Annotated in this window: 34 protein-coding genes (2 of these 34 cut by a window edge); 21 read left to right on the top strand and 13 right to left on the bottom strand. The window is 39.4% G+C overall.

Annotated features, from left to right (window positions below; genetic code table 11):
• The 6 genes from KO525_RS10085 to KO525_RS10060 all read left to right on the top strand — a co-directional run.
• Positions 1 to 542: the final stretch of a right-handed parallel beta-helix repeat-containing protein gene (locus KO525_RS10085; RefSeq protein ID WP_215963680.1), read on the top strand. Its footprint begins 658 nt before the window's first position; 542 of the gene's 1,200 nt are visible here — the last part of the coding sequence; its start codon lies off the left edge, out of view; its stop codon occupies positions 540 to 542.
• Between the two features lie 309 nt (positions 543 to 851).
• Entirely contained in the window at positions 852 to 1,931 is a 1,080-nt protein-coding gene (gene fbaA / locus KO525_RS10080; RefSeq protein ID WP_215963679.1) for a class II fructose-bisphosphate aldolase, read from the top strand.
• Between the two features lie 287 nt (positions 1,932 to 2,218).
• Complete coding sequence (locus KO525_RS10075; protein ID WP_215963678.1) at positions 2,219 to 3,634, top strand: sulfatase-like hydrolase/transferase; 1,416 nt, start codon at positions 2,219 to 2,221, stop codon at positions 3,632 to 3,634.
• A gap of 12 nt (positions 3,635 to 3,646) precedes the next feature.
• Positions 3,647 to 5,101, top strand: a complete 1,455-nt coding sequence (locus KO525_RS10070; protein ID WP_215963677.1) for a BNR-4 repeat-containing protein — start codon at positions 3,647 to 3,649, stop codon at positions 5,099 to 5,101.
• Between the two features lie 64 nt (positions 5,102 to 5,165).
• Positions 5,166 to 6,386, top strand: a complete 1,221-nt coding sequence (locus KO525_RS10065) for a glycoside hydrolase family 105 protein (protein ID WP_215963676.1) — start codon at positions 5,166 to 5,168, stop codon at positions 6,384 to 6,386.
• Positions 6,387 to 6,520: 134 nt separating this feature from the next.
• Entirely contained in the window at positions 6,521 to 9,298 is a 2,778-nt protein-coding gene (locus tag KO525_RS10060; RefSeq protein ID WP_215963675.1) for an alpha-L-rhamnosidase, read from the top strand.
• Positions 9,299 to 9,417: 119 nt separating this feature from the next.
• On the opposite strand, the gene KO525_RS10055 is transcribed toward KO525_RS10060, so the two are convergent.
• A complete protein-coding gene (locus KO525_RS10055; RefSeq protein ID WP_215963674.1) occupies positions 9,418 to 10,056 on the bottom strand; it encodes an RpiB/LacA/LacB family sugar-phosphate isomerase in 639 nt (212 codons plus the stop codon).
• A gap of 296 nt (positions 10,057 to 10,352) precedes the next feature.
• Between KO525_RS10055 and KO525_RS10050 the strand changes: the two genes are divergently transcribed.
• The 8 genes from KO525_RS10050 to KO525_RS10020 all read left to right on the top strand — a co-directional run bounded on the left by KO525_RS10050 (position 10,353) and on the right by KO525_RS10020 (position 21,942).
• Positions 10,353 to 12,116: a sulfatase gene (locus KO525_RS10050; protein ID WP_368668265.1), complete on the top strand. Its 1,764-nt coding sequence runs from the start codon at positions 10,353 to 10,355 to the stop codon at positions 12,114 to 12,116.
• A gap of 36 nt (positions 12,117 to 12,152) precedes the next feature.
• Positions 12,153 to 13,721, top strand: coding sequence for a BNR-4 repeat-containing protein (locus tag KO525_RS10045; RefSeq protein ID WP_371744401.1), 1,569 nt, complete (start codon positions 12,153 to 12,155; stop codon positions 13,719 to 13,721).
• A gap of 388 nt (positions 13,722 to 14,109) precedes the next feature.
• Positions 14,110 to 16,383, top strand: a complete 2,274-nt coding sequence (locus KO525_RS10040) for an Ig-like domain-containing protein (RefSeq protein ID WP_215963672.1) — start codon at positions 14,110 to 14,112, stop codon at positions 16,381 to 16,383.
• Between the two features lie 53 nt (positions 16,384 to 16,436).
• On the top strand, positions 16,437 to 18,173 hold the full coding sequence (locus tag KO525_RS10035; protein WP_215963671.1) for a GMC oxidoreductase: 1,737 nt from the start codon (positions 16,437 to 16,439) through the stop codon (positions 18,171 to 18,173).
• Between the two features lie 263 nt (positions 18,174 to 18,436).
• Positions 18,437 to 20,203 carry a hypothetical protein gene (locus KO525_RS10030; RefSeq protein WP_215963670.1) on the top strand — a complete coding sequence of 589 codons (1,767 nt, stop codon included), beginning with the start codon at positions 18,437 to 18,439 and terminating at the stop codon, positions 20,201 to 20,203.
• A 120-nt stretch (positions 20,204 to 20,323) separates the two neighbouring features.
• The gene (locus tag KO525_RS10025; protein ID WP_252736835.1) at positions 20,324 to 21,052 is read left to right on the top strand and encodes a DUF1080 domain-containing protein; all 729 of its coding nucleotides are present in this window, start codon (positions 20,324 to 20,326) and stop codon (positions 21,050 to 21,052) included.
• A gap of 18 nt (positions 21,053 to 21,070) precedes the next feature.
• Positions 21,071 to 21,202 (top strand): hypothetical protein, encoded by a 132-nt coding sequence (locus KO525_RS19805; protein WP_256448314.1) that lies wholly within the window; start codon positions 21,071 to 21,073, stop codon positions 21,200 to 21,202.
• Positions 21,203 to 21,357: 155 nt separating this feature from the next.
• Positions 21,358 to 21,942, top strand: coding sequence for a gluconate 2-dehydrogenase subunit 3 family protein (locus tag KO525_RS10020; protein ID WP_215963668.1), 585 nt, complete (start codon positions 21,358 to 21,360; stop codon positions 21,940 to 21,942).
• A 206-nt stretch (positions 21,943 to 22,148) separates the two neighbouring features.
• On the opposite strand, the gene KO525_RS10015 is transcribed toward KO525_RS10020, so the two are convergent.
• The 3 genes from KO525_RS10015 to KO525_RS10005 form a co-directional block, all read right to left on the bottom strand.
• Entirely contained in the window at positions 22,149 to 23,918 is a 1,770-nt protein-coding gene (locus KO525_RS10015; protein WP_215963667.1) for a VCBS domain-containing protein, read from the bottom strand.
• An 85-nt stretch (positions 23,919 to 24,003) separates the two neighbouring features.
• Positions 24,004 to 25,542, bottom strand: a complete 1,539-nt coding sequence (locus KO525_RS10010; RefSeq protein WP_215963666.1) for a VCBS domain-containing protein — start codon at positions 25,540 to 25,542, stop codon at positions 24,004 to 24,006.
• Between the two features lie 38 nt (positions 25,543 to 25,580).
• On the bottom strand, positions 25,581 to 28,991 hold the full coding sequence (locus KO525_RS10005) for a TonB-dependent receptor domain-containing protein (RefSeq protein WP_215963665.1): 3,411 nt from the start codon (positions 28,989 to 28,991) through the stop codon (positions 25,581 to 25,583).
• Positions 28,992 to 29,908: 917 nt separating this feature from the next.
• Here KO525_RS10005 and KO525_RS10000 point away from each other — a divergent pair.
• Positions 29,909 to 32,731 (top strand): Ig-like domain-containing protein, encoded by a 2,823-nt coding sequence (locus tag KO525_RS10000; RefSeq protein ID WP_215963664.1) that lies wholly within the window; start codon positions 29,909 to 29,911, stop codon positions 32,729 to 32,731.
• A gap of 138 nt (positions 32,732 to 32,869) precedes the next feature.
• Here the strand turns inward: KO525_RS10000 and KO525_RS09995 are convergent, their stop codons facing one another.
• Genes KO525_RS09995 through KO525_RS09985 form a run of 3 tightly spaced genes read right to left on the bottom strand, consistent with a single transcriptional unit; the run spans position 32,870 to position 36,818 of the window.
• Positions 32,870 to 34,378, bottom strand: coding sequence for a sulfatase (locus KO525_RS09995; protein WP_215963663.1), 1,509 nt, complete (start codon positions 34,376 to 34,378; stop codon positions 32,870 to 32,872).
• A gap of 24 nt (positions 34,379 to 34,402) precedes the next feature.
• Entirely contained in the window at positions 34,403 to 35,557 is a 1,155-nt protein-coding gene (locus KO525_RS09990; RefSeq protein ID WP_215963662.1) for a hypothetical protein, read from the bottom strand.
• Between the two features lie 40 nt (positions 35,558 to 35,597).
• The gene (locus tag KO525_RS09985; RefSeq protein ID WP_215963661.1) at positions 35,598 to 36,818 is read right to left on the bottom strand and encodes a glycoside hydrolase family 105 protein; all 1,221 of its coding nucleotides are present in this window, start codon (positions 36,816 to 36,818) and stop codon (positions 35,598 to 35,600) included.
• 495 nt (positions 36,819 to 37,313) lie between these two features.
• Here KO525_RS09985 and KO525_RS09980 point away from each other — a divergent pair, with 495 nt between their 5' ends.
• From KO525_RS09980 to KO525_RS09965, 4 genes are all read left to right on the top strand, one after another.
• Positions 37,314 to 40,190 (top strand): alpha-L-rhamnosidase, encoded by a 2,877-nt coding sequence (locus tag KO525_RS09980; RefSeq protein WP_215963660.1) that lies wholly within the window; start codon positions 37,314 to 37,316, stop codon positions 40,188 to 40,190.
• A 217-nt stretch (positions 40,191 to 40,407) separates the two neighbouring features.
• Complete coding sequence (locus KO525_RS09975; RefSeq protein WP_215963659.1) at positions 40,408 to 41,766, top strand: sulfatase; 1,359 nt, start codon at positions 40,408 to 40,410, stop codon at positions 41,764 to 41,766.
• A 106-nt stretch (positions 41,767 to 41,872) separates the two neighbouring features.
• A complete protein-coding gene (locus KO525_RS09970) occupies positions 41,873 to 43,609 on the top strand; it encodes a BNR repeat-containing protein (RefSeq protein ID WP_215963658.1) in 1,737 nt (578 codons plus the stop codon).
• Positions 43,610 to 44,046: 437 nt separating this feature from the next.
• Entirely contained in the window at positions 44,047 to 44,991 is a 945-nt protein-coding gene (locus tag KO525_RS09965) for a heparin lyase I family protein (RefSeq protein ID WP_215963657.1), read from the top strand.
• Positions 44,992 to 45,039: 48 nt separating this feature from the next.
• On the opposite strand, the gene KO525_RS09960 is transcribed toward KO525_RS09965, so the two are convergent.
• From KO525_RS09960 to KO525_RS09935, 6 genes are all read right to left on the bottom strand, one after another.
• Positions 45,040 to 46,872, bottom strand: coding sequence for a glycoside hydrolase 43 family protein (locus KO525_RS09960; protein WP_215963656.1), 1,833 nt, complete (start codon positions 46,870 to 46,872; stop codon positions 45,040 to 45,042).
• 32 nt (positions 46,873 to 46,904) lie between these two features.
• The gene (locus tag KO525_RS09955) at positions 46,905 to 49,328 is read right to left on the bottom strand and encodes an alpha-L-rhamnosidase N-terminal domain-containing protein (RefSeq protein ID WP_252736834.1); all 2,424 of its coding nucleotides are present in this window, start codon (positions 49,326 to 49,328) and stop codon (positions 46,905 to 46,907) included.
• A gap of 108 nt (positions 49,329 to 49,436) precedes the next feature.
• Positions 49,437 to 51,611 (bottom strand): hypothetical protein, encoded by a 2,175-nt coding sequence (locus KO525_RS09950; RefSeq protein ID WP_252736833.1) that lies wholly within the window; start codon positions 51,609 to 51,611, stop codon positions 49,437 to 49,439.
• Positions 51,612 to 51,677: 66 nt separating this feature from the next.
• Positions 51,678 to 51,992 (bottom strand): L-rhamnose mutarotase, encoded by a 315-nt coding sequence (rhaM, locus tag KO525_RS09945; protein ID WP_215963654.1) that lies wholly within the window; start codon positions 51,990 to 51,992, stop codon positions 51,678 to 51,680.
• A gap of 69 nt (positions 51,993 to 52,061) precedes the next feature.
• The gene (locus tag KO525_RS09940; RefSeq protein WP_215963653.1) at positions 52,062 to 52,985 is read right to left on the bottom strand and encodes a DUF4861 family protein; all 924 of its coding nucleotides are present in this window, start codon (positions 52,983 to 52,985) and stop codon (positions 52,062 to 52,064) included.
• Positions 52,986 to 53,093: 108 nt separating this feature from the next.
• Positions 53,094 to 53,321, bottom strand: a complete 228-nt coding sequence (locus tag KO525_RS09935; RefSeq protein ID WP_215963652.1) for a hypothetical protein — start codon at positions 53,319 to 53,321, stop codon at positions 53,094 to 53,096.
• A 143-nt stretch (positions 53,322 to 53,464) separates the two neighbouring features.
• Here KO525_RS09935 and KO525_RS09930 point away from each other — a divergent pair, with 143 nt between their 5' ends.
• Together KO525_RS09930 and KO525_RS09925 are read left to right on the top strand one after the other, a co-directional pair.
• Entirely contained in the window at positions 53,465 to 54,919 is a 1,455-nt protein-coding gene (locus KO525_RS09930; protein WP_252736832.1) for a sulfatase, read from the top strand.
• A 425-nt stretch (positions 54,920 to 55,344) separates the two neighbouring features.
• A protein-coding gene (locus tag KO525_RS09925) for a TonB-dependent receptor (protein WP_215963651.1) crosses the window boundary here: on the top strand, positions 55,345 to 57,671 show its 5' portion. The gene runs 832 nt beyond the window's last position; the window shows 2,327 of its 3,159 coding nt (coding positions 1–2,327); the start codon lies at positions 55,345 to 55,347; its stop codon lies off the right edge, out of view.

Genomic DNA, 57,671 nt, shown 5'->3' with positions numbered 1-57,671 from the left:
CTGCTGGCGGAGCGAATGGTGTGTATGGTGATCATTTTACTCTCTCTAATAATTATATAGAGCGAGCGTTTGATGGTATTACAAGTAAACGAGGTGCAGACAATATCAAGATGTTAGATAACACAATGAATGATGTTGTCGTTGGGTTAAGTATTAAACGCGTTTTTAACGGTTGGACTGCTACGAATGTTACGATAAAAGGTAATATTATCACCAAAGGCGTTCGCCCAATTAGTATAGAACGTGCAAATAATGTCACGATCGAGGGCAATACAATTTACGATTTGGGAGAGAAGGTCGCAGGGGAAACTAATCCGAGGAACAAATATGGAAACCATTATGAAGGGATCGCTCTAAATGGGGTTCAGGGGACAAACTCCATTCGCCTAAACACCATAAATGGGGTTTCAGGGAGTACTAGGGAAGGTTCAACTACGACTTACGGTATTGTAACTCGAGATGAGGATAGTCGGACAACAACTGGTGTCACGATTGTGGATAACAGTTTCAGCAAACTCGATAAATGGGTCAAGCACTATTAGTCTTTCTTTTAAATTCAAGCACTATTTTTAAGTAGTACCTTTTAATTTAGCGGCAATATAACATTTAAAATTACACCACTTTAAGGTGATTAATCTTAAATATAGCCTTACCAAAAAGTATAACCCTGAATGACCTGTTTTGATTGTTGATGCTTGACAATGATTGTTGATTGGGTAGCATTGCGTATCAAATTTCAGTGCAACGATGTAATCAGTGTGCAGTCTAGAGTTTTGGATTGAGCTCGTAGGTGCGCAACGGGAAACATATCGTCACATATACCCGTTTGACTAATAAATGAGAGATAATTGATGAACCTTTTTAATTTGGTACCTGCCGGTGTTGTTGCTGGCAAAGATGTTGAAACACTATACCAAGTGGCGCGACAGAACAAATTTGCTTATCCAGCAATTAATGTGGTCGGCACAAATTCAATTAATGCTGCATTGGAGGCCGCGAAGTCTTGTCAATCTCCTGTAATTATTCAGTTATCGTATAGTGGTTCAGCTTTTTTTGTTGGCAAAGGGGCTGGCCTAAAAGGTCATTCTGCTTCAATCGCTGGGGCAATCGCTGCTGCGCATTATGTGCATAATGTAGCGCTGCATTATGGTGTTCCGGTGATTTTACATACGGACCATGCGGCTAAAAACCTACTGCCTTGGATAGACGGTTTATTAGATGCTGGCGAACGTTTTTATCAACTGCAAGGGCGTCCTTTATTCAGTTCTCATATGTTAGATCTATCTGAAGAGCCCTTGGCAGAAAATATTGAAATCTGCAGTCAATATTTGGCACGAATGAAAGATTTGGAAATGTCGATTGAAATCGAACTTGGCTGCACGGGTGGAGAAGAAGATGGTGTCGACAATACAAACTTGGATAATTCATTGTTATATACCCAACCTGAAGATGTGAGTTTTGCATATCAAGCGTTGGCTAAAGTGAGTGATGCGTTTACCATTGCTGCGTCTTTTGGCAATGTTCATGGGGTTTACAAACCTGGTAATGTCAAACTAACCCCTGAAATTCTTAAAAATTCACAGGCTTATGTCAGCGAGAAATTTGGTCTTTCGGATAATACCCTTAATTTTGTGTTTCATGGGGGATCTGGTTCTAGCTCGGCTGAAATTGAAGAGGCAATAAGTTACGGTGTCATCAAAATGAATATCGATACTGATACACAATGGGCGAGTTGGCAAGGTGTGTTGAAATACTACAAACAGCATGAGGTGTTTTTGCAAGAGCAAATAGGTAACCCAGAAGATCCGGATGCGCCAAATAAAAAATATTACGATCCGCGGGTGTGGTTGAGAGAGGTTGAAAAGTCTATGTCTGCTCGATTGATATTGGCATTCGAGCAGTTAAATTGTGTGGGCCGTTATAAAAAGTAGCTAAAGATAAGTAGTAAAAAAATGACCTTAACGGGTCATTTTTTTTATTTCAATGGGCCTATAGATAAGCGTTTGCAATTATGTTGAACAACAAATGGCACTAGTCTCATAAATTGAGTGTGATGATGACAACTTTATGACTTAACACTCATAATAGGTCAATAAAAGTCAAAATAAGTCTTTTTTGATTTGTTTGATTCAGGTAGTATGGAGTCAGAAGAATAAAATAAACCTGTTAAGTGATCATTTTTTAGGTGATTAACGGGTTGATAGTTATAGGGTAAGACATGAAAAATAAAGTAAGCAAAGTTGTTAAATTAGTTGCCAGTGCCTTATTGATAGCCGGTTGTGCGATAAATACAGTCACTGCCGAAGAAAAACCAAATATTATTTTTATTTTAACCGATGATCTCGGTTTTAATCAGGTTGGTGCTTATGGTGATACACCTATTAAAACCCCGAACTTAGACGCAATGGCGGCAAATGGGATCCGGTTTGATCAAGCTTATGCTGGCAATACCGTATGTTCACCATCTCGTGTGTCTCTATTTACTGGCCGTGATGGCCGTTATATGACAAATAACTCGAATACAGTTGAGCTAAATCATAAAGACATAACGTTGGCTCATGTTCTTAAATACGCGGATTATGATACTGCATTATTTGGGAAATACTCTATTGGCCAACAAATGGGGGTCACAGATCCTTTGGCAATGGGATTTGACACTTGGTACGGTATGTACTCCATTTTGGAAGGACATAGACAGTACCCACAAATTCTTTGGCGAGATGGTCAAAAAATTCGCATCAAAGAAAACGAAGGTGGTCGCAAAGGTGCTTACGCACAAGAGTTATTTACAAATGAAGCGATTGATTACATCAAGCAAGAACGTGAAAACCCGTTTTTTGTTATGTTAACTTACTCATCTCCACATGCAGAATTAGCCGTACCAGCCAAATATAGCGACAAATATAAACTGTCAGAAAAACCATATACCGGAATGAAAGGTGGTAAACCAGCTGACAAATATGCGGCGTATTACCCTGAACCAGTTGACAAACCAAATGCAACTTTAGCGGGTATGGTGTCGGCTCTAGACGAATATATTGGTCAAATCCTAAATACTTTAGATGAGCAAGGTAAGCTTGAAAATACCTTGATCATATTTACTTCTGACAACGGCCCTCATGATGAAGGGGGCGCAGATCCTACATTTTTTAAAGCTTCTGCACCATATAAAGGCCAAAAACGTGACCTTTACGATGGGGGCATCCATGTTCCGATGATTGTGCATTGGCCTGCTCAAATTCGTACTGCTCGGGTTGACCAAACTCCTTGGTTATTTGCCGATGTTTTACCAACTTTCGCAGATATTGCAGATGTAAATTTAAATATGATTCCTAGAGTTCATACAAATGGTGTCTCAATTGCAGACTTACTCAACGATAAACCAGTGAAAATGGCTGACCGCATTTTATATTGGGAGTTTTCAAAACAAGTAGGTGATCCAAATTCTGGTGTCATTGGAGATACTTACCAGGCCGCTAGAAAAGGGAATTGGAAAGCCGTTCGATACGGTTTTGATGCACCTTTAGAACTCTACAACATCATTCAAGATCCATCAGAATCAAATAATTTGGTCAGAAAAAACAGACCAATGGCTAGCGAGTTTTTAGCGTTATTTGAACGTTATAAAAAGTAAGTAGGCACAATTATGTTGAAGTTAAATAACTTAAAAAATAACTTTCTTAAGCCATTGTTGACAGTTGGTAGCTTAATAATTATCAGCATTGTAATGTCAGGATGCGGAAGTGTGATAGCTGAAAAGCCTAACGAAACTATAGTGGATTATTTTGCCGATAACGGCACGGGAAATCCATTGGCTGTGGTTCAACACCCAGCTGGAGAATACCACAATGGAGTTACCTATGTATCTTATCAAGGACCATTTGAGGACCCTTACGTCGCGGCCTATAACCACAAAACTGAAACATGGGTTGGTCCTTTTCGCGCTGGTACTAGCGAACTAGGCCGTCGTGATGGACGAACTAAGTTCGACAATCATGGTAAGCCGACAGTGTTAATAGATGATGCTGGATATATTCATATCTTTTATGGTGGGCACGGTGGCGATAAACACCATGGAAAAAATTTACTTGGTAATATTCATCATGGTGCAAATAAACACTCTATTTCGAAGCGTCCTTTAGATATTACCGAATGGGAAGAAGTCGACAATATTTCGGTATTTGGTACGTATAACCAAGCTATAAAAATGGATAATGGTGACATTTATTTGTTTTACCGCCACGGTGCCCATCGCAGCGACTGGGTTTATCAAAAATCTACTGATAATGGCCGCACATTTGCAGAACCTGAGTCATTTTTAAAGCATAAACGCCGCACTGATATCAAAGCAATGGACAGTTGGTACGCTTGGGTCGGAAAAGGTAGTGGCGATGAAATTATGGTGACGTTTGACTACCATATTTGTTGGGATGGCAAAGCGACAAAACGAGGTCACACAACTGAGCGTCACGATGCTCACTATATGACATTTAATACTAAAACCGGTGAATGGAAAAATGTGCGTGGTGAGACTTTAACTATGCCATTACACAGAGAAGATGCTGAAAAGCAAACGTTGGTACTGGATACTGGTAACGATTGGACTTTCAACGGAACAACTTATTTAGACACAGATGGTTACCCTCATATTGCAACTAATATTGGTAAAGATTTAGGGGCAAAAACAGGTGGCCCTAAATTAACTCACCATATTCGCTGGGACGGCAAAGAGTGGCTAGTTAGTGATGCAATTAATAGTGCTCGTTCAACTATTTCTCGCGGCGACTTCGTTGTCACAGAACCAAATGATGTTCAATTTATATTGTCAGACGAAGATGGCTCTGACGGTGTGATAGCGTGGTGGCAGAGTAAAGATGGTGGTAAATCATTTACCAATAAAAAAGAGCTTCTCAGACGCAATAAAGCAACATTTGCTATTACGAGCATGATTAAGAATGCTCATCCTGATGCCAGAGTTATTGTTGCCGAAAAATCGAGAAATACACCACATCGAAAAATCTATCTGGTCGGAGACAATGGTCCAATTAAGCGTGAGTTAAAAGACGCGACGTTAGAAAAAGACCAATCCACATTTAACTAATAACGAAAAATTTAGCAAAAGATTAGTCACAAAAGACTAACCAAAAATTAATAAGGGTAAGTTTATGTTTAAAACATTCTCAAAGCTTTCGGCTGTGCCGTTAGCGTTAAGCTTAGTGATAGCGGGTTGTGGTCAAACGAACGTAGATAATGATACGAACGTCAAGCAAGAAAACGTAAAATATACAGCCGAACAAATCAGACTTTCCGCACATGATATTGCAAGTAGAGCAGGTCAATGGCAAATAGAACAACTTGGCAATTTGAGTTACATTCCTGAGTCCCATAGAGCAAAATCAGAAAATCCTAAATTTTGGATCCAAGCCGCATTTTATATCGGCTTAACGAAATGGGCTGAAACTGCAAACGATCAGAACTTTTTAGCTTATATGGATAAAATGTCTAAAGAACAGGAGTATGGCCTATTAACCGACAGACCATATCATGCTGATGACCATACTATTGGCCAAACGTATTTGTGGCTGACTGAGCAAACAGGTAATCAGGATGCTTATAAAAAAGTACAGAAACACTTCGATTGGATATTAGCGAACAAACCTGACGTTGGTTTGGAAATGTTAGATAAAACTGCGAGTGGTTCTGGCAAAGTCCACCATGAAGGAAATTGTCAATTGCGTTGGTGTTGGGCTGACGCTTTATTTATGGCTCCACGCACTTGGTTAAAGTTGTCGAACGTTACGGGTGATGCTAAATATTTTGAATATGCAGATCATGAGTTCTGGGCAGCGGCGGATTACTTGTTTTCTGATAAATATGGTTTGTTTTTCCGAGACAGTCGTTACTTTGATATGAAGAGTGACAACGGTGAACCGGTATTTTGGGGACGTGGTAATGGCTGGGTATTTGCCGCTATTCCATTAATTATCGATGACTTGCCAAAAGACCATCCTTCTCGTGATCGCTACATTGAACTATATAAAAAGAATGCAGCAGGTCTAGTTAAGTTACAAACGGAAAACGGTTATTGGCCTGCTTCGTTAATGGATCCAAATAAAGTGAAGACGCCTGAAGTTAGCGGAACAGGGTTTATAACTTATGGACTAGCATGGGGTGTAAACAATGGCATTCTCACTGATGCAAAAACTAAGGAAGTTGTTGAGAAAGGATGGCGCGCTCTAGAACAAGCCGTTGAACCAAGTGGACGCGTAAATTGGGTGCAACATGTAGGTAAGTCACCTGATCCAGTTAAGAAAACAGATTCTCAATTATATGGTGTTGGTGCGGTACTACTTGCGGCATCTGAGATGTCTAAGTGGAAAAACTAAATTGTTCAGTCATAGCGCTCGTTTAACGAGCGCTTTTTTTTAACTTAAATTTACCTATAAATATTTAATATTGATGCAAATTACTAGGTAAAGTTAGTGATTAACTAGACATAGAGATAAGTGATTAAATCATTATGAAATATAGTCCAGAAGTAAGAGTAGTAGGTTTTAGAACCTTATTATTATGCTTAGTGTCGACGCTATTATTGTCCTCATGTAGCCTGTTTCAGAGCGTTTCTAAAGGATCGGCACCGAACAAATTAAGCATTGGTACAGGGCAAACACATTTGCTAGGGCATTTTGAAAGCAAGCCTCGGTTTTCCTGGAAAATAGATGAAGATTCAACAGCGAAACAGCAATCTGCCTACCAAATACAGGTATCAGATAATCAAAAAAACATTGCTCAAGCGAACCTTTGGGATAGTGGTAAAATCAATTCGAATAAAAACAGCTGGGTAGATTATAACGGTAGACCTTTAAGCTCCCGCCAGGTGGTTTTTTGGCGCGTTCGAATATGGGATGAGCACAATCAAGTTTCTGAATGGAGTAAGCAACAACGTTTTGAACTGGGTTTGTTATCAAATCAAGATTGGCAAGCGAGTTGGATCGGCCATCCCGCCACTAGACTAAGTAAAAATCCGTCGCAGAGCTTACTAGCTACTCCACAATACCTTCGGCGTACATTTATAGCGACAGACAAACCCATTAAAGCGAGACTGTATGTTACTGCTAAAGGTTTGTTTAAAGCGTATGTAAACGGCCAGGAAGTAGCGCCCAATGACGTGATGACACCAGGTTGGACGCCGTATCAGAAGCGTATAGAGACGCTAACATATGACGTGACCAAAATGTTAGCTTCAGGAGGCAACGTAATAGCGGCTAAAGTCGCGAGTGGTTGGTATTCAGGTAGAGTTTATAAATTTACTGAAAAAGAGTTTTTGAAACCATCTCGGTTTTTAGCTCAACTAGAAATTGAATACGCCAATGGTTCTAAACAACTTATTGCTACCGATCAAGATTGGAAAGCGTCAATTTCTGGTCCAATTGAGTTTGCAAGCATTTATGATGGTGAGCGATATAATCAAAACTTGGAAGATAAAAGCTGGCATAAACAAGGCTTTTCAGCTGAAAATTGGGATGGTGTTGTCAGTGAAGCATTAGACCACAACATAGAACTGTCGCCAAAACAGCATGCTCCAATTCGAATTGTAGAGTCTTTACAAGCCGCTCAAATTGTTTCCAATCAAAATGGCACAGTGATTTTTGATTTTGGTCAAAATATGGTGGGAGTGCCTAAGATAAGAGTTCCAGTTGTGGCTAACCAACAGTTACGAATGCGTTTTGCAGAGGCGTTGCATAAAGGCGAATTTTATACTGATAATTACCGGTCAGCAGAATCAACTAATTATTACCTTCCAAAACAAAGCGGGTACATTGAATATCAACCTAGTTTTACCTACCACGGTTATCGTTATGTCGAATTAACCGGGTACGATAAAAAAATCAAACCAGATTTAAGCTGGGTTACAGCGCTGGTACAGCACTCTGATGTGGAAATAACCGCAAACTTTACAAGTTCTGCGCCCAAATTAAATAAGCTTGCTGAAAACATAGTGTGGGGATTGCGTAGCAATTTTTATGACATACCACTTGATTGTCCGCAGCGTGATGAACGACTTGGCTGGACTGGTGATGCACAGGTTTTTGTTACGCCATCAATGTACATGGCTGACGTCTATGGTTTTTGGTCCGCTTGGCTAAAAAGCATACGAGAGGAGCAAGGCGAAGATGGAAAGATCCCGCTTTATATACCTTTTGTGGAATGGATTAATTTTGCTTCGTCTGGCTGGGGAGATGCTTCAACTATTATTCCCTGGGAGCTATATATGGTAACCGGTGATCAATCTATTCTGGCCGATAATTACCAAATGATGAAAGGTTGGGTGAATTATCATCAGAAAAAGAGTAAAAATAATATCTCAAATATGATGACGTTCGGAGATTGGTTACAGCCATACCCGGTTTTAATTAAAGAAGGTGATAAAGGAAATCGCGGCAACACTGATTTTAGTCTGATTGGCACCGCGTATTATGCTCGTTCACTAGAACTAACCCTCAAAGCTGCAAAGGTTCTAAATTATAGTCATGATGTTGCTCAATTAATGACCCGTTACAATGACGTTAAAAAATCATTTTTATCGCACTTTTTTGACCAAAATTTAAACTTAAAACAAGGCATAGCGACACAAACCACCTATTTATTAGGCCTCGCTTATAACCTGTTTCCTGACGATAAAATTGCGCTTGCAGAAGATAAATTGGTCAAACTAATTGAAGAAGCCGATGACCATTTACGTACTGGTTTTTTAGGAACACCTCTACTTGCGTCAGTGTTGCAAAAGGCCGGTAGAAGCGATCTTGTTTATGATTTGATTTTCAAAGAAACCTACCCGTCGTGGTTTTATTCTATTAACAATGGCGCAACGACAACTTGGGAGCGTTGGAACTCTTACTCAATTGAAGATGGCTTTAATCCTGAAGGCATGAATTCGTTAAATCACTACGCATATGGCAGTATATCGAGATGGTTTTACGAAGGTATGTTGGGGATAAAACCGATAACTCCAGGATTTAGTCATTTTGAGGTTGCACCACAATTCAATTTAAAATTATCTTCGGCATCCGGTTCATTAGCGACCCCAAATGGTGAAATTAATGTGTCCTGGAAAGTGGCGGGTAAAAAGCTTGAATTAAAGGTAGTAGTTCCTAAAAATACGCGAGCAAATATTGTGTTACCAGAATTGAAGAACAACGTTCTAATTATAAATGGCGAAAAAGGGATGGGAACTGAATTAGTTAATTTAAAAGCTGGAGAGTATGTTATTTCAGCTACTTTATTCCATATAGAATAAGTAACGTTAAAAATGCTGCGAAAAACAACAGGGACGTTCAGATGGATATGCTTGTTTTTCGCAGTAATGTTTATACATTAAGTTTACCTCTAATCGTCAGGAACCATTAGAGGTGAATTTTAATGAAGCAAAGACTTCACATAATTTATAATTTCTTGGTCTTGGCCGTGTTCAAATAAACAAGCTTGAAAACGTTCCCCCCCGACTGCTTCTTTTACTAAATTTTGATCTAGATTTTCCAAAGATTTTACATAAGTGGAACCAATTAAATCAGATTTTAATTTCGTTAAAATGTTGGCATTTTTAACTTGCGGTTCTTTACGATCCAATGGGTAACCAGCGCCTCTTTCTCCGGTTAATGCTTTTTCAAATATGTATCTAGCATTTAGTTCTGCTCCCCAACCAAACCCTTTAGCAAATGGCAGAGCAAGCGCATTACCATTGTTTACTTGGTTGAATAAAAAAGCATCAGATGGGTCAATACAATAACCACAAAACACTCCAGCATGAGCATTAGAGGCCATCATCGCTCCTTGTCCTGTTCCACAACCAGTAAAAACAAAATCTACCGCTTTTGCGTTTAGTAATATTCCCGCCATTATTCCTAGGTGAATATAGGTTAAATGGTGATCATTAGCATTGTTCATTCCGACATTAAATACGTTATGCCCTAGTGGTTTGGCGACGTATTCCAATTCAGTCAAAATTCCATCATTTTTGTTAGCTTGACTATTTTCCATCATTAGTGCAATTTTCATGATTATATATCTCTGTTTTTGATTGATTGTGGTGGATTATACCATGGGAGTAGCGAGATATTAACTAGGGTATTTTGGTGGTTTAGGATGATTTACAGAGGTAATACAAACGAAATGAACTTTACGTTTTGTTTTTGTTTTATATCATATTGAAAATTAATGTTATTTTTTTGAATAGAGGGTTGAGTTGGAACTATTAAATATTAGCGGTTGTGATTTTAAGTGATTATTATTGATTTTATATGATTGTATATTGTTGTATATTACAAATTATTAGTCACTGATATGGAGAGTTCGTGTTGAATATATTTAACTTGAGCACCAAATTTATTTTAGTTTATTGTTTCATAGTGTTAAGTACAGGCGTTTGTGCTAATGATCATCTGCCTAAAAAAGGCAATGTAAATGGTAGTCTGGAAAAGAAGCCAAACATATTGTGGCTAGTAGTAGAAGACATGAGTCCCATCTTGGAAATGTATGGCGATGAAACCATTAAGACACCGGCAATTTCGCAACTCGCGAAAGAAGGTGTGACTTACACAAACGTTTACTCCACCTCGGGAGTATGTGCTCCAAGTAGGGCGGCAATAGCTTTAGGTATGTATCCATCCGCCGTTGGCGCCAATAATATGCGAACAACATCTAACACTAAAGAGACTGGGTTACCTAAATATGAGGCTGTCCCTCCAGTTCAAGCTAAAATGTTAAGTCAGTACTTGCGTGAAAATGGGTATTATACGACTAATAATCTTAAAACGGATTACCAATTTACGGCACCGAGAGCGGCTTGGGATGAAAGTGGTCCTTATGCTCATTGGCGAAATCGTAAAGAAGGACAGCCCTTTTATGCTGTCGTTAACTTTACAACAACGCATGAATCTGGATTGTTTGAACCCTATGGCTTTAGAAAAATTGAATCTCGACATTATTTTTCTGATGATGTTGAAAGGATTGCAAAGTTACCTAAACACCATTTAGTTAAGTCCGACGAAGCTAACACAGCTGTACATATTGCTAAAGATCTTGATTTTCCAATCCCACCATATTTACCTGATACTCCAGTTGTTCGTCGAGACTTTTGGAAAATGTATAATAATTTGGCGGAGACTGATAGACAAATAGCTGCGGTACTAAAACAGTTACGCGATGATGGTTTATATAACGAGACTATTATTATGTTTTACTCCGATCACGGTGGTCCTTTACCTAGACAAAAACGTCTAATCTATGACAGTGGTTTAAAAGTTCCCTTTATCATACGGTACCCCGATGCGATAAATGCAGGCGAAAAAAGTGAACAAATGGTTAGCTTTGTTGACTTCGCACCAACGGTTTTAAGCCTAGCTAACATTGGTATTCCAAGCCACATGCATGGTAAAGCCTTTTTGGGGGAGCAAAAAACGCAACGAGAATACATTCATGCAGCTGCTGACCGATTTGATGGATTTACAGACGTAATTAGAGCCGTAAAAAACGACCGTTTTAAATTCATTCGAAACTATCGACCTCAGCAAGGCTATTATTTACCTGTAGCCTATCGAGAAAAAATTCCTACTATGCAGGAACTGTTGCGGTTACATAGAGATAAGCAACTTACTCCTGCTCAAGCTCAGTGGTTTCGTAATGAAAAACCAGCAGAGGAATTGTTTGACACGCTGAATGACCCACACGAACTAAATAATCTGATTGACGACCCTGCATATCGTTCGATAGCAAAACAGCTGCGTATTGAATTAACAACTTGGCTGCAAGATATTGGTGATAAACCCAATCGAGTTGAGTCAAAGTTGATATCTGAATTGTGGGGAGGAGCTTTAAAACAACCTGTTACCCAATCACCAACGGTGGCATTGGACGATAAATTTATTACCTTATCTAGTGCTACCCCAGGAGCGGTGCTTTCTTATCAGTTAACAGACATGAATGGCAAATTGAGCGGTTGGAAGTTATATAAAAATAGTATTGCACGAAATAATGCCATCGCAATCGACGTAGTAGCCCATCGAATTGGCTATAAAGAAAGTCAATTAGTTAGCCGTAAACTAGTTTCTCGAAATTAGTTAAATATCATATTAAATCAATAAAATAAAAATTATATGAGGGGATATATGAACAACATTAAGAAGTTGTGTGCGAGATACTTGAACACGTCGTTGCTACTTGGAGCTTGTGTTTGCGTGCCCCTTTTAGTTACATCTTGTTCGAGTTTTACAGGTCACGTTGTTACTAATGTCAAACTAGATCAACAAGTCAAAATTGCGAATAATGGCTTGCACTTTGATGGCGAAAACTTAGATTTTAGTAACTTTAAAGAGCCTGATAGCGGTGAAAAATATGATTATTTTTTTGGTCGCAATATATCGGCTCACGGCGACGCCATAAAAACTTACAAACATTATGTTTTTATGACTTGGTATAAAGGCGGAAAAGATGAAAGAAATGTGATGCTGTCCCGCTACAATACAAAAACGGGCACTGTAAAAACTATTACGTTTCCACATAAACATACGGGCTTTCGCGGCAATCCACTGGTGGGGGAATCACATAACACAATCGGTATAGCAGTCAGCCCAATTAATGGCACTATTCATATGGTTTATGACATGCATGCTTATGACGATAATAACCATAATGGTAAATTTAAAGATGATTATTTCCGTTATTCGTATAGTGCGCCAGGTGCGGCAGAACTTAAAGATTCAGAGTTTACGCTAGATAAGTTTGTTAAAGATACTAGCGAAGTTAGTCAGGGGGTTGGCGACTACAAACATTTAACAATGACAGGAAATTTAGCTGATAGGGATAATTTTGCAAAATTAACTTACCCCAAGTTTTTTACTAATACCGATGGTACCTTGTTACTTTACATGCGTTTAGGCGGCAATAATAACGGTGCTTATGTCTTCAATCGATATGACGCTCAAACACAAAAATGGTCAACGTTTACCGACTTCAATTTCAATAATCAAACTCTAAAAGGCAACGCCTATAATTGGGGACTTTATGGGAACATGAAATATGTAAACGGCAAACTGAGAGTAGGTTTTCAGCAACGTAGTGGCGACAATAACGACAAGTATAAATATCAGAATGGCGTATATTATGCCTATTCAGATCATGCGGAAGGCGTCGGCAGTTGGAAAAACCACCGCGGAGAAGCCATGACATGGCCATTAGTAAATTCCGATGAAATTAAGGTATTTGAACCGGGTGATTATATCACTCACACAGAGCCTAATTCTGTTTTTATCGTCGGTAGTTTTGACTGGACCGTTACCGCTAAAGGTGATGTTCACTTCATTAGTAAAGTGCGTTCAACAGATACCCATCGAGCTGACTATCAAGAAGTTTACTTACACTCATATAAACCGGCGGGCGCTGCCGAATTCATTACGAGCACAGATTTTACCGGCGCGAGTAACATATATACGTCTGGCGATAATATTTACATTATCGGGCTAAAAAATGGTTACCCATATGTGGAGAAAGCCGAAGGCGGTACCAATAATTTTGAACGCATTTACGAGCAAAACTCCGGTTTGCAATATGACCATGGAGTTGTGCATATCGCAAATGACAAATTATATTATTATTTGATGGAACGAGGATCGGGTTCTTCTTTGCCGCTGCATTTACAGATCATTGATTTAGGCATCGTCAATTAATAACCGGCCTAAAGTCGCTTACTTAAGGATGTGTTTAAAAGCTTTTACGCTCTTATAACGTTAGTTGTTACTAACTTTATAAGAGCGTCGACTTATCTTCAATAACAGAAGGCTGTCAGAGTTATGTGTAAAGCTTGTCGTCATTGTTAAATGAGCTGTTTCATTACTAGGATTATTATAACTAGCATCATAACAAGGTCAGTTGTTAGTAGCCTCGTTTTCCTACAAATTCTATTGTGACTTAAAAAATATACGAAATAACATAACTGATAAGTGAAAATATTTGATTCATTATGATTTAAAATGACCTGTTTGTGTAATAAATTGAATATACTAATTTCGTTTTTTGCAGCAATGTCATAAAAATTATAAAAGAGATCAATAGAGCATGTTAAAAAAAATTCTATTTTTCGGCCTAGTACCGCTTTTTTTTGAATCGCCTTTGGCTGCTTCTTCAGACTACCCGTTTGAGTTACCAGCACAACTAAGTGCAAAAATTAAGATCGATTCAAACCAACAAGAAAATTTTAACAATAAATTGTTGGGCACCAATATTTTTAAGTTCACTAGTCAATCCGAACAAGAGTTAATAAATACTTTTAATCCAACGACAATTCGTTTTCCTCATGGGATATGGGCGAATTGGTATGATTGGCGCACTGATGGAACTCGAGTTTTTGGTACGGATACATTTCGATACGAACATTCTGATGGGAGTTTTAAAAGTAAAGAAATTGATCATTTATCTAGCATCAAAGTGTTTGAACAAAACGATACGAAAGTCGGCATTGACGGTTTAACTGATTTAAATGTGCTGCGAAAAAATAACCTAGGTGAAGGTTATGACATGGTATGGACATTCAATATGAGTGCCGATGGTCCTGACTTTGAAGATGGTAGCCCTGATTCAGTCGAACGATATTGGGATTTAGTTAATCGTGAATTTAATGTTCAAAACATTGAACTAGGAAATGAAAATTTTTACCCCGGCCAACGTAGCTCAATTATTCCAAATGCGGTTGAGTATATTAAACGCGCCAAATCTATTTCTGACGCATTAAAATTTCATAACCCAAACATACAGCTGTCTATACCATTATTGCGCAGGGATAATTGGGCCAACCCGAATTGGAACCAAGATGTAACTAAGGAATCAAACTATTTTGATGCTGTTACAGTGCACACTTACGTGGGCGCCAACCCCGATGATGAAACTACCAGTGATGAAGCATATAGCACTGCGCTGCTTGCACGTTATCATTTAGCTGCATCTGTTAATGACTATGCGAAAGTCGTTGCACCAAATAAACCTGTGTGGTTGACGGAATGGGGAGTCAACTCGGGGGGAGCCAATGCGGCGTCTTTACTCGGAATGTTAGACGTTTATATCTATATGAGTGAAAATCAAGAAACATATGAAAGAGCAAATTGGTTCAGCGTAAACGGTCAGCTCAATTCCTTTCTTGTTTGGGAGACTTATACGTCAGTATCAGGTGTAGAACGGCCTCGAATTAAATATCCGCTTGAGAAAACTGCTTTTGGATCAGCACACGAAATTATTCGTGAAGTACTACAAGATGCAGTGATGCTAGGCAGCAGTATTGAAACAAGTGAGTTGGCGGATGGGGTAAAAGCCATTAGTGGCAGAGCCATAACAAAAAGCGGTAAGATCCAATTGTTAGTCCTTAATTTGACTAACCAATCAACGCCGTTAGCGATTGAACTTGATACTCAGTTGTATAGTGGAAAAATGACTCATTCAGCAATGAGTTTTAAAACACTAGATGAAGAAAGAGTATTGCCAATTGAGGGCCGTCCGCTATCTAATTTGCCTAGTACAGATGTTGTCACTTTACCGCCTTTTTCTATCAATACCATTGAACTTGAAGACGTTGAGTTAACGTTAGATCGTTTCGAACTTGAATTATCCAATGGATCTGATTTTTATCAATTTAAACAAAATGAATTAATCAAACTAGAAGCTATTCCAAACACAAATAGCGGACAAGTTACGTCGGTAACATTTTATGTTGATGGTACGGAAATATCCGTGGATGAATCTGCGCCATTTCAATTTAATTGGCAGCCCCAAAATTATGGCATTCAGGCAATAACTGCGATGGCAAAGAGAAATGACGGAGCGATTAAATCTTCTGAACCACTATTGTTTAACATCACTCCTGATATTTTTATATTTAAAGCGATATTAGACGAGCTTGACGATAAAACTTATGACATTGGTGAGGTGATTTCAATTACCGGTACGATTGAATTAAATATTGGCACAACCCGACTTGTTGAATTGCGCGTCAATAATAAAGTCGTTCAACAATCGGAAAGTGAACCATATTCATTTAATTGGGTACCTCTAGAAGCTGGCAATTATGCGATTGATCTTGTTGCAACAACCGCAAACCAACAAAAAGTCAATTCAAATGTTTTAACGGTTACCGTTGAACAAAAGGTGGACGAGTCGATTACTGAAGAAGTAGATAGTTCCGACGATCAAGATAACGACATAGAAGCAGCAGATCCCAATGAAAATCAAGATTCAAAAGACAAAAAGAGTGAAGCCTCTGGTGGCGCAATAAGCATTAATTATTTGATGTTATTTTGTTTGTTATTACGAAATAAGCGTTTCGGGATCTGGAATAGAAATTAAATCTTGTTGCCTAAGGCACAAAGGATTAAGAATAAAAGATAAGGTTTATTTAGATGTTAAGCGATAAAACAGAAGTTCAAGAGTACGACGTTATTGTTGTCGGGTCTGGTATTACTGGAGGCTGGGCTGCAAAAGAATTTTGCGAAAAGGGTTTTAAAACTTTAGTTATTGAACGAGGTCGTCATGTCGAGCATCGTGGTCCCGAATATAAAGATATGCAATCGCCTTGGGAGTTGCAAAACCGAAATTTAGGGTCGGAATTCTTTGATGAAGAAAACCGATATCGGATGTTAAAAAGAAAATTCGGCAAACTCAAAACAGAGTTTATGCATTTCTTTGCAGATGAAAAAGAAATGCCATATTCATACCCAAAAGATAGACCATTTATGTGGACTCGCGGTAACCAGCTTGGAGGGCGGTCTCTAACATGGGCGCGGATGTCGTTACGTTGGGGCAAAAAAGATTTTGAAGCTAATGAAAAAGATGGGTATGGGGTTCCTTGGCCAATTGGATATGAAGATTTAGCGCCTTGGTACGATTACGTCGAGTCATACATTGGTGTTTCAGGTAATAAAGATGGCCTAGAGACGGTACCTGATGGCGTATTTCAAAAGCCTTGGGAAATGAGTTGTGCAGAGAAGTACGTTGCCGACAATATAGCAAAACATTATGAAGACCGACGTTTGATTATTGGCCGTACAGCCAATTTGACAGAGCCGACTACAGAGCAACAATCATTGGGGCGAGCGCAATGCCAAGCCCGCTCATATTGTAAGCGAGGTTGCACGTTTGGAGCTTATTTTAGCTCATTATCCGCCACCTTACCGAGTGCTCAACGTACGGGTAATTTAACTATAGTTACCGATGCAATAGCGTCGCACGTGGATTATGATGAAGTGTCAGGGAACGCCTCCGGTGTAACTGTCGTTGATGCTAAAACTAAAGAGCAACGCAGTTATAAATCTCGGGTCGTTTTTCTCTGTGCTTCTGCATTAGGCTCGGTTCAGATAATGCTAAATTCAAAATCAAAAAGCTTTCCAAATGGTATTGCTAATTCTAGCGGTGCGGTTGGGCGATACATTATGGACCATTTCACCGGTGTACGTGCTGAAGCAACCATTCCTGGTTTTGAAGATAAGTTTTCGATAGGTCGCCGGCCAATTGCTACCTATATTCCAAATTATAGACATGAACAAACGGACGATGTTGATTTTGTCCGAGGCTATGGATTTCAAGTTACAGCGGGAGCAAGAGCTAAAACGGGTAACGCAGCGAAACGTGAGGGTATTGGTGCCGCAATAAAATCTCAAGTCGGTAAACCGATGCAATGGAAAATTCGAGCATTTATGTATGCGGAAATTTTGCCGAACTATAACAACAGAGCGACGTTACATCCCACAAAAACGGATCAATGGGGAATACCGCAATTACATATCGATGCTCAGATTGGTGACAATGAGCGAAAAATGACTAAACAAGCCGCCATCGATATACGTGAAATGTTGGAAGTCGGGGGCTGCACAAACATCAAAGTAAAAATTGAACCTGATAAACGTCATATTATGCTCGGTGCTCGGACCCATGAAATGGGCGGGGCAGCAATGGGATCTGATCCAACAACGTCGGTTTTAAATAAATGGTCTCAAACTCATGATGTAAAAAACTTGTTTGTCACGGACGGAGCGGCTATGTCGTCTAGCACTGCACAAAACCCTTCTTTAACTTATATGGCATTAACAGCAAGAGCAGCAGATTATGCAGCCGATTTAATGAACAAAGGTATGTTGTAGTTAAATAAGGCAAAAGACTTGTCACAAGCAGGTAATGGGTTGAACGGTTAATCCCTGTTAATCAGTTCAACCTCATTACGGCTTAAAATATTATTTTATTGAGACGATTCAGGTTTGTGTATAAATCCATTTATTATTATATTTGACATGCTGTGATTTGTTTTTATTAATTTTGATTATTTATGGTTTGTTTGATTTAAAGTGATTTATTAAACGCTTAAACATAAATGCGCGTTATTTTAGGTTAGTAAGAGGATAGGGAATTGAAAATACAGATAAGTGCAAACAAAGTAATTGTGAAAATAAAGATGCTAATGTGTATTTTCACCGTTTTACTGCTAACTACCGGCTGTTCATATGAAGCGGTGAACAAAGGCCGTGGAATTGGAGTTATTAATGTTAACAGTATTAACAAAGGTGCAGATGTGATTTTATCTGCTGACTATACTGTCGACTCAACTATAAATAGTCAGGTGTATGATTTTTTTGATGTTGCAGTTCGTACCCATAAAGGCTCACCTAACTCGGTTCCCGCCACATTTGGTCGCCGTCCGAAAGTTAACACCGTTCGTATGTTAGGGGGATGGGCATCAAAAAACACCGAGGCAGATACCTATAAATGGGACGGTTCAAAGTATGTATATGATTTTACTCAAGCTACAAAACGGATCGATAAATGGTTAGATAAAGATTGGGACATTTTTCAGATTGTTTTGGATAACCCGCCCTGGGCGTTTCAAAATGGCTTAACTTTAGTTGATAAACCAGATGGCATTCATTATTTAAAAAAAGACGCAAATGCTGTTTACGGTAATTCATTACCACCTAATGATTCTGATGCGTGGGCTCGCTATATAAAAGCGTTTATGGAGCATCTAGTTGAACATTATGGGCGGGATGTTGTTTTATCCTGGCGGTTTCGTGTCGGTTCAGAAATTGACACTCGGCCTCAGCATTGGTCTGCTACAAGAGAGGAATTTTTTGCTCACTACCAAAATACGGTAAAGGCTGTTCACGCGGTTCTGCCTAATGCAAAAATAGGGACACACTTTCGAGAAGCATCTTTCAAAGGGCGCTATGTCGATTATACTGGAAATAAAGAAGATTCTTATGCAAGGCACTTTGTCTCTTGGGCTAAGGCTCATGATGTACACTACGATTTTATTGCTATTTCTTATTATCCACATATTACTAAACCCCATGAGATGGATATGGAATATGTCTATCAACATGATATTGCACCAATTACAACGCACCCAGATTGGAACGAAAAAGCTAACTTCGAAATACATGAATTCAAATTTATAATTAAGATGAAACGTGGTGGGTTTGAAAGTGTTCAAACATCACATAGTGCGTCGTTTTTTGCTATGTTTGCAAAGATGATGTTAACCCACAATATCAGAGATGTTTATCAATGGGGCAATGCAACAGGAGGCCATTATGCGCCGGAAGCCTTGACGCAATTGGCTCTATATTCAATGTTGGGGAATCAAATCTTTGATAATCAAGTATCTGACATTAGACCTAGTAATGATGATAGCAATATTATTGATGGCATTTTTACTAAATCTACTAAAGGTCAAGATTACGATGTGTTGATCTACAATTTTAACCGAAAAGACTTTACGTATCGCCAACCTGAAAATGTCGATGTTCGCTTAAAGATAAACACACCATCGAAAGCAAGCTTTAAATATCGAATCGGGTCCATTGATCAAAGTAACATTGCTCATCAAAAATTCTATCAAGAGTTCCCTTTGTCACTAGTTGATGAAAGCCAAGGTGGCTGGCGCAAAGCTGGCGTTCATATAACAGCTTCGCCTATGAGTTTATTGAATGAACAAGGAGTTAAAGTCTATTTAGACAACCGACACAAATATGCTAAGTCACAGGACTTAAAGTGGACTGAATGGCAGGATCATAACATTGTGGTAGAGCCTAATGGAGAAACGTGGGTGATATTACCTACTCAGTTACCCTCATTTGCAGTTCAAAAAATAGAGGTACGATTTGTCGAATCTATTTGAACATTTTCATTAGGCGACCCTTCGAAATTATTATCGTTTATGGCAGTTAAGATATGCTGGACAGTTATTTTAGTCTGTGTATTTAGGCTGGGGGCTGTTGTATTTAGACTGGAGTTTGGTTTGAAAAAATTTATAGATAAACAGAAATTAGCAGTTGGCTGTGTTTTATTATCAGGATTGCTCATAGGTTGTAGCAGTAATAATTTAAAGGCAAATAAAACGCTATTGTTAGATAAGGATTTAAGCCATTTTGATAATGTCTACTCATATGGGCAAGCTCGATTTGTTGAAGGGGAAGTGTTATTACAATCCACTCAAAACTGGTTTTTTACAACAAAAAAAAGCTATCGGAATTTTATCCTTACAGCAGAAGTTTTGATGCCTAATGTCAAAGAATATAGTAATTCAGGTATTATTTTTAGAGGACAAATAAAGGAAGGGGATAACGGCAAATATGTAGTGGGTTATCAGGCGGAAGTAGATCCTAGTCCACGTAAATGGACTGGTGGTTTTTTTGATCAAGGTCGTCGGAAATGGCTACACCCTGTGCACTCTAATCCAAAACGGTCGCAGCGCGATAGTGATTTTATTAAGTCGTTTATTCCGCAATGGACTGAAAAACATATGTCTGCATATAAACACCTTGATTGGAATTCGATCCGAATCGAATGTGTTGAAAGTGAAATTAAAATTTACATCAATGATGTGTTAACAACTCATGTAATTGATATCAAAGATAAAGTAGGCGTTATTGGTCTGCAACATCATGGTAGCAAAAAGTTACTTAAAACAGGCACTACGGATAACGTCGTTCGATTTAGAAATGTTGAGATTACCGAACTAAATTGATCCCTCGGATAAAGTATCTTGAAAATTGAACTAAAAGATAAGTTAAAAGATAAGTTAAAAGATAAGTTAAAAGATAAGTTAAAAGATAAGCTAAAAGATAAGCTAAAAGATAAACCAACTAAGCGCGATATAAAAATCGTCATGAGTTAATGTTTGTACTAACTAAAAATTGGCGGAAATAGCTCTACGAATGTGATGAAGGGCCAATGTGATGAAGGGCCAATGTGATGAAGGGCCAATTTGATGTACTGGATATCCGAGGTATCGATGATAGAACGCCAGTTACGAATTAAAGAGAGGATAAAATGACAAAAGAATGTGTAAATATAAGCCGCAGAATATTTATCGGCTCTAGTTTGCTTGTGGTTTCAGCTCCATTACTTGCTGGCATTTCAAATCCTACTAACGCGCTGTTTGAAGTCACGAATGATGGCCAATTTTTTACAGCAGAAGATATGACCACCTTAGTCGATGTCGCTGAAATCATGATCCCAGAAACAGACACTCCCGGTGCGACAGATGCGCAGGTGATCCCTGTTTTGGACGGAATGATGATAACTTGGGCCGGTAAAGAAACAAAACACCAGTTTCGTATTTTGATAAGTCAAATCGAGAAGCTAGCTGAGGACACTTTTAGTGCGCCTTATAAACAGCTGCCGTTTGTCGATCGTTTGTCTTTAGTCAAACTTATGGACAGTAGGGCATTTGCTGATGCGAATACCCCCTTGTCAAAGCGTTACCGTAAATTAAAAGAGATGATATTCCAGATCTATTATTCATCTAAAGAGGCAAATCCTGACTTTATGTTAATTCCAGGTGCCTATCGAGGTTGTGTCACTGAAAAAGATATAAAGCGATTTCAAGCTCAGGGGCGTGTTGATTATTTGTAGTTATAATTAACGCTCCACCTGGCCGTAAATCGGTCACATATAGATTGAGCAAGCGCCTACGGGCGCTTTTTTATTGAGTTAGGTCAGAGTAAACTATATAGATAAAACATATTAAATAAATTCAATTACTTCTGTTTTATTTAGTGACAGAAAATAAAAAGCGCTACAAAAGTAGCGCTTTAGTTATGAGAATAACTTCTACAGGTTTATGGTTTGGTCAATGGAATTACCAGTGACGCTGAATTAGCTGTAGAGCCGTTCGAACCTGAAGTATACAGTTTGTCATAAGTAAACTCTTTACCTTCTAAAAACTCGTTATCATCTGAGCTTTCAAATGTTTCGCTAAATACCTCGGTATTGCCAGCAACATCAGAATAGAGTGTGAAGTCGTCTATTATGAATGGAGAGCCTCCTTTAGTTTGCACATCGAAGTAACCAGGGCCGTTGTTTTGAAGGCTACCACCAACGGTCATTGACGAGAAGGTATTGTCTTCATTAATTGTCATCGCATCAGAGGAAATCGGATTGCCATCAATATACAAAGAAAGTAAAGCAGGTGTACCCGCTGAACTATCCCAAGTGAACTCCACTAAAAATGGTTTACCTTTCTCAATTGTATTATCTAATGTGTGGTATTTACCATTACCTGTTTCATTATTCAAACGTAACTCACCATTGGATCTCACCGTTAAAGCAAGATAAGTCCTATGTAGCTCCTTGCCTTTCCATTTGCTACCACTAAATATCAATTTTACATCTTTTGTTGATTCGTTGGGATACTCACCAATAAAAGAGGCTTTTCCTTGAACAGCTGTTAAGTCCTGTATATCAATGGCCCATTTAGCATCTTTTCCATCAGAGCTCCCTAGATGGGCTGCTAAATTACCGCCGACAAGCGGGTTAATATTAATAGGAATAGTTGCAGTTGTGCCATCTGCTGACGAAATTGCTAGCTCATCAATCAGTGGATCGGGTAAAGTTACACCGTCTCCTTTGTGATTTTTAATTGCATCAAGTTCTTCATTTAATGTATACGTCCATGAACCAGACTCATCTATTGAATAGGTACCATATGTCGACGTAATATCCGACATTACTTCAAACTTTTCTTGTTCAAAGTTGGGGTCAGTAATAATTAGCATCCCATCTGCATTGCCAGCATTTATATTAACAAATACATCTGGGTTGCGAACCGGCTCTTGACCTTCTTCTGGTTCGACGTCTACCCCACCTGGAATACCGTCGATATCAGCATCAATTAGCTGAGAACCTAAAACTCGGATTGTTACAACCTGCTCAGTGCCATCTAGTGACTTAATAATAAAAGTATCCTCCACCGATGGAGGAGTGTCAGTATCTTCAACATAATTTAGTGCTTTAACTGCTTCAATACTTTCATCTAAATCATACATCCACTCACCCGAGACCGAATCAAACGTAACTGCACCGTAATTTGCAATAGGGGTTTGATCGGGTGCAAAGCTTGCTTCTGCAGGGTTATCATCTTGTACTGTGACGGTTGCATTGGCATTACCATCATCATAAACAACAGAATAGCTCAAAGCTCCGCTAAATGTAGCAGGAACGTCAATACCAGCGACCGAAATAGAGATGTTTTCGGTCGTACCGTCAGCTGTAGTAATGGTAAAAGGTGACTCGACTAGTGGGTCCATTGCCGCGCTAACAAGCGCAATAATCTGTTCATTAGCGGTATCGATTTTGTACTCCCACTCACCGGCAGCATTAATGGAAAATGTTCCATACAGTCCAGTGGTGGTGGATGGATAAACTAAAGATTCACCTGGGTTTACGTCATTTACGGTCAAAGTTCCTGTCGCATTGGCCGCTTTTGTTGCTGTACCTGTTTTGTCACCTGTTATGTCGGCAGGGGTTGGCGTTGATACGCCAGATTCGTCATCACTGCTACATGCACCTAAAGCGGCGATAATTGCTAAAGTTAGGAATTGTTTTTTCATTATTGTTTTCCTTCTTACGATTTCTTTTCTAATCACAGGGGAAGTAAATCTCCCCTGTGTTTAATGAATGGTTTGGTTTTCGTTATTACAGATCACGAACTACTGAAATATTGTCAGTCGTGACATTTTGATAACGAGGTTCTCCAGACGCTTTTACCGGGTCACCATCACTGTTATTAGAAAAGCTTTCTTCAAAGTCAGGAGTATCAAACTTTATATCAGCATCTATGTTTTTGTAGAATTTAATGTCATCAATTAGCATTGCGCCAACACCGCCGTTATCGACATTTTTTCTTACATAGAAACGAGCTTCATCAAGGCATTTGTATAATGAGCTTCCAGCCACCGTTTGGGCCACTATTTTTTGTTTTGGATCATCAGGAATCGCACCATGTTGTGAGGTTGCTACTGAATCGTCAAAAGATAATGTGATATAAGATAAGTTTGTTGCAGTACTAAATGTCCAAGACATTACAAGCTCGACCCACTCGCCTGGAATGAACATTTGATCGAACACGACTTTTTCGGTTATGAACTGATTGTTTTCATCTTTTGCGTAGTCTGCCGACCCATTTTGATAGTTTCCACCCGGACTTATTTCAGCAGACCACATTTCAAATAGCCCTTCGGGCTGCATCCAAAACTGAGCTAGCCTTCGGTTATCACCACCACCATCATTGTTACCATTCCATCTGCTACAGGTAAAACCAAAGTTGCCATATGTCGCTAAATCGTCTGTTACTTTAGCTCTAAATGTAATTTTTCCATCATTAACATCCTCAGGGGTCAAGCCTCCGTGGAGAAAATCAATTGCAAAAATGCTGGTTTGATCAGTTTCACTAGGAATTTGAACAGCAAAATTTAAAGGCGCACCGGTAATATTTACTTTAAACTCAACTTCAGTACCGTCTGCAGAATAAATGGTAAAAGTTTCGTCCGTTGCGTCTTCCGGTGTTACTAAGGTCTGTAAATCAGGGTGTCTTTTATCTAACTCATATTCCCAACGACCATCGGCATGAATTATAAAAGTTCCATATTTTGCTACAACTTCATAACCTACTTCATCAACAGGTTTAAACATAGACTGTTCGAAATTTTCATCATAAACTTCGGCTTTTCCAAAGGCGGATGTTTCGGTCAGAGATACGTTGGCAACTGTTGCTCCCCGAAATTCAGCGGGGCTATCAGCAGGTGTGCCGTTAATGATGATGTTTAACTGTGAAGTTGTACCATCAAGAGACGTCAAAGTTATCGAATCGGTAAGAGAGGCCGAAGGATTACCCTGCAGTGCCGCTACCTGTGGATGAGTTTCATCCAAATCGTAAGTCCATACACCGTCACCTTCTTTTGTCATTATAAAAGTGCCAAATTCAGCTTCAGGAATTAAGCTGTAATCGGGATCAGCTTCTCCATAGTTAACGTCGGTGACACCAATTACTCCCGAAGCAGAACCATGGCCGAAAGTTATTTCAACGTCTAGGCCTTCGCCAGATGTGCCGTCAAAACCTAATTTAGTTGTAAACTCGTTATTAAAATCAGCAGGTACTTTTTTTGCTTCGCTGTTGTCTAGGTCGCAACCCGTTAGGCTGGCAATCATAGACAAAACTAAGATTTCTTTTTTCATGTTAATTGTCCTGTAAATATTTTTCGTCTTATGATTGCTTAGAAACTGTAACTTAAACTAGCAGTATAGATACGCCCGGCGTAACGAATTCGACTGATGGCGTCTTCGTTACCACCTATGTATTCATATTCCTGACGGTTATTTAGGTTGAATGCTCGTAAGTTGAAATTAAACCCTTTTGCAAACTTGTATGACGCGGATAAATCGAGACGACCACCTGAGGTTTGAGTACGGGCATCACTTCCAAGGAAGTTTGTAACGCCGTCGGTACTTAAAAGTTTTTCATCTTGCCAGTTATAAGCCAAGCGAAGGCTGAAACCATCGTTCTCGTAATACCCAATTAGATTTGCTGAATGCGGTGCAATACGAGTCATAGGCGCACCTTCGCCTTCATCTAAGTCAATTTTGGTAAAGTTAAATACGCCGCCAAATCCGTTCCAAGGGTAAGGTAAGAAGTCAAGCTTTTGCTGAATCGCAAGTTCATATCCTGTAACTGTGATTGGAATATCGCTATTGAACGTTTCTTTAATTGTGACTTTACGGTTAGTAAGAATTTCGCCGTCGTCAGTTTCAAATTCTCCGATTTCCTGGCATAGACCTGAAGAAGAGCCATCGTCGATGTGCTCTAACTCGCCAACGTCCCACTTTTCGTGTTCACCTACAGGACATATGGTTTGGGTTTGAATTTTACCTTCAATGTCTTTAACAAACATTCCGATTGAGATGGCAGAACCTTCACGATTATACCAAGCTAATGATAAGTCATAGTTTTGTGCGGTATAGGGCAGAACTTCCGCTTTTGCATTTTCTAATTTAACCGTAGAACGGCCGTTGTCATTAATTGGGCTTGGGGTTTGAGACAATAAATTAGGTCTTACAAGCGCCTTTGAATAAGCAGTTCTTAAAACAATGTCTTCTGATAATTCAAAGGCCGCGTTAAATGAAGGTAATGTATTTGCGTAATCAGTTTCGACTAATACTGCGATACCTTTTCCTTCATCATCAAATCCCTGACCAATAACGTCATTAGTCGTTTCAACGTAACGAATACCGGCGTTACCTGTGTATAAAATGTTACCGATTTCACCTTCAAATTTACCCATTAAATATACGGCGTTTATCGCTTGATCGGCATAAAAGTTATTCCGATAAAACTGGTTTAATCCATAAGCTGGCGATGTAGTCGCATTTTCTAACTTAACTGGAAAACCTGTTGGATCGGCAATATCGTAATTCTCGACAACTTCGCCTGTTTGTGGATCATAAGGGGTCATATCTTGTTGAACAATAGTCGCTAAATGTTGTGAATCTAGTACTGACCAACCTGCATCTGAACCATAATGACCAGCATAGTCACCATTAAAGTAGACTGTTTGTTCATCAGAAGATAATTTTTCTTTGTATAGGACATCGCGGCCTATTTGTGACAAGTTCATGCCGCCTCCGCCAACACGAAGATCTTCAACTTGTAGTGTTTCACGAGAATGACGCGCACCAAACTTTAAGCTGGTAAAAGAAAATGCACTAGTGCCAATTTCTAAATAACGTTCAAAATTAAGTTCACCGGACTCAAACTCTCGAATCGGACGTGTAACCCGACCATTAACATAGTAATCTAGTGACTTGCCACCAAACTTGGCGATAGCATCAGCTCTTGCTTGGCTTTGAGCGGCGCGTTCTTCGATTTGTTCCGGCGTTAATGCTGCTTCTTGTTCGGGAGTTAAAGCAATTGGAGCGGCTGGAAAATAACCCGCTGGGAAATCATTTAAATCGCCCTGATTGATTTTAGGATCTAATCTACTGCCAAAACTCGTAAGTGGAACTGATTCCCAACCATTGCCAAAGCGTTTCCACGCGTTGTCTCCAAGATCATATATAAGTTCGCCTGTTTCTGGATCAACTTGGCTGAAAATGCCGTTAACATCTGAATAAAGATAATCGTCATATCCACTAATACTTGCAAAGGCATTATTTAAGTTACCGTTACCCGTATTAATGACCCCGTTGATACCTGTTGGCGAGAAGTTAAGTCGCTCACCACTGTCTAAATCGGTATAGTACTGATTATTACGTTTGTTGGTATGTCTCAAGTCTAAGCCAGTCAGAATACCCTCACTTTCCGCCTCTGAGACGCTAATCGTACCGTCAATATGCCAATTGTCGGTGAGGTAATCTGCATATAGAAAAATTCCTTTAGCTTCTTCTTTACTTGATGATAAACGATTAGATGGAGTCCAGGACACGTTCGTCATTTCTGCATGAGTCACGGCATAGACAGGAATTGTTGCTAAGTCTGGGTGGTGTAATCCTTCAACATAGTCCGGATTAGCGTTATTGCTCAATTGAATAGGCGCTCCGATTGGAATTACTCGTTGCGTATTTTGGTTGCCATTATTATCGTTACTATCAATATAAAACTGCACATCTTCCATATTACTTTCACCTAAATCTCGTTTTGTGAAAAGGAAGTTTGCACCGATCTTAAATGCGTCTGTTGGCTTAAATTCAATATTACCAGTGGCTGAAATACGGTCTCCACGGGAATTTTCGGTAACTTGACCAGCTTTGCCTATGACTTTTACGATGGCAAGTGGATCGGTAATGCCATGTTGAGACTTGTAGGCATTTAAGTCGTCGGCTGAAATAAATGTTGTGTCTTTAATTGAATTATTATCTACGGTATTTAATGAAGTATATTGCGTGAAATTTGCCGTATCACGACGAAAGTTTTGTTCTGAAGCTGAAACTTTAAATGCTACTGCGAGCTTGTCTTTGATCAGATGCTTAGAGGCTGAAAACTTAATTGTCTTATCCCAATTATCTGCGAGTTCCTCATATCGGCTTCCAACGCTAAAGGAATATTGTCCGTCCTTTTTACCGAGCGCTCGTTGTAACTTTTTGTCTACGATACCGCCGATACCACCTTCTTGCATGTCAGCAGTAGGGGCTTTAATAACTGTAACGCCATCAAAAACACCGGCCTCAAAAGCGCCAAATGGATTTGAGTTTCCAACTATTCCTTGGCTACGACTAGGTGTTGCAAAAGATTGACCTTCAGCCGTTACTTTTGCATATCCACCTGGTAATCCACGTAAATTAATTTCTGAATTTCTTGAGCCATCGTCAGTATTAAGTTGAATACCTGGAATCGCCTGTAATGCTTCCCCTAAATCAAGGGCTGGCAAACCGTCAATATCCTCGGCAGATATAGCGTCTACAATCGAATCCGCCTCGCGCTTGGTATTAAGAGCATTTTCGAGTGAGTCCCGAATGCCTGTTACCTCAATAACTTCTAAATCTTTAGATTCTTTATTTTTGCTGTCAATGGCGGCCTGAATTTCCGCAGCTAAAATTGAAGGTGCAAACAAAGTCATTAAAACACCTGTTGAATAGCCGAGTAGTTTCGACTTGTGTTTAACATTTGTATTACTTGTTTTTATTTTTCCCATGAGCTTCTCGCCTGTGATTGGAACTAATTTTATTTATAATTTTTATTGTGCAACAACCAAACTACATTAGTGGTCATAAATAATCAATATAGCTCATAAATTAACTTAATTTGTCGGGTTAATTAATTTTGTCTTTAAACAGTAGAAAAAAAATTAATGAAATGACAGCTCCTATAATTAGTTTTTACCAATCGTTTTTTAATGTCTTGTTTTTTTAAGTTGTTGATTTAACTTAGTTGTGCTGTGTTTTTCTTGTGTTGTGTTGAGTGTTTCTTAACCATTGGTGGTCACGGCATACATATTTTTCATGTTGAATTTAAAACTTATTGCACTCGAAATACCGAGTTTAATTAAATTAAAAACGTAATTAAAAAAGTAAAAATGGTAACTCTAGTTTGTGCTTAAACCATGATTAATTGTCGTTGTAAACCGCTGTTCTGTAGGCCGCTACTACTTTTCAAATGGGATTTTCTTGTTTAAGTTTATGTATTTAAAGTGTTTATTTTCTTGTTTGTTAATGGCAGAACTAGAAGCTGTTTTGTATTTTTATCATATATCACTCACCAACACTTGTTTTAGTGACTGATATGATCTCAAATGGTTTGTAATGATTTATTTTGACTGTTAGTGTCATTGTACATGGTGGTAAAACAGTTCGAATTAAAATTAGCACATTTACAGGGGGCTAATAGTCGAACATTGTTGCTGTTATATAGCGATAACTGGTTTAACCCCGTTTAACACAATATAAAAATGATAATAAATGAGGTTTAATAGTGAATAAAATTAAAACGTATATAAGCCGGTTGATAGAATTTAAACGGTCGCCGACAAAGAATTTGGCTATATTTAACTCTGTTTGCACTGTTCTTTTTACTTTTTTTGCAAAGCTAATAAGTCTGTTTTCAGGTTCGTTGATGTTAGCTTCTTTACAACTTAACGCTGCAGTGACATTAGAAACTCAAGTAAAAATTGCCGATAATGGGTTATATTTTGATGGCGTCGATCTTGACTATGGAAATGTACATACTGCAAATACTGGTGATAAATATGATTTTTTCTTTGGACGCAGTATTTCAGCGCATGGAGATGCGGTTAAAAGCTATAAACACTATGTATTTATGACCTGGTACCGTGGCGGTAAAGATGACCGCCACGTAATGTTAACTAGGCTTAATACTGTAACCGGTAGCACAGTAGACATTGAATTTCCGCACCAGCACACCGGCTTCAGGGGCGATCCGTTAATTGGTGAGTCACATAATACGATAGGTTTGGCTGTTAGTCCTATTAACGGAACCATTCACATGGTCTATGACATGCACGCCTATGATGACAATAATCATGATGGCAAATTTAAAGATGATTTCTTTCGCTACTCATACAGTGTTGCAGGTACAGCAGATGTTGCCGATGGCGATTTTACATTAGATAAATTTGTTAAAGATACAAGTGCTGTTAGTCAAGGTGAGAATGATTACAAACACCTTTCTATGACGGGCGACATTGCTGATAAAGCAAACTTTGCCCGTCTGACATATCCCAAGTTTTTTGCGACCTCAGACGGTACGTTATTGCTCTATATGCGCTTAGGAGGCAACAACAATGGGGCTTATTTGTTTAACCGTTATAATGCTGAAACAGAAACCTGGTCTACATTTACAAAATTTAATTTAAACAATCAAAAAAATGCGGGGAATGAATACAATTGGGGCCTGTATGGCAACATGAAGTATTTGAACGGAAAACTTAGAGTTGGTTTCCAGCAAAGAAGTAGTGACAACGACGATAAATATAAATATCAAAATGGTGTTTATTATGCGTATTCTGATCATCCTGAAGGTTTTGGAGAATGGTTCAATCACAATGGCGACCCAATGACTTGGCCGTTAGTTAACTCTGATGAGATAAAAGTTTTCGAGCCTGGTGATTATATATCTCATGAACAACCTAACTCAGTCTATATTGTTCAAGATTTCGATTGGACGGTAACAGCTCGCGGTGATATTCATATAATCAGTTTAGTGCAAACCAATAACTCTTCTTCAGAAGCTGCCGAATTTGGTTTTTCTGATATCCCAAAAGAAAAAGTCTATATCCATTCTTATAAACCTTCCGGATCGGATAAGTTTATTATCGACACAAATTTTGTTGGGGCCTCATCGATTTATACAGCTGGAGACAATATATATGTCATTGGACTTAGCGGAGGTCGACCTTATATTGAAGTTGCAACAGGCGGTACAAATAAGTTTACTCGAGTTTATGAAGCAACAGACGGACCAACGTTTGCTCATGGAACCATCTATATTAAGGATGGAAAAGTTTATTACTACTTAATGGAAAAAGGGGTGGGTAATTCTCTCCCACTTTATATCCAAATTATTGACCTAGATATTTCTCAAGTAAGCGTGAACTTTGAAAAAACGGAAATAACATTGGTTGAAGACTATTCCAACATATCATTATCGGCAATGACTTCTGTAACCGATCCCGCGCGATATGTTGAAAGTGTGGCTTTATATTTAGATGAAGAACTTATATCAACATTGAATACCGCTCCTTACACATGGACACAAAGTACCTTAGCGTTACAAAATTTAACGCTAGGCTCTTATGAAGTGAAGGCTGTAGTTGTTGATAATGTTGGTGATACATCTCAAGCATTTATGACGGTAAACGTTGTGGAGTCAGCGCCAACCGTTGCATTCTTAACTACCAATATCACCTTGTTAAAAGAGTATGACAGTGTCGACATTAACGTTATTGCTGATACTCCTAATGATACGCGTACTATTTCGCAGGTTAGCCTTTATTTAGATGAAACGTTGATATCAACAAAGAACACAGCGCCATTTAAATGGTCATTCGAAGAGCCTAACCTACAAAATTTAAGTGTCGGCTCATATGAGTTAAAAGCCATTGTTAAAGACAGTGAGGGAGAGACTGCGGAAACGACGATGTCTTTGACTGTTATTGACCCAACTCCGATTGTCACTTTCCCACAGGACATTTACACAATGTTTGAGGGGTATAATAGTTTTTCACTTAGTGTTAATGCCTCGACGCCAGTCTTAGGACGAACTATCGAAAATGTGGAACTGTATGTCGACGATAATTTGATTCGCAAGGAGGCTGTTGCTCCGTACGAGTGGGGGCACTCTGCATCGCTTAGTGAAGAATTACTCAATTTTTCAGTCGGTTCTTATACTATTAAAGCTGTGGCAACCGACAGTGAAGGCTTAATGGCAGAAGCTTTAGCTAATTTAATTATTGAAGAAACTATTCAGGCACCTTTAGTTAGTTTTAATGACTCAACACAAACAGTTGAGGAAGGTTATGATAGTTTGACCATTGACGTTACAGCGTCTTCACCAATGAACACGCGCTCTATAAAGCAAGTCGCTCTTTTTGTTAATAATGTAGAAGTTTCAACGCTGACTTCGGCCCCGTATCAGTGGACACAAACTGATTCTTCATTAACAGACTTACCCGTTGGGTCTCATGTGGTGAAAGCGGTAGCAACTGATAATTTAGGACTTACAGCGGAAGTGACCATGCAAATTATCGTAAAGGAAAAAGTTGTGCAATCACAAAAGGATGACCTCGAAGATAAACCAAAGGACAGCGACAGTTCTGGAGGCTCCACAATGCCATTTATATTGTTTATGCTTGGATTATTTGCAGTATTGAGAAGAATGATAATGCAACAGCATCTTCAGAAATTTAAAGATAGGTAGACTTTTTAGAATAACTAAATATCGCAGTTAAATTTTTGTAATTAAGTAGTTGTTATAGTTTCTATCATTAATTTAATAAGCCTTTGTCATACAAATGACAAAGGCTTTTTGTTTTTGAGTACATTAATAAAAGGGACTTTAATTCCGTTGATTTAGGAAAGAGGGCCGTTGCTTAACTTCATCCGTTCTAGCTTGTTCATATTTTTTAATGTACAAATCCGTTTTTTCGCTAAGTGTTTTTAACACGTGCTGATATTTCGGATCGTTTGCTAGGTTAGTTGTTTCATCAGGATCGTTTTTCAGATCGTATAACCGCTCATGATTTTGCTTATGGAAGTCGAAATATTTCCAATCTTCAGTTCTGACACCTACAACGGGTGGAATGAACACGCGCTTAGGCTGATACATATGCTCAAACATAAACTCGGTACGCCAGTCTTGTATTTCATCACTGTCATTTAACATAGGGAGTAAACTTTTCCCTTGGTATGTTTGTGGTGCATCAACGCCGGCCAAACTTAAAATCGTTGGTGCGATATCGATATTGAGCACCATCTTTGTGATTTCTTTTGCTTGATCTTGTTTATTACGAGGGTCGTAAATGATGAGAGGGACACGTAGATCTTCTTCCCAACCAAACCATTTTCCAGCAAGTTGACGTTCATTTAATGCATACCCGTTATCGCCGGTATAAATGATAATTGTATTGTCTGCCATGCCAGTCTCTTCTAGTTTTTGGATCAACATACTTACGGCCTTATCGACGCTACTGATAGCTCGGTAATGACGTTTGACCATTTTTTGGTACATGGCTTCGTTGCTGAAACGGTACTCCCAACGAACGCGGCCAATCGATAATTGTAAAAACTCGGGTAACTGTTCAAAATATTCGTTGTCAGATAATTTTGCAGGTGGAATAGTGACATCTGAATAGTAGTTTTCAAATTCAGGCGGGTAGTGGAATTGATCTTCTTTATCTTTGTCTAATGCATGGGGGTTCCAAAAGTTTACCGACATTGTCCAAGGCTGGTTTGTATTTTTGGATTGTTCGATAAAATCTTTGGCCAACTCAGCAATGTAATAAGTCTGTGGCAAATTTTTACCTTTAAACTCACCTGTTTTCTCGTGCAATAGCGGTTTAAAATAGTCAAATCTATCTTTATGTTGACCTGACATGTTGATTTCATATTTACCCACAAGTGCCGAACGATAGCCGTTTTTCTTCAATATTGCGGGGTACATATTGGCCGATTCCACTTTTCCTGTTTTTGGGCGACTGAATGTGAAGTCGTGCGTCCGTTCTGTTAACCCCGTTAAAATACTAATACGGCTCGAAGCACAAATTGGTGTCGTAACAAAAGCATTCTTAAAAACAGTGCCTTGATTTGCAAGTTGGTCGAGTGTCGGGGTTTTTATAATAGAGTGATATTTACCAATTAGATCCCAACGATGATCATCGGCAAGAATAAATAGTATGTTCGGTTGTTTTTGATTATCTTTAGTGTTGACTGTATTTTTAGCGTCGGAGTTAGTATGTGTTGTTGAAGAGTAACAGCTGACTAACGCTAAGGCTGTTAATGTTACACAGCTTATTTTGAGTAATCCTTTCTTAAAGTGAATTACGGGCTTTTTTGTTAATTTATACATCTTGCTTATCCCTTTCTCTACTAATTATTGGCTTCTCGAAATAACGAGAGCTTGCCATAGACTTTTAATTTTTTTTATTGATAAAACATCGCCTGGGTTTGTTACTGTGACTCGAATGACATCGCCTTTGCTAAGGTTTACTTTATCTGTAATAAAATAAAATTCGTTATTTAACGTGATAGAAGAGTTATTCTTAAAATTACCAATTATCTTGTCATTAATACGGATTGTGAACTCGATAGGTTGCACGTTTTGATGTGTGTCGTGCAAAGTCACTACTATCAACGAACTTGAACCTCTATCTTTATGACCTAGAGCCAATGTTGCCTCAAATCCATTATTGGTTTTATCGAACTTGAAACTTTCGGGTTTTATAATTCGTTTGTACTGTTTAATACCAAACAATTCCGTTTTTTCCTGTAAAGGCGGTGGGGCTAATCTTTTTGCAGCGATGCCTTTTCCTCTAGGTTGGTAGTTAACATCCTGAGTCAGCAAGAGTTTATCCAGTTCGCATCCGTCTTCACGCATTGAAATCATTAAAGTATGTACACCTTTTGTAGGTACATTAACACTAATGGTATTTGGGACGCCGCAATGATTACCGATTGTTCTCTGCGCTGACGACCAAGTCCATTTGTGTTTACCATGACAAAACTGAACGCGCTGGCTCGTTTCAGGCCAATGCCCGTTTAAACCGATATGAACGCCATTATCTTCACTGCCTGTACTAAAAGCGCGTGACCATACGTAGTATTTACCAGGCTTGTCAAAATATACCGGATAGGTTAATACGGCGACATTGCCGCCTTGTGCACTAAAATTCTCACCTCGAACAAGTGTTTCATAATGATTGACTCGCGTATCTGGCAAAATTTCAATATAACTTTTGCCGCTAGCGGTTTCGTAGTGCGGAAGATCAGCATCTGGATAATTATGTGTTGATGTATCTTCAGACATAACCAACCAGCGGCGTTTATGGTCTAAATGTTGGCTAGCAAAATTTTCAGCTTCAATAGCGATTAAATTTGTATTTTCAACCATTGAGCTAGGTGTGTTCAGTGAAGACTTAGCGACATACATAGTTGATGCTAGTGCAGGGTGACTGTTGCAGCCTGTAATGAATGCTAACAAGCAGATAATGAGTGCACTAGCTACTTGCCGCCGACGTACTGGTTGCATAGTTAAGCGCCTGTAGGACTTACATCGGCGAGAATACATTCTACTTTGTCCACTTGGTCATTTCGGATGCGGCAAGTAACACTGCACCTGCACCATATAATTGAGTGTCGGTTTTTTTCAAGGGATCAGGGGATTTTCCTACCTGTTGAACCCAGTTTACTCGACCATTATTCTGCACTGAGTTCACTAACGCGTTCCAACCTTTAATAACTGATTGTTTATAAGAATCATCAGTTAAAATACCATTATTTACCCCCCAAGCTAATCCATACGTGATGAAGCCTGTACCACTTACTTCCGGTGTTTTAACCTTATTTGGATCAAGCAATGAAGCCGACCAGTATCCGTTTGGGTTTTGTATTTTTTGTAAGCCAGCTGCATTTTTTTTAAAGAGCTCTATATATCGGACGCGAGAAGGGTGGTCCTTTGGTAAGTCATCAATGATTAAAGGTAAAGCCGCAAATACCCAACCGTTGCCTCGGCTCCAAAAAACAGGCTTTCCATTATCACTTTTCTGATCGAAATATCGGCTGTCGCGAAAATACAATCCATGTTTTTCAGAAAACAAATAGTTCACGGTTGCCCAAAACTCTTTGTCGGCAAAATTAATATATCTGTCTTCTCCAGTAATATTTCCTAATTTTATCCACGTTCTTGGAGCCATGAACAATGCATCGGCCCAACACCACCTATCTTGGCAAGCACCCTCGTAGGCTTTAGGTCTTTTTTTGCTTGAATCCATTTCTAGTGTAACAGTTGAAGGATTTGCAAGTATTTGATCAAAAAGTTGTTTTGTCGGCTCAAATGCAAATTTGTTATTTGTTCTTTCAGTTAACCAAAGGTAGGTTTGTCCAATAGCATGGTCATCAGCATGTTTACCTCGAGATAACCTTAATGCATAGTTTTGCTCTTTTGCCATTGTTTCGATGTGACTTAACAAAACGTTATTATCGGTGACCTCTACCCATTCTGTTAATCCAATGTAAAACGCTGCTTGGATCCAATGTTGAGGTTTAGATGATGCATCGTGATATCGAGCGGCTAAATAATCATAATTATCAGCTTCAATTTGAGTTACCTGCCAATCTGCTACTCGCTGACCGATTTCTAAGGCTTGTTGCTGTATTGTCACCGTTGAAACTGCACCTGAATATAATTTATCACTACTTTTATCGGAAAATACATTCGAGATTGATTGGCAGGCGGTAAGGCCTAAATATGCCACCACGATGGTGAGTGCAATATATACTTTATTATTCATGTCAACCCCAGTCGATTATAGTCACTTCTAAGAGTGGTTTATTGTTTTTGAATTTATATTGTTCTTTTTTATACTTTGTTTAATATTTTTTTCTATCTTTAGATAAATCCTATCTATTTATTTATTATTGTTTTTTTTTAAATTATTGGAGTTTTAACCCGTTAAACGTCTAATGTATTATAAATACCACGACAAGTCATTGTAAGTCAAAATCGCTCATTTGTGCTTTTTTTTAAACATGTGGCGTGTTAAGGTTTATTTGCAGTTGTACAAAAAATAATAAATAAAATTAGAAGCAACGTTAAAGTTGCAGTATCAATAGGGATTACACATATATAAGTCTAAATAGCTAATGCTATTTGTTCTCTGGTCTTATGCCAGTAGTACTACCTTAGACAAATATCCAACCCTAATAAATCATCAACTTGTTCTTACTTACTCGCAATTATGTATGCGGCGATATAGGAAAGTGCTCGTTAAAAGGAGATGGATTTAATGAACAATACTCGGTATTTCGTAAACAAGGGCTGGTATGCCACTAGAATAGCGATACTTTTGCTTGTCGTTGCTAATGTTGTAGGTTGTGGAACTAAGCAAGATTTAGATCCAGCGCCTTCTAATTTATTGGTAGAAGGTAATCAGAATCCGCTTAATGTTCATAATCCAAAACCGAGTTTGGCTTGGTATTCCAATGTCACCACACAAAGCGCTTATCAGATTCAAGTCGCTACATCTGAACACTTAATATCCGAGGGCAGACCAGATTTATGGGATAGTGGGCAAATACAAGATCGACGTTCAGTTCATATCGCATATGAAGGAAAGCCACTTACATCGGGTATAGCCGTCTATTGGCGCGTTCGAGTTTGGGCTGAAGGTGACAAACCGCCACATAAATGGAGTGACATCGATTCTTGGGAAATGGGACTTGTTAATAAGGACGATTGGCAAGCGAAATGGCTAAAAATGGCTAAACCTCAACCCACTGAAATTACGCCAGCCGTTACGCAATGGATGCGATTTGCTGCAAACTTAGAAAATAAAAGTTTAACAAACAGCAAACTAAAAACTCAACAACGAGTATTAAAACAATTAGAAGCATCAGCAACAGCAGGTCTATTTAGACATGAATTTACATTAGACAGCAATAAATCAATCACTAAAGCTCGATTACATAGTACAGCTGGTGGCTACTATGAAATATATCTAAATGGTCGTAATGTGGATGATCGTATTATGGACCCGGGTCAAACCGATTTTGATAAACGTATTTTGTATAACACTGATGATGTTCAATCTTTTTTAAATAAAGGTGAAAATATCATCGCTGTGCATCTAGGCAGTGGTTGGTATGACGAAGATATTGCATTCAGCAAATGGACAAACCCTGATGCTAAATCGGGCTCAAAGCCAAAGCGCTCTTTGTCTTATGGTCAGCCAACTTTTATTGCCCAACTTGAAGTTACCTATGACGACGGCACTAAACAAGTGATTGCCAGTGACAAAAATTGGTTGAGCCATGTTTCTCCTGTATTAAAAGAAGGCGTATTCTCTGGCGAATTGTTTGATGCAAATAACGCTATCGCTGGTTGGAATAAAGATACCAATTTAGATTTGAGCAGTTGGCAAAAGGTAGAAGTGCTTGAGCAATGGCCTACAAAATCCCTCGAACCACAACTACAGCCCGCAATTAAAGCTGTTAAAGAAGTTAAGCCTGTAGACATCTTGAATCCGGAGCCAAATGTTTGGGTATTGGATTTTGGTCAAAACTTTACTGGTATTCCAACCGTTGATGTTAAAAGCCTTGGCCTTAAAAAAGGGCAAGCTGTGTATTTCCGTTACGCTGAATGGGTCACATCTAAAAATATGATCAGTCAAAAAAGTGGCGGCGGCGCGCCTTTATTAAAACAGGTGGACGGCTATATAGCGTCAGACGATGAAACTGAAAGCTGGACACCAATTTTTACTTGGCATGGTTTTAGGTACATTGAAATTCGAGGTTTGGAGCATGCCCCGGCTTTAGATTCAATAACCGCGCATTTAGTTAGAAGCGATGTTGAAATAGTAGGTAAATTTACAAGCTCTGATCCATTATTGAATCAAATACATGACATGGCCCTTTGGGGATATGAAAGTAACCTAATTGCATTGCCAATGGATTGTCCAATTCGTGAACGAGCTGGCTGGACTGGTGATGCTCATGCGGCAATGATCACTGGTAACTACAATTACAACATGGATAAGTTTTGGGACAAGTTTTTGGGCGACTTTCAAACCGCGGCATTTGTAGCGCCAGCAGTTGTGCCTGGTAAACGAACACATGGTGACAAGTTTGACTGGGCGGCAGCGGAAATTATGATCGCATGGGAACACTATCGCCACCATGGAGACATGCAATTATTGGCTGACCAATATGAGAGCATGGTTGAATACATGACAGCTGGTGAAGCAAAGCTAGAAAGTTCAATGTTACGAATTGGCTATGGTGACTGGTGTGATCCTGTAGTAAATCGCGGTGCGGACCGCGTAAACGGACGTTGTGCCTCTGAGCGTACAACTCCAACGTTAACAAGTTCCGCTTTGTTTGCTCATACTGCTAATTTAATGTCAAAAATCTCAACGTTATTAAATAAACCTGAAGGTACCGCTCACTATTCTAAGTTATTTAGGCAGATCACTACGCAGTTTAATACTGAATTATTTGACTCTACAAGTAATAGTTATGGAAGCCAAACAGCTGATGCGATGGCAATAGCGTTTGATATTGCGCCTCGAGATAAACACGCGGCGATAGCCAAAGCTATCAACGATGATGTGATTAACACATGGCAAGGTCATGCGTCTGTCGGTGCGTTGGGGCAAACTTATTTGTACCGTGCGTTAAGTGATTTTGGCTACGCAGATACGGCCTTTAATATTTTTAAAGCCAAAGGTTACCCAGGTTACGCTTACCTGCTAAACGAGCTTAATGCGACCACATTGTGGGAGCGTAAAGGTGGCTTTATTCCAGGCTCAAAGCAAGGTAGACATGAAGCCGAACCTGGCCGTTCATTAAACCATCCATTCCACAGCGGTTATGACGGTTGGTTTTATGAAGGCCTTGGTGGTATTCGTCCAATGGCTGACACCGTTGGATATCAAGATTTTGAATTAGCCCCGTTATTTGTATCTGGCTTAGATAGTGTGGATGTGTCTTACACAACCGGGTATGGGGAAATAAAAAGTCGCTGGCAACGTGATGGCGATCGTATCGTTTGGGATTTTGTAATTCCAAATAACTCAAGTGCGTTAGTGACATTACCTACCCTCGGTAAGCTAAAGCCCGTGAAATATTCTGCTGGCCAGCACCGCTTAGAGTTCCAAACACCATAATAAGTGACGGTATGGAGTTGGTTTCGCATATTTAGAAATAAATGGGAAGTCATCTCCAATATCGTAAAAGTAATCACAAAAACTATTAAAAAGTACAATAGTCGCAAACAGGCTTAATCAAATGAACCTATCAACTGGACATTGTAAAATAAAACAACTTGCTTATAAGACAAAGGCTCTGTGCGGGCTTTTAGTATTAGCTTTAGCTGGTTGCAACATGACTTCATTGCAATCTGACAAGCTAGATTCTTCCCGAGACACAAATAGTGAAAATAACCAAACACCGCCAAATATTGTTCTTATTTTATCTGATGATCATGCGTGGAATGACTATAGCTTTATGGGGCATGAGATTGTCAAGACACCTGCATTAGACCAGTTGGCGGCTGAGTCTGTGACATTTACTCGAGGCTATGTTCCGACTTCTTTGTGTCGGCCATCATTGGCCACGATAGCCACGGGGCTTTATGCTTCTCAGCACGGAATTACGGGCAACGATCCATCGCGCAATCTACCGGGCGGCAAAAAAGGGGCTGAATATCAAAAGCAACGCGGTGAAATTATTACAAAAATTGATAATGTTGCGACACTGCCGCAACTGTTAAAAGAAAAAGGCTACAAATCACTTCAAACAGGTAAATGGTGGGAAGGCAGCTTTAAGCGCGGCCGATTTGATGAAGGCATGACTCGTGGTTTTCCAGAAAAAGGCGGCCGTCACGGAGATGACGGATTAAAAATTGGTCGTGAAGGAATAAAGCCGATAACGAACTTTATCGACAAATCGACCTCCGAAGGCCATCCATTTTTAATTTGGTATGCGCCATATATGCCTCATACACCGCATAATCCACCGCAGCGCATATATAAAAAATACGCAAATTTAGGTTTGCCAACATCTATTGCTAAGTACTACGCGATGATCGAATGGTTTGATGAAACCAATGCTGAATTACTTGGATATTTAGAGGAAAAAGGGCTGAAAGATAATACATTGATTGTTTATGTATCTGACAATGGCTGGGTGACAAATCCAAGTCAGGCGGAACGTTTTTTACCGCGCTCAAAACAAAGCCCAGGAGAAAGCGGTGTTCGTACACCTATTATGTTCTCTTTGCCTAGTCAATTTAACGCACAAATGCGAACAGAAGCGGTGAGCAGCATTGATATTGTACCTACGGTATTAGCTGTAGCGGGTATTGAAGTTCCGCCTAATTTACCTGGTAAAAATTTATTGGAAAATCTAAAACAAGAAACGCCAATAGACCGTGATGCTATATTTGGAGAGGGATTTGCCCATGACATGACAGAGCTGAACAACGCTGAAAGCACTTTGTTATACCGTTGGGTGATCGCAGGCCAATGGAAGTTAATCTTAAGTTATGACGGAGCAAACATCAGTTACCAGAAGTACCACAAAGGTGTGTTAGAAGGCCCGAGGCTTTACAATATTTTAGCTGATGAACATGAAACAATGAATTTAGCAGAACAACATCCAGAGTTGGTAAAAGCTTTAAGCGATAAACTCACAAACTGGTATTCAGTAAAAGAACGCAACGTCTTAAAAAATAAAAGTTGATGTAAATTCGTGCCTCCCTAAAAGGGGCTTTTAAAGCCTTTATTGTTGGGTTGAAATCTAAACCCAATAATTTGTTTCTATTAATTTAAACAGAAGCTCAATTACCATGAATAACGCATTAAAACTTACTATAGCTGCGGTGATATCAGCGTCCGTAATTACAATATCTGCATGTGCAATCAAACTACCGAGTCAGCCTGTTCTAGCAGAGACAGAGAGCAATTTTTTTGAAAAAAGGTCTGAATTAATAAATAAATATTCTCTTCAAGATCCTACATTTTCGGCTTTAATAAATGAAAAACAAAATGGAAATACAGCTAACGCTACTTATAACAGTGAATATTGGCGCTGGCGGATAGATCAGTATTTATACGGTCAGTATGTTGAGTTTCAACCTGTTTATGATGCTTACACCGAAGGCAAAAAATTTATTGAAATTTACAACCTGCCTGCAGAAAACTTAAGTTCGAATAGCAAGAAAACCAATCATCAACCGCAACTGCCCAAAGGTTTCTTTACAGAAAACTTACCGGGAAATACTTACACAGGTTGGCACCAACTCATTGGTGATACGGTATATGTGACTTACCAAGGACATTTAACAGACCCATATGTTGCTAGTTACAACTTACGCACAGACAAATGGGATGGGCCTTACAAAGCGGGACACAGCACCCTGTCAAAAGGTGAACGCAAAATTGACAGCCATGGGCGGCCCATAATTGAAGTAGATAATCAGGGTTATATTCATATTGTATTTGGTGGCCATGGAGGAGAGCGTGAAGATGGGTTAAATCCATTATCGATAGACACTCCCCATGCTGGTGGCCGAATGAAACATGTGGTTTCTAGCAAACCATATGATTTATCTTCATTTTCAGAAAAAAACGACATCACGCCTTTTGCTTCTTATACCAAAAGTTACAAGATGGCCAATGGCGACATTTATTTTTTTACTCGCGCCGGTACTCATAAATCTCCATGGTTATATTACAAAATGAAAAATGGTTCACAAACGTTTGAGCCGCCAGTCACTATTACTTGGCCAACGCCCGATCATAGCGACCCGATAACCGTTCACACTCATTACATTAATCCGTTAAAAATATCGGACACTGAAATTGCAATTACCTCACTTTGGCATGCTTGTAATTTTAAAGAGATCCACGATAAAACACATTACAACCGTCTAAACCTTTATTACATGGTGTTAGATACGACGGACGGCTCGTTTTATAACGCAAATAAAGAAAAATTAACCTTACCATTAACATTGCAGAGCAGTAACCAACACACTTTAGCCTACAACTCAGAAAAAGCAGGTGAAACCAGTTTCGGCACAAGACCACTTATTCTAGGTGATGGCAAAATTGCAGCGGCTTACGAGGCGAAGGGGGAAGGGTATCGCGAATGGCGTATGGCTATTTTTGACAATGGTAGTTGGACCCATGGACACCCTATGCCTGGTACAAAAAATCGTACATTAGTAGACACCGATGGCAAAAAAGTTAGCAAGATTTTTGCTTTAGAAAAGCTTGGAAAACAGAGTGATACAGCGGCGGTTGCTTACCGCAATAGTAAAGGGGAAAGTGTTTTTGCGATAGCTAAACAACGCACTAACCGTAGTACTAAAGCGGATAATCTGCTTAATAGTCAAGACTGGCAAGTGGATAAAACTTATTTTAACGTCGATAAAGGCAAGTTATTAGTGAAGCCTGTTGCCAATGAAACAGGGGAAGTAAAAGCAATTATTGTGAATGTTAGAAAAGCGGGTTCGCAACGACTTTACTTATGGCATGACGGCGAGTTTCGAGCAAATAACTTGGTCCAACAAATCAATTAGGCAGAAAAGCTAGCTGTTCAAAAGCTACGCTCATAGCTAACCCAACTAATGTTTTGATTGGGTTGGCATGACAAAGTGCTAACGTTGTTGCCATTATTCGAAACAATGGGATCTGTGATTTCTTCGTAACAAATATTTTTTGCGCGTGACAAACTCGACTTAGCGATCAGTGTTTAAAACTCAAAGCTCCCATTCTGAACCGAAAATCTATGCCTGCTAGGCAACCCGAGCAGCTCAAAACATATAGGTCAAACTGAAAATAAAGTGTATTTAGAATGGAGAATAGCCATGTGTACCATGACTTTAAAATGCAACGTCAGTTAGCCGTGATTAATGTTTAATCATAGATATCTTATTTCGAATCACAATTGAAACGACAAAAGTAGGCAAAAATGAATAAACGAATTTTTACAATAATTTTAATAAGTGTTGTGCTAATGGCATGTAAGACTGCGCACGATAAAATAATTTCAGAGGAGACTGGCAGAACGGTCGCGGAAAATTATGCGATTGGTGAATCTTATGTTGGCAATAAACCTATTCAAAGACATAAGTCTGTTGCCTATGAGTCATTTTCTGGTGCTGGTTGGAATGCGGAAAATACAACAATAAATATTTATACACCAGGTTTAAATAACCAATTACCTGAATTCTTTTTCTTTACTCAATTTCAGGGACCACATTCTTTTAAGGTGGAGTCTGAAATTGTCCGTTTAGGTAAGCATTCAGCCAAATTACATTGGAAACATCAACACCCCGAACAGTGGAATGGTGACCCAAATAAATTAGACAATACAGATCGAAAGGCCATGTTTCATGGAAAAAGAGCGAGCACCAATAGTACAACACTTTGGTATGGTTTTAGTGCTTATTTTCCAAGTGTTGACTTTACGTTAACAGGCGATCAAAGAGCTTTGTTTTTTCAGTTGCACGGAGCAAAGGATAAAAATGGTGAACCAAGCCGAATACCGCCAATTAGCCTTACCATAGGAACAGATGGGTTTAGAGTTGGCTATTCATGGGACTCAAAGGAACTAAGTACTAGTATAAAAGGAGAGGGGGTCAATCACTTAAATTTACCGGTATCTTTACCTGAATATCAAGATCGTTGGGTTGATTTTGTGCTGCAGGTTAGAACCAATCCGTTTGAGGAAAAAGGGTATATTAGGCTTTGGATAGATGGTAAACGAAGAGTGAACCATCACAACATCCAATTGGGTTACAACGATAAAAATGGTCTGTACCCGTCCTATGGTTGGTATTTGTTTGGTACTAATTCAACACGAGATTCTGATGCTATTATGTATATTGATGAGTTACGTCAGATAGAAGGTGAAAACATCAATTACTATGATGTAGCACCGGGTTATTTTCATCATTAAAAAGTTAATGCTTCCATTGAGGTATGGAAGCATTGGATGTTAATTTTTCTATAAATCTAAAAGTTTATGTGCCGCTTTTGGTCCGTCATAATCATATAAGAACCAATCTATATCGATATGACCAGCGTCAGTATCGCGTTTTTCATTCCATGAGAAGAATCCTAAACGGTCACCAGTCCATTTACCAAAGGCAATGGTAAAGCTCGGGCCAAAGGCTTTGAAACTTACACCGTCAAAGCTGTACTCGTAAGTTGCTTGGTCACGGGCGTTAGAGGTACGCACGTATAAGTCATCTCCGGTGATTTCAGGGCCAACAACACGTTTAGCCATCTTATCCATGTAGAACAAATTCTTCTTACCATTGTTGTCAACTTGCACTCCGAGTAAGTTAAATACGCCACCATAACGCACAAAACCGCCTAGTTGATTGGGTTTCATTCCGGAAATATCAAACTTAGCAACAGCAGTGCCCGTCGTGATCCCCATCATACGTTGACTTAGTGTATTTGGGGCGCGCCAGAAGTCAGAGTCTGAACCGTCATTATTGGTCCATTCATTGATTTTAGGCCCAAAAGCCTTTGTATTAGGTAGTACTTTACTTGCTTTTAGGCGTAACCAACCCGGACGCTCGGATAATGACCAATGGCTATCACGTGGGTTGTGATTCCACTCCCATTGCATACCAAGTTGCGAAGATGAGAAATCATCATCTGAACTTGGTGCAGACACTGGATATCCATCTATTGGTTTTTTGTGACGTTTTACCGGCTCACCTATGCCATCGTTATCTTCGTCAAAACCTATTATCGGCCAACCATCAACCCAAGTAACCGGATCGAGCACCTGCGGTCGACCTTGAAAAGGGATATCGTCATTTTGAATTAGCTGATGCATATACCACCAAGAACCATCTGGTGCTTGCATTAAACCACCTTGGCTGGCGCTACGATTGTTAAACTCTTTGCCTTTTTCAAGAACGGTTTTCACTTCGTACGGGCCATAAATACTTTCTTTTGAACGCAACACGAGTTGTTTTCGGTCGTTTTTGGGATTTTTAACTCCAGGTTTTGTCGACTTATCACCCATGGTCCACTGTGCCATGAATATATACCAAGTGCCGTCAATTTTATAAATTTTAGCAGCCTCTGCACCCATGCCGGTATATACAAGCTTGCCTTCGTCTAGGATTTTAGTACCATCCCAGCTCATTTCATAAATGCGGTTTTCATTGCCTTCGATCTTGTTGTCAGATCCTTTTTGCTTCTTACCGGTATTGATGATGACGTATGCTTTACCAGTATCATGGTCCCAATAAACAGCGGGATCGTCTAATACATCGGCATGTGGCAGCATCATGATTGGGTCACTCCACGGACCTTCAATCTGGTCAGCCATAGTGACCATTAAACCGTGTTGGTAATCAATTTGATATACATACCATTTGCCTTCGTGATAAGCGATATCTCCGGCCCAAGTTCCAAATGAATAACCGTTCATTCGATCCCAATTGTATTCGGGCGCCCACGAAAGCTTAGGGAATGCATGACCTACATTTGTCCAGTTGACCATATCTTTTGATTTTAAGATTGGCATACCAGGCGACATGTGTTGTTTTGAGGTGATCATGTAATAAGTATCACCAACTTGCTCGATATCGGAATCAGGGTAGTCCGCATTTAGTATTGGATTGATATAAGTGCCATCTCCTTGATCACCAAAGCTTCCTGTTTTGGCCGGGATGAGTTGCGAATCAGCAACCGTTTTGTCGCCTTCCAGTTGATGAGTGATTGCATTACAACCTACTAAAAGTGACGTTGCTAACAAAGAATAGCTTGCCAATTTTAAGGTGTTTGGACGTTTTGTATTTGTTGATTGTTTCATGTCAGGCTTTCCTATTTATTATTGATTGCCAGTTATTTGCGACTTACGATAGACCACGAACCCGCGGCCAATCTAAATTTAAGATATTTGTGATCTTCACCAACATAGCTGACACCATCGATGGCGACGTTTGGCTTGCCATTTAACCAGACTTGCTGGCCATTAATGGCGACGTGACCGATGTTAAAATAAGCCTTAGGTATTCCTATCACGGCGGAGGACATTTTCGGTGACGTTAAATTCATAGTGATTTGTTGTTCTGTTCTTTTGATATCAAAATTTATGGGGCCTTTTACACTCGGTACGTTTTGTTGCACATGTGTCATATGGGCCATATTTGGCATAACTTGGTAAGTCCTCCATCCGACATCGGTTGGAGTGATGCCGGCAATATGTTGACTGAGTACTGTGCTTGGGGCATTCCACGCATGGTTTTCAGTACCACCCGATGGTAAGTATTCTGCCAATGTTGACAAGGCCGGGTTATTCACTTGTTTTGCATAACGCTGTTTCATGCGTGTTAGAGCGTCGTCGTAACGACCTGCTATTGCCATGGCGTTGTAGACCATCCATTCAAAATGTGGGCTAGCAAAGTGATTAGGTAGCAACACATTATCGACAATTTGTTGGTACTGTGAGGTATCGGCTAGTCCAAATAAAATAGCGAGTGCATTGGCTCTGTCATCTTTAAATTTATTTGGGTTACTACTGTAAAAGCCTTTTTGCCAATAATGTTTTTGGTAGGCTTGTTTTAAAGCGGCAATGCGGCTGTTGTAAAAACTCATGTGGGTTGTATTACCTAATTCAACCGCCATTTTTCTCGCCGATACAAGAGCACTGTAATACAGGGCATTTTGTATAGCGTCATAATCAATGGTGTCCTGTGGGCCCCAATCGGTCCATTTCCAGTGCCCAGTTCTAAATGTGGCCAAGCCATTTTCCTTGGTGCTCCACAAAGTTAAGTATTTGTGGACATAGGGGTAGGCAAAGCTAAGAGTTTCTTTGTCTCCGGTATTAAAGTAATAGTGCCAGATCCCCTGTTCAATAAACTGGAGACTTTGGGCTGGCAATTCACGAAAGCGTCCAGGTCCTAGCCCCGCAAATATACCGGTTTCAGAGTCGCTAAAGGCCAATGTGACTTTGATGGCTTTTTTGAGTAGATCACGCCCTGGTTTATCCATTGAGTAAAATAAATAACTGGCTTGGTCTGCAACATCGCCAATCCATAATCCACGTTCTCGGTCTGGGGTATCCATGAAGTTATCACGCGCACAAATGTACAATGTATTTTCTGCCATTTGCCAAATTCGGGTATACCAATCGTCGCTCGACTCAAAATGTCCAGGGGCTGAGCCAACGCCTGTCCAACGGTATTTTAGCCCATGAACTACAACACCTTTTGGAAACGTGTACTCAATTAATCTACCATTCATCCACGAAAATGATTCAAACTGTTGGCGACCGGCTTTGGTAGTGTAAAACGTTTCGATGGTGTTGAGTCGCATATTGGAATCTATGTTTACCTGTAAGCCTGCTTGCGCATCGATATCAAAATAAGGAGTGAAATTTTTATTAAAATCTAGTTTGCATTTGATTTTTTTACCGTCACTTACAAATGGAAATACTGAATCAGGTAAGTTGGTGCAATTTGCTAAACCGTAATTATTTAAAATCGGAATTTCACTTGGATAAAGGTTATAAAATGGTGCACGAGGCGGGCGATGCATTGATTTAGCCGGCAACCATTGTGAATCGTCAAATTCGGGCAAATACCATGCATTGTCTGTCCAATCGGCCATGTCTTGGCGGGCATCATAATTAATGCTCCATGCTGCCACTCGATAAGGCGGTGCTTTTTTGATTTGTTGATAAGATTGATGTTGCTTAGCCTTCCATGAGGCGTCTGATATTATTGCAGTGTCGCCGACATTTGTTTGAAAAATAAAGCCTGCTTTACTAGCAGAAATGTGGGTACCTTTTTTGCCATTGTCACCATAGTACCAAACGAGTGCAGCAATCGTATTCGAACCTTGTTTGAGGTAAGGTTTGATATCAACTTGGTCGTAATATTTGTTTGATGCAATTGCAAAATCATCAACACGAGGTGAGTTAACTACTGGACTTGGACCTCCTGTATAACCACCTTCAAACACGACCATTTCACCGTTAATCCAAAGCCAATATTTTGTGTCAGCACTGATATAGGCTATGACCTCTTGATTTGAACTCCCACTATTATTTTTGTTCGATGATAAGTTTTCTATTGTTACTTCTTTTCTCAGTGCAACCCAAGTGTTTGGTATGCCAGCCCTTTGTTTTGTCCATATCCATTCTGCTTGCCAATTTAATGATTGCTCAACTTTGTCAGAAACTGATGACACTGACACAGATGGCGCAGCGGTGACACTTATGGTTAAAAAGGTGGTTACGAAATAAAAAAAGAATATTGCCTTCATCATTTTTCCCTGTTGAGTGTTTTATTTTTATATTTTTATATTCTATGTGGAATATCACTGATACCCAGTAAAGAGGTGCGATATTGTCGTCGCACCTTTGCATTTATTTTACTGCCGTTGCACTAACATTTTTTTGATGTCAGCAGGTGTTGCGAAGTTGTTTCCACCTACATTAGCGCCTGTAATCCACCAATAAACCATTCCAGCATCTGAACAATCGAACTTATTCGCTTGGAAGGGCACAATGCCGTCTTGTTCCGCATAAGCGAGCATTTCCCAGATAAACCGAAAGCCTAGGTGTTGGTGTTCTTTTGCCCAATCCCAATGATGAATTGGCGTTTGCAAGGTGACATTTTGATCACCGATTTGATGTTCTGTTACGCCAAAATCTAGTATTTGCTGCCATTCAAAATAGTCGCCACTATTGTCATTGGCAGGGTGGTGTGAAACTACGTGAAGGTATTGGTGTTTACTCTTGTTAGACTGCTGCAAAGCGTAACCAATTAAGTCTGGTTCACCGGCTTCAATTATCCACAGCGGGTCCTGCTCTGTAGAAGCGTTTATTGCATCAACTAAATCTTGTGTTGCTCCCTGTTGGTCAACTCGGCAGTTGTAGTAGTTACGAAGGTTTTCGAATGGACCGAACAGTTTAACTGACTCACCTGCGAGCTGGTGTAGAACTTTCTGGCGGCGCGCTTCGTTGGATTTGTCTATTTGATGTTTTGCTTTGTTACGAAACGGGTCAAGGTCGCATGAGTGTGATACGTGTACCAGTCTTTCTGCTAGTCCAGACTGTTTTAATAAACCAAAGATGACAGGTGTTGCACCAATATCGTCAGGATCAGGGGAGTTACCATCGGCTATTATTGCGATTCGACCACTCGGAGGGTTAACTTTATCAAGTGTTACGTTAGTCACATATCGTTGCCAAAAAGAATGAACGGAAACCGTAGTCTGGCCTTGGTTTAAGATCCACCAAATTTCAACATGGTCAGAAAAGTCGACACCGCCATTTGGAATTGAAGAGTATGTTGCGTTAAATCGACTTTCTTTAACGATTTTATCAGCTAATTGCCAAAGCGTTTTTGCATGTTTTTTTACGTTGTCTTCTGATGTGGCCGTTGCAATCCATTTACTGTCTTGTTCGACGTAGATTGGCGTAAATGGACCTCTGCGATTTTTACGGACAAATACTTTTTTAGGTTTGTTGCCGTCAGAAATAGCTTTGTAATTGGTTTTGGATTTTACAAAATCGAGATCTTTTGGGCTGGTTTGTTTCTCATTCCAATCGCTGTGTTGTACGATTATGACGTTGTTTTTAATGACGGATTCATGAACACCTGAACTTATGAGAGCTTCAACCCAGTCGCGAGTAAAATTGGATTGACCAGCTTCTTGAACCCATACTCTTCCGCCTTGAGATAACACTGCACGAACTCTATTGTGTACAAAGTTGACCGACATCTGCCAGTTTTTATGAGCATCTGTCCACATAAGGTTTTCTCGACCAAACGCCATTTTCATCAACGAGTTGGCGTTTATGTATTCCCCTCCTTGATTGCCAACGGTACCAGCAACCGCAATTAGGTTCACACCGTCCATATCTGAGTGTTTCATCATTGATCCTAATGCTGCTACTGCGTGCACATCGTCGATATCCGGCTGAAAATCAAATTGTGAAATGAGTAAATCTTTGGAACGGTCAAAGTGTGGGCGTTGACTATTTTTAGGAAATGGAAGCAATGGTTTTTGATCAAATGCTAATTGCTGCCAGCGACCACGCGCCCAAGCGGTACCGCCATGCTCTGGTATCTGACCGTTGGTATCTGCATTTGATTCGATGCCGATGGTATCGCCAGCGTTTAATTGGATGTCGCGCCACGTGTGACGATGCGGTTTAAGGTCTCGCTTGGAATTGGGTCCAATATACGGATTGCGATAAGTCGCTACAACTTGATTATTGACAATCAGGCGATAGAGTGACTCACCGTCTTCTTCCGTTAATGTGGTAATAGTAACGTTATATGTACCAGTAGATTCGGTAAATTCACGTGTCGCTCTTGCAAAAAGACTTCTATATTCAATGATACGAGCATCAATACCGAGCGCGTTATTTCGTTTGTCATAATAGTAAGGCACATCGCCTAAGTTAACTTCACTAAACTTTTGATTTACGTCATAAATGATTGAACTTGAGGAAGTATTTGACGTTTCGTATGAGGCTTGCACAGTCGTCTGTTCGTTAGCACAGCCAAGCGGTATTGTTACAATAAACGTACACAATAGTAATCTTTTTATAATCAAGGTATTTTTAACTATGTTAGGAGCTAGCACGTTGATAAACCCTCTTTATTCGAGATGAAAAACTTGAGGGATTTCATTCACAACAGGCGAATTGTCCTCATGCGTTTCCATTATGTCAGCCATAAATGCCCACCACTTCTTAACAATGGGTTGCAGTGGCAATTGGTCCATAGTGTTGTCTTCTGTTCGTTTTAATACAGCAAATAATTTGTTAGATGTATCTTCAAAATATATTGAATAGTCAGACACTCCGGCAGCTTTTAAAGCAATAACCAACTCTGGCCAAATTTCGTCATGACGTTTTTGATACTCTTTTTCATGTCCAGGCAATAAGGTCATTACAAAGGCAATTTTTTCCATATGATTATCTCTTTTATTAAGTGTTTAATTGCACAGGTCGAGATTAAAGACCTGCGCAATAAAGTTATGTTATTTGATCATTCGGGCGTCAAGATAGTTTGACCATTGCTTGTTAGATGTAATTTCTCCCGCTTTTTGCCAAGCAAATCCTGCTTGATAAGAAAGCTTGCCCTGAGAGTCGGTATGGGTAAAAGCCCAAATATGACTTTCATCTTTTATGTTACTTGGCATATGTTTGATGTTGGTTACAGTACTCGGTTCTAATAAGGCACCGGTTCCAATACCTTGACCATCTATTAGTTCCCAAGCAGAAATGCGCCCGGTAGATTGATTAAAATATACTTTGGCTTTTTCATCGTGAGTGGCAATACCAACCGCAATTGGTAATTTGGCGGGCTTACCGTCTAAAGTAAATTCTGAATTAACTTTATATAATTGGTCACCTAGAGCCAACGAAATGGTTTTTGACTCTTTCACAATACCAATTGGTGTATACCATTCATAAACTAAGTTAAAGATTACTTCGTCACCACCACTTTTTAGTACTTTGTAACTTTTGTAGTTGTGTGCGGCATACGGTTTACCATCGATCCAGACTGCCGTACCGCCTACACCACGACTAATACCTGTGTGATATGGATCGTAACCCTCACCGTGGTCTACATGATATGAAATACCTTCTACGTGCGATTTATACCATTTGTCGATGATTGAATAGTCAACACGTTTAAGCCATGCATCAACTCCGCTTGAATGGCCTTTAAGTGGTGCTGCTGGGCCATACACTCGAAAAGCAACCTTATCGTTTTCCCAGGCAAAGTCGTCGCGACGCTCGGGAACAAAACGAGCGTAGGCCATGACTTTGTTATTGTTAGTAGCGCTATCTTTATTTGATCCAAAAATGTTTTCGGTATTCGAACAAGCCGTTAATATAAAGCTGGCCGCCAACGTTAAGGCTATTGATTTCAAGGAGGACTTTATAAGTGTATTCATGATTTTATCCTGTTTTAATGAGCTATCTTGCTTCTGCCGTAAGAATCGAATTGCTAACTAATATCGTTAATTTAACCCAAACTATTTCTGCAAAAACTTATGCACTTTTCAATTCCATGGGTATTGGTTTTGATTGATATTGTAGCTGGCGTTAAAAAACGCACGAAGGTAAGTCGTGTAACGAGTACAAATAAAGTTTGAATTTGTGATATTGATTGCTTCGACGTCACAAGACGATTTTTTGGCTTTCGACTCATCAAAAACATTGTCGGTATTAACATTACTGGAATCAAAGTAACGAACGCTATAGACCGAAAATGCTGCAACCAAATACATGTTTTAAACATACATTCCTCTTTTAATATTGATTGTAGATTATTATTTTTTGATTGATTTTGCATTAATGTGATTGTTTGTGCAATATTATTCTAGTGAACTTTAGAAAATTGCATAGAAAGAGAATCAATAAGAGAATAAAAATGAATAGACGAAATTTCATTCTAGGCTGTGGAGCGGCAGTTTCCGCTACGATGGTATATCAAAGTAATTGGCTAAAAGAATTAAAGAAACAATACAGTAATGTTTTAATGTTAATCGTAGATGATTTGAATGATTGGATTGGACCATTGCATGGGCACCCAAATACAAAAACACCAAATATAGATCGATTGGCAAGTCAAAGTACGGTTTTTACTAATGCACATGCACCAGCTCCCTTATGTGGACCATCTCGGGCAAGTATTATGACCGGTTTATCCCCGTCTACAACGGGGATCTATGGTCATATCGACGATGATGAAATCAAATCTGCTAATGATAAAGCGGCACAATCAGTTTTTATGAGCGATTATTTTCGTCAACATGGATACCATACCGGGGCTGTTGGCAAAGTGTTTCATAAAGCTATTGCTACCGATAGTTTTGATGAATTTGGTGGAAGATCAAAAGGGTTTGGACCCTATCCAGATCAACGTATGAAATGGCACGATTCGAGGACCAATACAGACTGGGGACCGTTTCCAGAGCGTGATGAACAGATGCCAGATTATGATTCCGCAATGTGGCTAAAACAGCAACTTAATAAGAGTTATGACAAACCATTTTTTATGGTCGGTGGATTTTTACGACCCCATGTGCCTTGGCATGTTCCGAAAAAATGGTTTGATTTACACCCAGTGGATACCCTCACATTACCGCCGTATCTAGAAAACGACCTAGATGATGTTCCAGATATTGCAAAAGCTGTTTCAGAATTGCCACAAATGCCAACGACAGAATGGGCAATTGAAAATGGTGAATGGCGAAATATGGTACAAGGCTATTTGGCAAGTGTTTCCTTTGTGGATAGCTGTATAGGTAAGGTTTTAGATGCGCTAGATGAGAGTCCCTACCGGGATGATACAGTAGTGGTGTTGTGGGGGGATCATGGATATCAGCTTGGCGAAAAGAGTAAGTTTGCCAAAATGGCACTGTGGGAACGAGCCACTAGAACACCATTAATCATAAAGCCGCCGCGGTCTTCAAAATCTCAGGTGAGTGATCAGCCCGTCAGTTTATTAGACTTATACCCAACATTAGTCAGCATGTGTGGTTTGCCTAAGAACCCTCTTAATCAAGGACAGGATATCTCTCCTTTATTGCACAAGCCGGATTTAAAGTGGCACACACCTGCTGTAACAACTTATGGTCCAAATAATCACGCTGTTAAGAGTCAACGTTATCGGTATATTGTTTATGCTGATGGAAGCGAAGAGCTATATGACCATCAAAATGATCCAGATGAATGGCATAATGTCGCACTCGAGCCTAGTTTTGCTTCAGTAAAGTTAGCATTAAGGCAACATTTACCGCAGGTGAATGCACCATGGTCCCCGCATTCTCACTATACTGGCAATGACTACTTTAAAGACCTTAGTGATAATGCGGTAAAATAAACTCACGTATTATTATTTAGGACTTGGATTTATCCTCGTTACAATACAAACATCAGAAATTTTAGTTACCTAAGAAATCTATCAATTTAAAAAATTAAACATATATCAATCATGTGTGACTTATTTTGACCTGTTTTGGTGGTTTGTGTGGTTAAAAAATAGAGTTAACACTCTATTTAGATCTTTTTATAAAGTATCTGGCTCTGTTTTGTGCATTTAAATCAAGCATTGTTTTTTTATAAGTTATTGAAATTAAATATTTAAATGCGGTTTTTGAGGTTTTTGGATTGCATTTGACCTAAAATGACTTGTTTTAATCACTTTTAGTGTTATTATCATGAATACGATTAGATTTAATTCATTTTAAGGTGAATTAAATTGTGTTGATAAATAACAATAAAAAAACTAAAGACAGGGGACAACACATGTCTAAAAACCGCAACTTAGAAAATAATTCAAATAAACGTGCTGCGTTAGCTAGCTCAGCGTGTTTACTGTTTGCTGTGAGCTCACCAACATTAGTTGCACAAGAAGTAAATGCTGCAATTACAAAGAAGCCGGTTGAATCCGATGTTGAAGTTATTGAAGTGCAAGGTGTACGTGGCGCTTTAGAATCAGCACTGAATACAAAACGTGAGGCATCTAGTATTGTAGATGCCATTTCAGCAACAGATATTGATGCGTTGCCGGCTCTCGATTTTGGTGAAGCATTACAAGCATTACCTGGTGTTCAACTTGATCGCTCTAATGAAGGTAGAACCTCTGAAATTAGCTTACGTGGCCTGTCGGGTGGTTTTATTAAAACTACCGCTTTTGGTCAGAGCTTTGCAACCCCGAGCCGCAGTGCTGGACCAACAGGTGGTTCTAACCCATTCTCGGCTTTTGAAGCTGGCGTATTTGATGGTGTGACTTTAGTTAAAACACCAACCGCCGATATGCAGGCTGGCGGCATGGCGGGTGTCGTTGATAAGCAACTCCAGCGAGCTCTTGCTAAGAAAGATGGTAAATATAGTGTTAGCGTTGGTGGCCGCTTAGAAGAATTGACCAATAACTGGGATAAAAGTATTAAGTTTTCTGCTTCTAAACACTTAATTGAAAATGAACTTGCAGTGGCCTTCAAATTATCAGCCTCAGAGCAAACTTTCCGCCGAGACCTAGTTCAATTTACTCAGTATACCTCTCTTGATGATTCAACAAATCTTGGGCCAGTTTCTCAAAATATAGATGCATACAAAGCAAAATATGGCCTCGATTCAGACGCTGATGTTCGTGCAATTGCAAGTGGTCGTAATGTAAGTGAGTACAGTGAAGGTGATCGTTTTTCATTTACTGGTAACATCGAGTGGCAACCTATAGATAGTCTTAAAGTTGGTACGCATTTATTGTACACAAAACGTGATTTAGACGAAGGGACAAAAGAAGATACTAATTTTTCAGCGGGGCTACACCCAACTCGTGACGATCGCCATCAATATCATGCTGGCTTGGAGCCAGATATGGATACCGCCCCCTTCCAATACGATACGGATGAATCTGGCAACCCAATTTATTTGGTTAGCTCATCAGAGTTTACAAACGGAGCATGGCAAGTCACAAACCGTAAAACAACGTTTTTTGAAGAAGCAAAAGGTGCAATGTTATATGCCGATTATATGGTTGATGATTGGGCGTTTGATGGCGTTGTAAGCTATTCTAAATCAGAAAACCAGTTTTTAAATGTGGGTTTGGATTTTCGTCACATGGAGCACCACAACGCATCACTTACCCATAGACCTGCCGTGGGCAGTGCAATACCAGTAGACTCTGTTGCTACAGGTATTAATGGTACTTTAAATACAGGCCAAGGCACTATGGGAGCTATGGAGATATCAGCAACAGGCTGGGATGACTATAACTACAATAATTTGAACTGGTCTCAACCGAATCATTCATCAGCTAGCGTTACTTCGATGGACCCTTCAAACAATGGCCGTCGAGTCGGGCATTATGTTGACGGTCGAGTTGACAATCCAACGCGTGAAATGAAATCTGCAGAATTTAATGCGGAGCGTTATGTCGAGTTTGGTTTTGGTAACAAGCTTAATTTCAATACAGTTCAATTTGGTGTTCGTTCCAGTGTCGAAATTTTGGAAAATCGCGACCAAAAAATTGGTGCCCCAGGTATTAATGAACAAAATATCGATAATAATTTCTTTAGTAACGATATTATAACTGAAGGTCAGACAGCATTTTTTAATGGTAATATCCCAGGCACGTTTGGAGTTAACTCCGGCTGGTTAACGTTAGATACTCCTTATGTTAACAGCCGTTTACAAGATGGGATGGACGATCTAACACAGGTGACAGAAGACAATGATTATGCGTTAACATTTGCGGACCCAAGCGGCTACTACGACCGTTTAAATAATGGCACCAAACTTCCTCAGCTTTATGCTAATAATTTTACAATAGATCAAACTATCAATGCTGCATATTTTATGACCAAGTTTGATGGTGAATTAGGCTTGGTATCTTATACTGGTAACTTTGGTGTTCGTTATGAAGAAACTATTAATGACTCTGTAGGTAAAAAGAGAGATGAAGTTGCAAAAACAGTTGAAGACTTTAAATTTGAAAGTAGCTATAGCAACACCTTACCTTCTTTAAATGTCGCATTTGAAATCGGTGATGACTTTGTTATTCGTAGTTCATATTTCAAAGCTTTAGTTCGTCCTAATCTTCGTGCTCAAAACCCTTCACTCAGTATTAACGA

Source organism: Psychrosphaera sp. B3R10 (assembly GCF_018861025.1).
Classification (GTDB): Bacteria; Pseudomonadota; Gammaproteobacteria; order Enterobacterales; family Alteromonadaceae; genus Psychrosphaera; species Psychrosphaera algicola.
This window is presented reverse-complemented; position numbering and strand designations above follow the sequence as displayed.

Excerpts from the sequence above, each read along its gene's own strand:
- KO525_RS10060 (WP_215963675.1), top strand. The coding sequence starts at position 6,521 with ATGAAATATAGTCCAGAAGTAAGAGTAGTAGGTTTTAGAACCTTATTA.
- KO525_RS10015 (WP_215963667.1), bottom strand. The coding sequence starts at position 23,918 with ATGAAAAAACAATTCCTAACTTTAGCAATTATCGCCGCTTTAGGTGCA.
- KO525_RS09960 (WP_215963656.1), bottom strand. The coding sequence starts at position 46,872 with ATGAAACAATCAACAAATACAAAACGTCCAAACACCTTAAAATTGGCA.
- KO525_RS10075 (WP_215963678.1), top strand. The coding sequence starts at position 2,219 with ATGAAAAATAAAGTAAGCAAAGTTGTTAAATTAGTTGCCAGTGCCTTA.
- KO525_RS10005 (WP_215963665.1), bottom strand. The coding sequence starts at position 28,991 with ATGGGAAAAATAAAAACAAGTAATACAAATGTTAAACACAAGTCGAAA.
- KO525_RS10045 (WP_371744401.1), top strand. The coding sequence starts at position 12,153 with ATGAGGGGATATATGAACAACATTAAGAAGTTGTGTGCGAGATACTTG.
- KO525_RS10040 (WP_215963672.1), top strand. The coding sequence starts at position 14,110 with ATGTTAAAAAAAATTCTATTTTTCGGCCTAGTACCGCTTTTTTTTGAA.
- KO525_RS09980 (WP_215963660.1), top strand. The coding sequence starts at position 37,314 with ATGAACAATACTCGGTATTTCGTAAACAAGGGCTGGTATGCCACTAGA.
- KO525_RS09965 (WP_215963657.1), top strand. The coding sequence starts at position 44,047 with ATGGCATGTAAGACTGCGCACGATAAAATAATTTCAGAGGAGACTGGC.
- KO525_RS09935 (WP_215963652.1), bottom strand. The coding sequence starts at position 53,321 with ATGTATTTGGTTGCAGCATTTTCGGTCTATAGCGTTCGTTACTTTGAT.
- KO525_RS10000 (WP_215963664.1), top strand. The coding sequence starts at position 29,909 with ATGTTAGCTTCTTTACAACTTAACGCTGCAGTGACATTAGAAACTCAA.
- KO525_RS10055 (WP_215963674.1), bottom strand. The coding sequence starts at position 10,056 with ATGAAAATTGCACTAATGATGGAAAATAGTCAAGCTAACAAAAATGAT.
- KO525_RS10065 (WP_215963676.1), top strand. The coding sequence starts at position 5,166 with ATGTTTAAAACATTCTCAAAGCTTTCGGCTGTGCCGTTAGCGTTAAGC.
- rhaM (WP_215963654.1), bottom strand. The coding sequence starts at position 51,992 with ATGGAAAAAATTGCCTTTGTAATGACCTTATTGCCTGGACATGAAAAA.
- fbaA (WP_215963679.1), top strand. The coding sequence starts at position 852 with ATGAACCTTTTTAATTTGGTACCTGCCGGTGTTGTTGCTGGCAAAGAT.
- KO525_RS10070 (WP_215963677.1), top strand. The coding sequence starts at position 3,647 with ATGTTGAAGTTAAATAACTTAAAAAATAACTTTCTTAAGCCATTGTTG.
- KO525_RS09940 (WP_215963653.1), bottom strand. The coding sequence starts at position 52,985 with ATGAATACACTTATAAAGTCCTCCTTGAAATCAATAGCCTTAACGTTG.
- KO525_RS09970 (WP_215963658.1), top strand. The coding sequence starts at position 41,873 with ATGAATAACGCATTAAAACTTACTATAGCTGCGGTGATATCAGCGTCC.
- KO525_RS10035 (WP_215963671.1), top strand. The coding sequence starts at position 16,437 with ATGTTAAGCGATAAAACAGAAGTTCAAGAGTACGACGTTATTGTTGTC.
- KO525_RS10020 (WP_215963668.1), top strand. The coding sequence starts at position 21,358 with ATGACAAAAGAATGTGTAAATATAAGCCGCAGAATATTTATCGGCTCT.
- KO525_RS09930 (WP_252736832.1), top strand. The coding sequence starts at position 53,465 with ATGAATAGACGAAATTTCATTCTAGGCTGTGGAGCGGCAGTTTCCGCT.
- KO525_RS09995 (WP_215963663.1), bottom strand. The coding sequence starts at position 34,378 with ATGTATAAATTAACAAAAAAGCCCGTAATTCACTTTAAGAAAGGATTA.
- KO525_RS09990 (WP_215963662.1), bottom strand. The coding sequence starts at position 35,557 with ATGCAACCAGTACGTCGGCGGCAAGTAGCTAGTGCACTCATTATCTGC.
- KO525_RS09975 (WP_215963659.1), top strand. The coding sequence starts at position 40,408 with ATGACTTCATTGCAATCTGACAAGCTAGATTCTTCCCGAGACACAAAT.
- KO525_RS09955 (WP_252736834.1), bottom strand. The coding sequence starts at position 49,328 with ATGAAGGCAATATTCTTTTTTTATTTCGTAACCACCTTTTTAACCATA.
- KO525_RS09985 (WP_215963661.1), bottom strand. The coding sequence starts at position 36,818 with ATGAATAATAAAGTATATATTGCACTCACCATCGTGGTGGCATATTTA.
- KO525_RS10010 (WP_215963666.1), bottom strand. The coding sequence starts at position 25,542 with ATGAAAAAAGAAATCTTAGTTTTGTCTATGATTGCCAGCCTAACGGGT.